Genomic DNA, 56,893 nt, shown 5'->3' with positions numbered 1-56,893 from the left:
TAGTAGACCGTGCCGAAGAAGATCTTCATGTGGATCGGCAGCGGGATGTTGTAGCCGAAGAAACTGGTGTCGGTCTGGCTGGCGAAGAACTTCGCGTAATTGCCCAGCGAGTAGACATCCTTCGGCCCGCCGACCTCGGCCACCGGCAGATAGGGGCGGAAGCTCGCCTCGAACAGGGTGATGTTGGGCAGGATCACCAGCATCAGCAGCCAGAAGGCCGTGAGCAGGATGAAGGCTCCGGTCAGGGTTGGGCCATAGCGGCGCAGGAGGTCATCCATGCTTACGCTCCCCGGACCTGCCCATCGGGCAGGATCGAGGCGCGTTCGGCGGCAAAGCTCATGTGCAGCTTGTCGCCCCGGTTCGGGATCAGGCTGGAGCCGTCGTTGCGCAGCTCGGCCAGAAGCTCGGCCCCGGTGTCGGTCACGGCATGGACCGAGATGAAATTGCCCTCGAAGGCCACATCGGTCACCGTCACCGGCACGCTGTTTTCGACGCCCGGCGTGGCGGAAAGGAGCGTGTGTTCCGGGCGGACGTAAAGCTTGAGGTCGGTGCCGCCCTGCACATTGGCCCGTGCGCGGAAGATGCCATGCGGGGTCTCGTAGCGGGCGAAACCGCCGGCCTCGGAGCCGACCACGCCCTTGAAGATGTTGTTTTCCCCCACAAAAGCGGCGACGAAGCCGTTGGTGGGATTGTTGTAGATGTCGCGCGGGTTGGCGACCTGTTGCAGGCGGCCCTGGCTCATTACGCCGACCCGGTCCGACATGGCCAAGGCCTCGCCCTGGTCATGGGTGATGTAGATGAAGGTCACGCCGGTGCGCTTCTGGATAGCGCGCAGTTCGGCGCGCATGTGCTGGCGCAGCTTCAGGTCAAGGGCGGACAGCGGCTCGTCCAGCAGCATCACCGAAGGTTCCACCGCCAGGGCGCGGGCGATGGCCACGCGCTGCTTCTGGCCGCCCGACAGCTGGCTTGCCATCTTGTCGGCAGCGCCCGGCAGATCGACGAGGCGCAACAGCTCCTCGGCCTTGGCCCGGCGCTCGGCCTTGGGCACGCCGCGCACCTCCAGCCCGAAGGCGATATTCTCCCAGATCGGCATCAGGGGAAACAGGGCGAGGTTCTGGAAAATCAGCGCGGTCGGGCGCTGGTTCGGGCGTTGGCCCTTCATATCCTTGCCACCTATGCGGATCACCCCCGAGGACGGGTCGGTGAAGCCCGAGATCATGCGCAGAATGGTGGTCTTGCCACAGCCCGACGGGCCGAGGAAGGAAAAGAACTCCCCCGGCTGGATCGAGACATTCACATGGTCTACGGCGCGGAAGCTGCCAAAATCGCAGCAGACGTCATCCAGATCAATACCGGCGCTCATCGGTTGGTCGGTCCCCGTGTTGGTCGTTTGTTGTTTGTCATTGTCGCGTACAGTCGATGCCGCGAATGACACGCCGGGCCACAAGGGGCCCGGCGCACCATCAGTTCTTGAGCCCTAAGAGTTCAAGGGCCCGAAATCAGGACGCTTTGTACTTGTCGGCATATTCCGCGCGCTTGGCGAGGAATTCTGCCGACTGGTCCGGCCACCACCACAGCTTGGCCAGCTTCGCATCGTCGAAGGCCGAGTTGTAGAAGGTCGCCACATCCGGATCCATCTTGTCCGAACCGCCTTTGCCGACCGGGTTGGCCGAGAAGGCGGTGGCCCAGAGCGCCGAACCTTCGGCGGTCGAGACCCACTTGGCCAGCTCATGCGCCTGATCGACGTTGACGGCGTTTTTCATCAGCACGAAGCCCTGGTGCCAGGCGAAGGCGCCCTCGTCCGGGGCCATGTAGCCATAGCCGTCATTGCGCAGGTTGTAGCCGGTCGAATCCCAGCACAGGCCCACGGTCGCGCCATTGTCGGCAAAGCCGGCATGGGCTTCGTTCTCGCCCGACCAGAACTGCACCACGTTGCCCTTGGCCTTGACGGCCTCGGCCAGTGCGATGTCCCAGAGCGTGGCCATCTTGGCCATGTCGGAATAGCCTTCGATCCAGGGCATCGGCAGCTTGCCGGTGGCATCCAGATGGCGGCCCATCGCGGCCAGCGCCGAGTGCGGGCGCAGCGTCACCTGGTTGGCCGGGTCAAACAGCGCGCCGAGCGTCGGCGGTTCGCCCAGCTTGGCCGCGTCCTTCTTGTAGACCAGCGCTTCGGTGCCCCAGTTCGAGGGCACATACATCAGCTTGCCGTCCTTGTGCGAGCGTTCGCCCGCGGTGCCATCGGCGAGGCCGGGCAGGTAGTTGTCCATGGCCAGCTTCGCCGGATCCCAGGCGCCGATCAGGCCGTCGCTGTTCCAGGCGCCGACGCGTTCGATCGTCGGCTCGGTCATGTCGATGCCGCCCGATTGCAGCGCCACCTTGGCCTGGGCGCGCATCGCGTCCTGGTCGGGCAGTTCGGTGAAGTTCACCTTGATGCCGGTGGCTTCGGTGAAGGTCGGGAAGACTTTTTCCTTGAAGACCGGGTAGCCGGCCCAGCCGGTGAAGTTCAGCTCGCCCGAAGAGGCCAGCGCCTTGGAGGAAATCAGCGCCGGAGCGGCCAGCGCACCCACGCCAGCGACCGTGGTCTTGATGAACCCGCGGCGGCTGATCGACTTGTTTTTCGTCACGTCAGGTCTCCCTATGTTGTCCGCTCGCGCGGCTATCTGCCGGAGCCTTTGCATCGCCCCGTTGTTGAAGGTGCGTAAGGCCTCGCCTCATCCCAAGATGCGGTCTCCCCTGCGCTCCTTGGCCGAAGCTTACTCCGTCCCCCGGCCTCTGTGTCAACTGGGCTGTTACAAACCGCAGCACACGGCAGCTGCGCCGGGGATGAATTTTGCGGCACCGGCCAAGTACAGGGGATAAAGCGCCGCTTTGTCGCAATCAGGCGACATTCTGGCGGATTTTTATCCGCAAACCCGGCCTGCAAAATGGGCATTGCGCCTCGGCCCCGGTCGCGCAGTTGCCTGAACTGCAGGCATTTTTGCCCCTTGGCGGGGGGGAGGCTGCGGCAGGCGCGCAAGCGGTCTGACATGAGTCGCGCAACCATACAACCTTGACGTGCATCCCGCGATGAAGGGCTTGCAGAAAACGCGCAGCCCCCCTTCCCTGCGCCCGCGCCCCGGCCTAGCTTGGCCGCGCATCGCAGGGGAGAAGACGCCATGACCGCATCCGCAAACGCAGGTTCCGCCCTGCCTCCGGGCAGCTTTGTCGGCAGGGTCTGGCTGGAGGGCACCGGCCCGGTCCTGGCCCATCTGCGCGACGGCGTGCTGTATGACGTGACGACCAAGGCCGCCCCCACCATGTCCGCCCTTCTGGACCTGCCGGACCCGCTGGCGCACCTCGCCGCCACACCAGGCCGCGCCATTGCCTCGCTTGCCGATCTGCTCGCCGCCTCGGTCGAGGCCACCCCCGACACCACTCGCCTCCTCTCCCCCGCCGATCTGCAGGCGATCAAGGCCTGCGGCGTGACCTTCGCCGGCTCGATGATCGAACGGGTGATCGAGGAACGCGCCGCCGGCAACCCCGCCGCCGCCGCAGGCATCCGCGACCGGATCGCCGCCCTCCTCGGCTCCAGCCTGCGCAACCTGCGCCCCGGCTCACCCGAGGCGGCCGAGGTGAAGAAGCTCCTCAGCGCCGAGGGCCTCTGGTCGCAATACCTGGAGGTCGGCATCGGTCCGGATGCCGAGGTTTTCACCAAATGCCCGCCGATGGCCTCGGTCGGCTTCGGCGCTGCGGTCGGGCTGCACCCGGTCTCGCGCTGGAACAACCCGGAACCCGAGGTGGTGCTGGCGGTCAACGCCCGGGGCGAGATCCGCGGCGCCACGCTCGGCAATGACGTGAACCTGCGCGATGTCGAGGGGCGCTCGGCGCTCCTTCTCGGCAAGGCCAAGGACAACAACGCCTCCGCCGCCATCGGCCCGCTGATCCGGCTGTTCGACGATGGCTTCAGCCTTGACGATGTGCGCCGCCTGACCTTGACGCTTACCGTGACCGGGGAGGATGGCTTCAAGCTGGAGGGGCGGTCCTCGATGTCCGAGATCAGCCGCGATCCGGCCGATCTCGCGGCCCAGACCTTCGGCGCGCATCACCAATACCCCGACGGCTTCCTGCTCTACTGCGGCACAATGTTCGCCCCGGTCCAGGACCGCGACGGCCCGGGCGAGGGCTTCACCCATCATCTGGGCGATCTGGTCACCATCGCGACCCCGGCGCTTGGCGCGCTGACCAACACGGTGCGCCTCTCGACCGAGGCGCCGCCCTGGGCCTTCGGCACCGGCGCCCTGATGCGCAACCTGGCCGGGCGCGGTCTGCTTTAATCCGCGTGCACCGCCATCGGCGCGCCCTTCTGCGCCATGGCGGCGGGCTTCCGCAGGATCAGCGCCAGCGGAATCGCCGCCAGCGTGACGATCATCATCAGCTTGAAGTCATCCAGGTAGGAAATCATCGCCGCCTGGATGTTCACCAAGCCGTCCAGCTGCGAGAGCGCCACCGGGTTGCCGGCAATCGCCGAGGGCATCGCCCCCTGCACCATCGGGTTGAAAGCGGTCATCCCGGCGCCCAGTTCGACATGATTGGTCTGGATATTGCGGGCCAGCATGACCGAGACCACCGAAATCCCGATCGACGACCCGATGTTGCGCACCAGGGAAAACAGGCTTGTCGCGTCGGCGCGGTATTTCACGTCGATGGTCGAAAAGGCGATGGTCGACAGCGGCACAAACACCAGCCCCAGCCCCAAGCCCTGCACCACCCCGGTCCAGATCACCGGCCAGGCGTTCATCAGCGGCGAAAAGCCGGTCATGAAATACAGCGAGCTTGCCGTCAGCAACAGCCCCGTCACCACCAGCAGCCGCGAATCCACCGTGCGGACCAGCTTGCCCACCAGAAGCATCGAGATCATCGTCCCCACCCCGCGCGGCCCCATCACGAGGCCGGTGGTGATCGTCGGATAGCCGAAGATCTTCGACAGCATCGGCGGCAACAGCGCCAGCGAGGCCAGCAGGATGATCCCCACGATGAAGATGAAGATCAGCCCGATCCGGAAATTCGCATCGCGGAACATCGCCGGCTCCAGAAACGGCAGATCGGCGGTGTTGATATGGATGACAAAGACCCAGAAGCCGGTCACGGTCAGCGCGGCATAGATGCAGATCTCGGTACTGGCGAACCAGTCGAGCTCGCCCCCCCGATCAAGGATCATCTGCAAGGCGCCAAGGCCCAAGGACAGCATCGCAAAGCCGAAAAAGTCAAAGCGGCGCAGGCGGATGGTGGATTTGGGCAGATAGGCGATGCAGCCGAGGACCGCCACGATCCCCACCGGCAGGTTGATCAGGAAGACCCAGCGCCAGTTGTAGCTTTCGGTCAGCCAGCCGCCCAGGGTCGGCCCGATGATCGGCCCCACCATGATCCCCGCGCCCCACATCGCCATGGCCGACCCGGCCTTCTCGCGCGGGTTGATGTCCAGAAGGAAAGTCTGGCTCAAGGGCACGATGGCCGCGCCGAAAATCCCCTGCATCAGGCGGAACAGCACCATGGCATTGAGGTTCCAGGCGATGCCGCACAGAAGCGAGGCCACGACGAAACCCACGATCGAGACGATGAACAGCTCGCGCTTGCCGATCCGGTCGGCAAGCCAGCCGGTGACCGGCGTCATGATGGCCGCCGCCACGATATAAGAGGTCAGAACCCAGGTGATCGTGTCCTGACTGGCGCCCAGATCGCCGGTCATCGACGGCAGGGCCACATTGGCAATCGTGGTGTCCAGAACCTGCATGATCGTGGCCAGCATGATCATCACGGTGATCAGGCCGCGGTTCGGATACTCGCCGTTCGGACCCAGCTGGCTCATCTTATTTACCCGACAAGGCCGCCGGCACCAGATCGCGCCAGGACCGCGTGACCCCGGTATCGACCGAGACCGAGGCGCTCATCCCCGACACCACCGGCGCATCGGTATCGGCATGGTCCAGCACAATCCGCACCGGCACGCGCTGGGTCACCTTGACCCAGTTGCCGGTCGCATTCTGCGCCGGGATCAAGGAGAATTCCGAACCGGTCCCCGCCCCCACCGCATCGACATGGCCCGAGACCGGATGTCCGGGGTCGACGTCAAAGGTCACCATCGCCGCCTGTCCGGGCAGGATATGGGTCAACTGGGTTTCCTTGAAATTCGCCTCGACCCAGATCTCGTTGCTGGGCATGAAGGTGAAGACCGAAGCCCCCGCCGTCAGATACTGGCCGGGTTTGAAGTTGTTGGCCTGATAGACCATGCCATCGGCCGGGGCCAGGACATCGGTCAGCGACAGGTTGTAGGCCGCCTGATCGCGCGCGGCGAGGGCGGCGGCGACGGTGGGATGGGTGTCGGTCGCGATGGCCGGGTCACCGCCCAGGGCGATGCGGGCGTTTTCCACCGCCACGCGGGCGACGGCGGCGGTCTCGCGGGCGCGCCGCTCGTTGTTGCGGGCATCGTCCAGATCCGAACCGGTGCTGACGCCGCGCTCGGCCAGGGCCTCCTGCCTTGCCAGCTGGGTGCCTTGGTACTGCGCGTCATCCTCGGCGACCTTTTCCTCGGCCACCGCGGCGTCATAGGCGCCCTTCAGCTGCGCCACCTGCAGCCGCGCCGCATCGACCGCGATATTGGCCTGCGCCAGCGCCAGCTTGTAGGGCGCAGGCTCGACGGTGAACATCACCATGCCCTGCTTGACCACCTGCCCGTCGGTGACATGAACCGCGACCAGCCGCCCCGAGACATCAGAGGCGATCGAGATGCGGGCCTGATGGAAATAGGAATTCTCGGTGGATTCGTAGCGTCCGCCGCTCAGCCAATAGGCCCCGGCCCCCAGCACGATCAGCACCGGAACCGAGATCATCAACAAGCGCCGCCGGTTCTTCGGCTTGGGCTTGGCCATGGAAATGCCGGCCATGTCGGGGCTGATCGTGGCAGTGGATTGCGCGTTCATGACGGTTCCTTCTGGCCGATCTCCTCGGCCGTCGCGAGATTGCTGATCACTTGCGCCAGGCTTTCCATCAACACCCGGTGCTGTTCGGGAGAGATCCCGGCCAGCGCCTCGGCATAGACCTGATCGGCGATCGGCTTGAAATTGGCAAAGACGTCGCGGGCCTGTTGCGTCGGAAACACCCGGCGCACCCTTCGGTCGCTCGGATCGGGCGCCCGGGTGACCCAGCCCAGGGCCTCCATCCGGTCCAAGAGACGCGAGACGGAAATCGGCTCGATCTCCAACAGATCGGCAAAGCGCGACTGCGGCGCGCCGCCTTCGGTCTTGCAGAGCCAGACCAGCAAGCGCCACTGCGCCGAGGTCAGCCCATAGGAGGACGACCGCGCTTCAAAGCGCTTGCGCACCGCACGGGCCGCGTCATGCAGCAAAAGGCCAAGAGATCGGGTTTCCATGAGCATTACCTATTATAAGCATAGCTACTATTCAAGTCCGACTCACCCGACGAGGCCAGAATTGCGCCAGAATTGCGCCAGAACCGCCGCCGGACGGGGCCCTCTCCTTCATCCAGAGGAAAATATCCCACGGGGGCGCTGCGCAGCCTGCTGCGCAGCCGGGGGTGTGAAACCCCCGCCCTTGGACGCAAGGCGCCACGCCAAAAGCCCCCGCAAGGCGCCGGGGCAATGCATTTCAGATGTCAGGGGGGGAGTGATGGTACCGCTTCCCCGGCTTGAACGGGGGACCTCTAGATCCACAATCTAGCGCTCTAACCAACTGAGCTAAAGCGGCACATCCTCTCCGCAACATGCGCTGCGGATGGGGGGTGATTTAGGGGCAAGCGGCGGGGGGGTCAACCGGAAAATTCATCCGCGCGGCGCCTGTGGCGCGGCGAGCGGCCCCGGCGCGGGATGGAGCGGGCGGCGCGCCGCCTTGACAGAAGCCGCAGGCTCGCCCAAACCGCAAGAAAAGCGAAAGGGATCGCCATGGGGATCGACAAGCAAAGCGACGTGTCCGCCAATATCCAGATCGGCCCGACCGATCAGGGCATGGTGCGCATCTATATCGAGGCCGATGACGGCACCGAACTGCCGATGGATTTCGAGCCCGACGAGGCGCTCGACATCGCCGAGGAACTCCGCGCCGCCGCCGAGGCCGCAAGGTCGATGGGCGGCAAACCCGCGCCCCGCAAGAAATAAGCGTGACGCCACCGGCGGAAGATGGGCACATTGCCCATCCTACCAACCAAGGTCGGCGCCTTTGCCAGAGGTAGGATGGGCAATCTGCCCATCTTCGGGACCTGTCAGATCCGGTCGATCAGCCCAGCCACGCCGGGATCGCGGTGGCCCTGCAGCCGGGCCGCAGCGTGGCGGGCGAATTTATGGACCAGCGCCTTGCGCCGCGCGCCGGCAAGCTGGGTTTGCGGCCCCATCCGGATGATCTCGGCATCATAGGCATCGGCGAGGATCAAGCCGCTGCCCTCGGGCAGCAGCCCGGTCGGAAATTCCGTATCGACGGCCCAGAAGAACCGGTCGCAGTAGTCGAGATAACCGCGCCATTTCTGGTCGGCCTGAAAATCGGCGCGGCTCGACTTGCATTCGATCACCCAGAGCTCGCCCTTCGGCCCCAGCGCCATCAGATCGACGCGCAGGCCGGGCGCCGGCACCATCTCCTCCACCGTGACGAAATCGAGGCCGCGCAGCGCCCGGGCCACGCCGCGGGCCAGACGCTGGCCGGGCATCGCGGGCCAGATCTCGGGCGGGATATCCGGAAAGGGGTCAGCTTGATCCATCGCGCAAATATGAACCAAAGGTGAACATCAGGCAAGCCTTGCGCAGCGGGCCCACTGCGCCTATCTATAGCGGTGGCGGGTGCTGCTCTTCACGTGTGAGGCAACTTTTCCAGTGGCCGATAAGCAACCGAATGGGAGCTGGCTCTGACAGGATCCTGGTCCTGCTACCTGGCGCCCACCTGAGACCTCTGGCTCTCGGGAAAACACCGTCTCCACGGCCGCTGCGGGCCCGCCACCCTGCCCTTTCGCCAGCACCCGGATAGCAAAAGGCCCAAAGCGATGCTTTGGGCCTTTTGCTATCGGAAAAGATCAGAAAGGGCTCAGCGGCGGATCTTGCGCTGCGCCGTGGCTTCGACGCGGATCGGGATCAGCTTGCCGCCGCGCGGGCCGTTGTCTTCGGCCATCGCCATCACCGCGATGGCGAACTGCACCGCGGCGAAGACCACGCCATGAAACACCCAAAGCATCAGCGCCGCGACGATCCCCATGTCCGACCCCATCACCAGATGCCCGATCCCGGCCACGTTCAGCACCACAAGCGCCGCCACGAAAGCCGCAGCCACGGCAAACCCGAGGACGACATTGACGATGTACAGACGAACGAGCTTCGGCATGATTCCTCCTGGGACGTCGATCAGCTTAAGATGAGGCTAGCACGTCGCCGCGACAAGGGGAGGGGCGAAATTCGTGATCAGCGCCCCACCCGCCAGTTTCCGCCCATCACAGCCTGATTATTTTGCGTCCCGCGCCGGGCGACACAAAACCACCTTATTGCCGCCGGCCCGGGCACGGGGCCCGGCGCAGCGACAAGGCGAATCACCTATGGAGCAAAGGGGAAGGCGCCTGCGGGACGCGCCCGGCCTCAGAAGCCTTCGGGCAGGATCTCATGCGCCATATGGTCGAGCACGGCATTGACGAATTTGGGCTCCTTGCCATCAGGAAAGAAGGCCTTGGCCACATCGACATATTCGGTGATGGCAACCCGCGGCGGCGTCGGCATCGAGGTGAGCTCGGCGCCGGCGGCGCGGAACAGGGCGCGGATTACCGGGTCGATCCGGGCGATCGGCCATTTGGCGACCAGCGCCCGGTCGGTCAGCTGGTCGATCTTGGCCTGCATGTTGACGGCGTGGTCGACCACGGCGCGGAAATGGGCCGAATCACCTTCGGCCATTTCCTCTTCGTCATAGATCGCCCCGAAGCGGTGGGTTTCGAACTCGCGGGTGATGACCTCAACCGTCTGGCCGGAGGATTCCATCTGAAACAGCGCCTGCACGGCGTAAAGCCGGGCGGCGGATTTCATCTGTTTCTTGTCGGCCTTGTTTTCGGTCGTCATGCGCGGAACCCGATCCCTTTCGTCTGGCCCGCCCATTTGCGCGAGATTGCGATCAGGTGCAAGGCCGCAGCAGCGGCACCGCCGCCCTTGTTTTGCCCCTCGGGCTCGGCGCGGACCACGGCCTGCTCGCGGTTTTCCACCGTGAGGATGCCATTGCCGATGCAGGCGCCGCCCAGACCGAGCATCATCAGGCCCCGGCTGGAATCGTTGCAGACCGTGTCGTAATGCGTGGTTTCGCCGCGGATGATGCAGCCGAGGGCGACATAACCGTCATATTCGGCCAGACGCTCGGCGAGGCTGACCGCGGTCGGCACTTCCAAAGCGCCGGGCACTTCCAGAAGGTCAACCTCGGCGCCGACGGCGGCGGCGGTGGCGCGGGCGCCGGCCACCAGATTGTCGGTGATGTCCTTGTAATAGGGCGCCACGACGATCAGAAGCTTCACCGGCTTGGTGAATTCCGGCAGGGGCAGGCTGTAGTGGGTTTCAGAGGCGGCCATGGTTCACTCCTTGATCGGGTGGGTGCCGTGGATGGAAATGCCGTAAGCCTCGAGGCCCACGACGCGCGGCGCGGCGGAGTTCGAGACCAGCGTGATGTTGGTCAGGCCGAGCGAGGCGAGGATCTGCGCGCCCAGCCCGTATTGCCGCAGGGTCTGGGGCGAGACTTCGCCTTCGAGGACCACCTTCATCGTGGTGTCGCGCAAGAGGACGACGACGCCGCGGCCCTCGGCGGCGATCAGCTTCATCGCGCCCTGCAGGTCGCCGACATGGGTGTCACCGATGCCGAGCACGTCTTCCAGGGGGTTCAGGGCATGCATCCGCACCAGAACCGGCGCTTCACCCGAGAGATCGCCCTTCGACAGCACGATATGCTCGTCGCCATGCGCCTCGTCGGCAAAGACCCGCATCAGCCATTCGCCGCCATGGGTGGAATGGACGCGCTTGGCGGCGCGCTCCTTGATCAGATTGTCGTGGCGGCGGCGATAGGCGATCAGGTCGCTGATCGTGCCGATCTTGATGCCGTGCTTCTGGCCGAAGGCGATGAGATCCGGCAGGCGCGCCATGGTGCCGTCGTCCTTCATCACCTCGCAGATCACGCCCGAGGGGTCGAGGCCGGCGAGACGGCTGACATCGACGGCGGCCTCGGTATGGCCGGCGCGGACCAGAACGCCACCATCGCGGGCGCGCAGCGGGAAGACATGGCCCGGGGTGGCGAGGTCGGCCTTGCCCTTGGTCTTGTCGATGGCCACGGCCACGGTGATGGCGCGGTCCTTGGCGGAGATGCCGGTCTCGACCCCTTCGACCGCCTCGATCGAGACGGTGAAGGCGGTCTCGTGGCGTGAAGAGTTCTTCATCGCCATCATCGGCAGGCCAAGCTGGTCGATCCGCTCACCGGTCAGGGTCAGGCAGATCAGGCCGCGGCCATGCGTCGCCATGAAGTTGATCGCCTCAGGGGTGCATTTTTCGGCCGGGATGCAGATGTCGCCCTCATTCTCGCGGTCTTCGTGATCGACGAGGATATACATGCGGCCCTGGCGGGCATCCTCGATGATCTCTTCGACCGAAGAAATCGCATCGGAAAATTCTGTCTTGATCTGGCTCATCATCCTGCTCCGCAAACTCTCGGCGACGGTGTAGCGAAAAGACGGCGCAAAGGCCAGAGAGACGGCAGGGGCGCGGGACTGCGGTTTGGGAAGAGCGATTGTGCGTTTGGGGCGGGTTGCGGCGGGGAAGGTCGGAGGGGCGCCGCCCCTCCGCACCACCCTGCCAGAGGGGCGGCGCCCCTCTGGAACWCCCCTCCAGCTTAGGGAGCCGGGAAGAAACGGTCGGCGGGGAGATAGGCGGCGAGGCGGCCGGCGGCGCACCATTCGGCCTCGAGCGCGGTGTCGCCGACCAGGATCACGCGGTCGCCGGGGATATGGGGCAAGGCGTTCCGCAGGCTGGCGCGGGCCTCGGCAAAGCTGGCGAAGGGGCGCGGGGCTTGATGGGCGGCCTCAAGGAAGGCGGCGTTGGCATCGAGGATCACCTCCGGCGCCACGCCCTGCGCCAAAGCGATGCGGCGGGCGTTGCGGATGATCTGCAGCCGTGCGGCGCGATCCCCCGGCAGGGCCGGATCGCGCGAGATCCGCAGCGCGTTGGAGGAGAACAGGAAGGCCACGACATCATGCCCGCTCGCGGCGCGCACCGAAGCATAGGTGCGGTAATCGAGACCCAGGTCCTGCGCCCGCTTCACCCGCAGCCGCAGCACTTCGATCGGCAGGGTCGGCAACAGCGCCTGCCGCGCCTTTTGCCAGCAGAACCGGCGCCAGCTTTCGCCCGGCGCCAGGCTCGGCCCGCCATTATGGCCGATGCGCTCGCTCACGCCCATTCGCGCAGCCTTGCCACATAACGCGCCATCGTATCGACCTCGAGGTTCACCTTGTCGCCCAGCTTCACCTCGCCCCAGGTCGTCACGGCCCGGGTATGCGGGATGAAATTGATGCCGAACTCGCAGCCATCCACCTCGTTCACCGTCAGGCTGGTGCCGTTCAGCGCCACCGACCCTTTGGGGGCGATGAACTTGGCCAGCGCCTCGGGGGCGCGGAAGGTCACGCGCAGGCTGTCGCCCTCGGGGCGGACGCCCACCACCTCGGCCACGCCATCGACATGGCCCGAGACGATATGGCCGCCGAGCTCGTCGCCGACCTTCAACGCGCGTTCGAGGTTCAGCTTCTTGCCCGGCTCCCAGCCCGCCAGATTGGTCTTGGACACCGTCTCGGCCGAGATCTGCACATCGAACCAGCCACGCGGCGCGGCGCCCAGATCGACCACGGTCAGACAGACCCCCTCGCAGGAGATCGAGGCGCCGATGTCGATGCCGCCCACGTCATAAGCCGTTGCAATCCGGGCGCGCAGGTCGCCCTCCTGGCGCAGGGTCAGCACCTCGCCCATATCCGTCACGATCCCGGTGAACATCCGCAGTCTCCGCTTAACCCGCGCCCGCGAGGCGCTGACCTATGAGGTAGCGATGCCACAGGCCCGCTGCAAGCGCGGCTTTCGCCTCAAATTTGCCGCGCTGCCCGGCAATGGTCAGGGATTGGTAAGAATTCCCCCTTTACCTTGCGGAGAATTCCGCCATGGAACAGGGGATTGGATCGTAAGACGCATGACTGGCTCCGCCACCGGACACCGCTTCTTGTTTTTGCAGGGACCGCATGGGCCCTTCTTTTCACGTCTGGGCCGGATGCTCGGGGCGGCGGGGGCGGATGTCTGGCGCATGGGCTTCAACCGGGGCGACCGCGCCATGTGGCGCGAGCCGGGCAATTTCATCGCCTTCAAGGGCCGGCAGGAGGATTGGCCCACGGCCTTCCGCCAGATCGTGGCGCAGAAGGCCATCACCGACATCGTGCTTTATGGCGACACGCGGCCGATCCATGCCCAGGCGGTCCTGATCGCGAAAGAGCTCGGCCTGACGATCCATGTCTTCGAGGAGGGCTATCTGCGCCCGCATTGGGTGACCTATGAACGCGGCGGCGCCAATGGCCATTCGCGGCTGATGCAGCTGTCGATCCGCCAGATGCAGACCGCACTGGAACAGCTCGACATGGAGCTGCCCGATGCTCCGGCGCGCTGGGGCGACATGCGCCAGCATATGTTCTGGGGGGCCTTGTACCACTGGTTTGTGCTGACCGGCTTCTGGGATTACCGCAATTTCCGCCCGCACCGGGCGCTGACCGTGGGCCAGGAATTCTGGCTTTACCTCAAGCGACTGGCCTTCCTGCCGGTCCACCGGCTGGAGCGGCTCGCGGCCACCCGGAAGATCCAGCACGGCGGATTTCCCTATCATCTCGTGCTCTTGCAGCTGGAACATGACAGCAGCTTCCAGATGCATTCGCCCTTCCGCACCATGGCGGAGTTTCTGACCCTGGTGGTCGAAGGCTTTGCCAAGGGCGCCCCGGCGCACCATCACCTCGTCTTCAAGGCCCATCCTTTGGAGGATGGTCGCGTTCCCGTGGCGCGTGAGATTGCCCGCCTCGCCCGCCTGCATGGCGTCACCGGACGGGTGCATTTCGTGCGCGGCGGCAAGCTTGCGCGGCTGTTGAACCATGCCCGCACGGCGGTGACGGTAAACTCCACCGCAGCGCAGCAGGTCCTGTGGCGCGGGCTGCCGCTCAAGGTCTTTGGCGCCGCGGTCTATGCCAAGCCGGAGTTCGTCTCGAACCAGAGCCTGGCGGAGTTCTTTGCCCGCCCGACCCGCCCCGACAGCCGCGCCTACCGCGATTATCGCCACTATCTTCTGGAGACCAGCCAGATCCCCGGCGGCTTCTACTCCGCCCGCGGGCGGCGCGAGTTGCTGCGCCAGGTCGTCGACATGATGCTGCAACCCGAAGACCCCTATGATGCGCTCACCTCGGGAAACGCGGCACCGCGGCAACAGTTGCGCCTTGTAAATTGACCCCCGGGCGCGGGCCCGAACAGAACACTTTCATTTTCCCCCATGGTTCTGTAGCCTTACAGGCAAAAGTTGAGGCAAAACTCCACCAAAGGAGCCCGGGCAGTGAATTTGATGAGATCGAGGGGGGCAATGGCCCTTTCCCTTGCGGTACTTGTGTTGGGCACCGCCAGTTGCGGCCTGCCGCGACCCGGTCCGAACAAGAAAGAGATTTATGCGGGCTCGGTGCTGAATGGCGGCGATGCCTTTGTCGTGACGGTCAATCCGCAGGTGACGCGCACCACGGCGGTGATGCCGGCGCTCGGCTTCTCCTCCTCCTTCAGCAATGCCGGGGTTCTGCCGTCGGACATCATCTCGCCCGGCGACACGCTGGGGATGACGGTGTTCGAGAACGTCAAGGATGACCCGCTTCTGGGCAACACCGGGCAGCGCGTCTCGGCGCTGCAGACGCTGCAGGTCGATGGCAAGGGCTATATCTTCGTGCCCTACGCCGGGCGGATCAAGGCGGCGGGCCAGACGCCTGACGGCTTGCGCGACACGATCACCCGCAAGCTCGACACCCAGACCCCCGACCCGCAGGTCATCGTGCAACGGCTGGCCGGCAACGGCTCGACCGTGACGGTGGCAGGCTCGGTCGGCGGCCAGGGCAACTTCCCGATCGACGCGCCGACCCGCACCCTGACCGCGATGATCGCCAAGGCCGGCGGCGCCACGATCCCGCTGCCCGTCGCCGTGGTCCGCGTCACCCGCGGCGGACGGAGCGAGAAGGTCTGGCTGCAGGACCTCTACTCCAACCCCAAGCTCGACATCGCGCTGCGGCCCGGTGACCAGATCGTGGTCGAACAGGACAGCCGTTCCTTCGTGGCGCTCGGGGCCACCGGCACGCAAAGCCGGGTGCCCTTCCAGACCCAGACCCTCTCCGCGCTGGAGGCGATCGCCACCGTCGGCGGCCTGTCCTCCAACCTCGCCGATCCGACCGGGGTCTTCGTTCTGCGCAATGAACCGGCCGATATCGCCAATGCCGTCCTCGGCCGCCACGACCTGCAAGGGGCACAGCGCATGGTCTATGTGCTGGACCTGACCAAGCCGACCGGCATGTTCGACGCCCGCGATTTCCTGATCCGCGATGGCGACACCGTCTATGTCACCGAAGCGCCCTTCGTGCAGTGGAACAAGACGATCGGCGCGATCACCGGCACGGCGGCCTCGGCCAAAACGGCAGCCAGCGCCACCGGCCTCTGAGCCGGCATGGCAGCCCACCGCGATCCAGAAGCCGCCGGGGCCCTCCCCCGGCGGCTTTTTACCTACACCGGCGGCTTTCTGACCCAGAAGCGCCTGCGCCGCATCCTGCACCTCGCCGGACACGAGGTCCGCCTCGGCCTGCCCGGGCCGGAGGATGGCGTCGTGGTCTGGGGCCGCTCGCCCCACGCCTGGCGCGGCGAGGCGGTGGCGGCGCGGACCGGCGCGCCGCTGATCCGGATCGAGGACGCCTTCCTGCGCTCGCTCCGCCCCGGACGGATGGGCGATGCGCCCCTGGGCCTGCTGATCGACCCCAAGGGCGTGCATTTCGACGCAAGCGGCCCGTCCCTGATCGAGGATATCCTGGCCAAGGCGCCCTTGGACGATGGCCATCTTCTGGCCCGCGCCCGCACCGCGATGGCGCGGATCAGGGCGCTGGACCTGTCGAAATACAACCTCCACGACCCCGATCTTGAGCCGCCGCCGCCCGGCTATGTGCTGGTGGTGGACCAGACCCGCGGCGACGCCTCCGCCCCGAACCCCGCCCGCTTCGCCGAGCTTCTGGCCCTGGCGCAGGAGGAGCACCCCACCGCCCGCATCCTGATCAAGACCCACCCCGAGACGCAATCCGGCCTGCGCCCCGGCCATTTCTCCGCCGCTCAGGCGCAGGGAAGGGTCAGCCTTTACGACCAGCCCGCCTCGCCCTGGCGCCTGCTCGAAGGGGCCGTGGCCGTCTACACCGTCTCCTCCCAGCTCGGCTTCGAGGCGATCCTCGCCGGCCACCGCCCGGTGGTCCTGGGTCAACCCTTCTACGCCGGCTGGGGCCTCAGCGACGACCGCGCGCCGGTTGATCGCCGCCGCCGCACCCTCACCCGCACCCAGCTTTTCGCCGGCGCCATGATCCTGGCGCCAACCTGGTACGACCCCTGCCGCGATCGGCTTTGCGGGCTGGAACAGGTGATCGACCAGCTCGAAGCCGAAACCCGCGCCTTCCGCGAGGACCGCAAGGGCCATGTCGCCTCTGCCATGCGCCTCTGGAAACGCCGCCGGCTGCAGGAATTCTTCGGGCGCACCCGGCCCCTGATTTTCTGCGAAAATCCCCGAAAGGCGGCTGACCTCGCGGCCCGGACCGGGCGCAGCCTTCTGGTCTGGGCCGGCAAGGCGCCCGAGGATCTGCCCTGCCTGCGCGTCGAGGATGGCTTCCTGCGCTCGCGCGGGCTCGGCGCCGCGCTGGTGCCGCCCCTCAGCCTCGTGACCGACGATCTGGGCATCTATTACGACCCGACCCGCCCGAGCCGACTGGAGGCGATGATCCGCAGCCCCTTGCCTCCCGGTGCCGAAGCCCGGGCCGATGCGATGCGCCAGACCCTGATCGCCGCCCGCCTGAGCAAATACAACCTGACCGGCGCCCAGCCCGACTTGGCCCAAATTGCCACGCCCGCCCCCGCGTCCCCCGAAGCCGGCGCCGCGGAGGAACCTCCGGTCGCGCCTCCGTCAGGCCTGCTCCCGCACCGCCCCGCGCCTCCGGCGAACGCGCGCCCATCAAACCCGCCCCCATCCCTCTCGCCCGAACCAAACCTGCGAGCGTCAGACGAACCCGCGCCAAACCCTCCCGCGACAAACCCCTCCCCCGGCCCGACCGCCCTGCGCATCCTCGTCCCCGGCCAGGTCGAGGATGACGCCTCGATCCGCCTCGGCGCCGGCGAGGTGCGCAGCAATGCGGCCCTCCTGCAGGCCGTCCGCCTCGCCCATCCCGAGGCGGTCCTGATCTACAAGCCGCATCCCGATGTCGAAGCCGGCCTGCGCCCCGGCGCCCTGTCGCCCGAGGTGCTGCAAGGTCTCGCCGATGTCGTGGCAAGCGACGCCGACCCGATCGCCCTGATCGAGGCCTCTGATGCCGTCTGGACCATGACCTCGCTCCTCGGCTTCGAAGCCCTCCTGCGCGGCAAGCCCGTCACCTGCCTCGGCGCGCCCTTCTATGCCGGCTGGGGCCTGACGCGCGACCTCGACCCCGTGCCCGCCCGCCGAGCCCGGGCGCCCGATGGCCATCCCCTGCCCCGCGTGACGCTCAACGCCCTGATCCACGCCGCCCTGATCCGCTATCCGCGCTACTACGACCCCGTGACCCGCCGCCCCTGCCCGCCCGAAGTCGCCGTCGAGCGCCTCGCCTCAGGCGCCCTGCCCCGCCCGGGCCCCGCGCTGCGCCTGCTGGCGAAACTGCAAGGCGTTTTCGCCAGTCAGGCCCATCTCTGGCGTTGAGCCCGCACCGGACCCGCGCCCCCTGCGGCAAGATCCACGGTGCCCCTTGCAGATTGTCACCACCGACCCGCGGCAAAGCCGAAGGCTGCGCTTGGGGCCAGCGCCGGACAGATCCCCCGGCAAACCCGGACCCGAACCCGCGAAAAGCCCGCTCAGGCGGCCCGAAAGCACCCGCGCCGCCCCGACCGCCGCCTGCCCCTGCACTGCTGCCGGAGGTCACGTCAACGCTCCCTCACCCACGCGCGCGCGGCGCAGGGGCCCAGTCGATGGCGAACGATTGCCCCCCCTCACCCACGCGCGCGGCACAAGGTAGTTGGTGCCCTCTGCAAAACCGAGCAGGCCCCCCTCACCCACACGCCCACAGCGCAGGGCTCACACGACGACCAAACAGCTCTGCCGCACGTCCACCCACTCCCCGGACTACCCCGGCCCAGACGCAGCCATCGCCCCTCAAAGATCCGACGCGAGACCGCCTTCCGCCTGGCCGAGCCCCGGCCTGCTTCCCTCTCCCCCATCCCACGGCCGGGGCGCGGGGGGTCCGGGGGGGCGCGCAGCCCCCCCGGCCGGGGCCGCCGCGCGCCCTCCGGCGCATCGCAAAAGCACCGTCAGTAAATATAGCGGATCTGTTCGGTCCAGAACCGCTCCATCCGTTTGAGCGACGAATTGATCGTCTCCATCACCTCGGGGTCGATGACGCCGCGCTTGCCCAGCACCTCGGCATGGCGCGCAAAAAGGTCCGAGATCATGCCGCGCACCCGGCGGCCCTTTTCGGTCAGCCGGACCCGCACCGACCTGCGGTCAATCTCCGACCGCTGGTGGTGCATGTAGCCCAGTTCGACCAGCTTCTTCAGATTGTAGCTGACATTCGAACCCTGGTAATAGCCGCGCGATTTCAACTCGCCCGCCGTCACCTCGTTCTCGCCGATGTTGAACAGAAGCAGCGCCTGAACCGAGTTGATCTCCAGGATCCCCAGCCGTTCGAATTCATCCTTGATCACGTCCAGCAAAAGCCGATGCAGGCGTTCCAGCATCGACAGGCTGTCCAGATAGCCCGCGAGCAGGGCCTTTTGCGATCCGTCCAGCAGAGGCGCTTGCAGCGTCATTGAAATTCTCCGTACCGTTATCCCATCAGGGCCTCGGTACAGACTCGGCACAAAACACAAACATATCGTAAACTCGCGCCAGATTCGCCGCAATTTTCAGCGCGAATTTTAGCCTTGGCTGGCGCGCAGCCGGGTTTCGGCGAACCGGGCCAGGGTTTCGATCAGGCCCGCATGCGCCTCAGGCACGGCTTTCTGCCCCAGCATCCAGGCCATCAGATCCTGATCATTCTCGGCCAGAAGCGAATCGTAGGCGTCCAGCTCGGCCAGGCTCATCGTAGCAAGCTTCGCATCGGCATAGGGCCCCAGCACCAGGTCCATCTCCTTGGTGCCACGCCGCCAGCTGCGCATCGCCATGCGTTTCAGCCGCGCTTGCGGAGTTTCCATCCTCTGCCCTCCTTGATCCCCGCCGCCTGCGGGCCTATGAGGCCCCATATCAAACCCATCCGGAGCCCGCCATGGCCTTCCTGTCCGATACCCTCGCCCGCGTCAAACCCTCGCCCACCATCGCCGTCACCACCAAGGCGGCGGAGCTGAAAGCCCAAGGCCGCGACGTCATCGGCCTCGGCGCCGGCGAGCCGGATTTCGACACGCCCGAAAACATCCGCGAGGCCGCCAAGCGGGCGATCGACGCCGGCAAGACCCGCTACACCGCGGTCGATGGCATTCCCGAGCTCAAAGCCGCGATCTGCGCCAAGTTCCTGCGCGAGAACGGTCTTTCCTACAAGCCGAACCAGATCACCGTAGGCACCGGCGGCAAGCAGACGCTCTACAATGCGCTGATGGCGACCTGCAATCCGGGCGACGAGGTGATCATTCCGGCGCCCTATTGGGTCTCTTACCCCGATATGGTCCTTCTGGCCGGCGGCACCCCGGTTCCGGTCGTGGCCGGCATCGAGACCAATTTCAAGCTGACCCCGGCCCAGCTCGAAGCCGCGATCACGCCCAAGACCAAGTGGTTCATCTTCAACTCGCCCTCGAACCCGACCGGCGCCGGCTATTCCGAAGCCGAACTGCGCGGCCTGACCGATGTGCTGATGAAGCACCCGCATGTCTGGATCATGTCGGACGACATGTACGAACACCTCGTCTTCGACGATTTCAAATTCGTCTCCCCGGCGCAGATCGAACCCGGCCTTTACGACCGCACCCTCACCTGCAATGGCGTTTCCAAAGCCTACGCCATGACCGGCTGGCGCATCGGCTATGCCGCAGGCCCGGTGCATCTGATCAAGGCCATGGCCACGATCCAGTCGCAATCCACCTCCAACCCCTCCTCGGTCAGCCAATATGCCGCCCTGGAGGCGCTGAACGGCCCGCAGGATTTCCTTGCCCCGAACCGCAAGATCTTCCAGAAGCGCCGCGATCTGGTTGTGTCCATGCTCAACCAGGCCAAGGGCATCACCTGCCCGCGTCCCGAGGGCGCCTTCTACGTCTATCCCGATATCGCGGGCTGCATCGGCAAGACCTCGGCAGGCGGTGCACAAATCACCGATGACGAGGCCTTCGCCACCGCCCTTCTCGAGGAAACCGGCGTCGCCGTGGTCTTCGGCGCGGCCTTCGGGCTTTCGCCGAACTTCCGCGTCAGCTACGCTACCTCGGAAGCGGTGCTGGAAGAGGCCTGCCGCCGCATCCAGACCTTCTGCGCGGGCCTGAAGTAAGGGAAGCTGATGCCGGGCGATCTGCCGGACTATTACTTTCGCATCCGCGAGAATGGCGCGGTGGTGTTTCGGGTCGATACCGAAAACCGCCAGCGCCGGATCGAACTGGTCGAGATTGCCACCGTCAACGTCAAGAACGGCAATATCAAGCCGCACAACAGCGCCACCCTGACCGAGGCCGATCTGGCCGAGATCAAGGCCTGGCTGGCCCACCGCACCGAACTTCTCGCCGCGCGCGATGTCGACGACATCCTGCGCGCGGTCGATTATCTGAACCTCACGACGCAATGGGTGCAGGCCAAGGCCACCGAGGCGCAGCTGGATCAGGTTACAGATGAGCTGCTGCTGGCCATGCACGACCTGCGCACCACGCTGGTGCGGCGCAAGTCGGAACGCCTGACCAAAACCCTCGTCTCCAAAGACGACGACTGATCAGACCTCGGCCAAAGGCGCCTTGCGCCAGAAGCGCAGCATCAGACTGGTCGAGGCGAACAACAGCCCGACGCAAAGCCCCAGCCAGATCCCCTCGCCGCCGAGGCCAAAGTGAAAGCCGAGGATATAGCTCGACGGGATGCCGATGCCCCAATAGCTGAAGGCCGCGGCCCACATCGGCACCCTGGTGTCATGGATCGCGCGGAGCAGCCCCAAGGCCATGACCTGCATCGCATCGCCCATCTGGAACAGCGCCGCCAGCGCCAGAAGCCCGGTGCCGGTGAACAGGATGGCCGGGGCCTCCGGCTTGGTCGTATCCAGAAACAGGCTGATGATCTGGACCGGAAAGCTGAGGAACAACAGGATCCCGATCAGACAGAGCCCGACCGACAGGCAGATCCCGGTCAAGGCCACTTCGCGCAAGGCGCGCGGGTCTTCCGCCCCGACCGCCCGCCCGGCCAGAACCGTGGTCGCACTCGACAGGCCCAGATGCACCATGAAGGCAAGCGAGGCCACCTGCATCGCAATCCCATGCGCCGCCAAGGGCACGGTGCCGACCCAGCCCATCATGACCGAGGCCGCCGAGAACAGGCCGCTTTCCGCCAAACCCGTCACCCCGATCGGCCAGCCCAGCCGGAACACCCGCAGCAAGGCCGCAGGGTCGGCACGCCAGAACCGGCTGAACAGATGGAAGCGCCGCAGCATCGGGTGGAAATGCGCGTAAAACGCCAGGGTGACGAAGCTGAGCCATTGCACGGTCAGCGTCGCAATCGCAGCCCCCCGCACCCCCAGCTCCGGCGCGCCCCATTCGCCAAAGATCAGCGACCAGCCCAAGGCGAAGTTGACCAGAACCGCGACCAGCGTCACCCACAGCACGACCTGGGTCCGCCCCAGCGCCGACAGATAGGATTTCAGCGCCATGACCAGCAAAGCCGGCACCATCCCCGGCCCGGCGATGCGCAGGAAATCCTGACCCAGCTTTGCCACCTCCGGCTCCTGCCCCAGAAACAGCAGCCACTTCCCCGAGGTCCAGAACAAGGGATAGGTCAAAAGCCCATAGCCCAGCGACAGCCACAGCCCCATCCGCGCATCGCGCCGCACCTCGGTCTCGTTGCCGCGCCCGACCGCATGGGCGATCATCGGCATGATGGCCTGCGCGAACCCCGAGCCAAAGATGAAGACGACGAAAAAGCAGGTGGCCGCAATGGTCACGGCGGCCAGCTCGGTCACGCCATAGCGACCCAACAGCACCGTATCGGTCACATGCAAGGCCATCTGCGCCAGGTTGCTGCCGATCAAGGGCAGCCCAAGCACCAGCATGGCGCGGGAATGCGGGATGAAATTTCTGATCAAAACTTGGGCCATGAGGGTTCATATCTGCTCATCCAAGGGGCAGCAAGCCACCCCTTTTCCTTGGGCTTTGACCGCACTAAGGTCGCGCCAAACGGCTGAGAAGGACTGCTCGCATGATCACACTCTATGGCGTCTACCGCTCCCGCGCCTCGCGGCCCCTCTGGCTGCTGGCCGAATGCGGGGTGGAGTTCACCCATGTCCCGGTGATCCAGTCCTACCGCCTGAACCAGCCCAAGGCGCCCGACGCGCCGCTGAACACCGCCTCGCCGGAGTTCCTCGCCGTCAACCCGATCGGCCAAGTCCCGGCGCTTGTGGAAGACGGCCTCGTCCTCTCCGAAAGCCTCGCCATCACCCTCTACATCGCCCGCCGTTATGGTGGTGCCCTCGGGCCCCAAACAGATGCCGAGGCCGCCTTGATGGAACAATGGGCCCTTTTCGCCGCAACCGCGCTGGAAGGCCCCGCCCTCGACATCCTCAACACCCAGGCCAATGCCGGCGAAACCGCCGAGGGTCAGGCCCAGATCGCCATCTGCGCCGAGAAGCTGCGCCGCCCCCTCGCCCGCCTCGAACGCCAGCTTGAAACGTCGGACTGGCTGGTGGGCAACCGCTTCACCGTGGCCGACATCAACACCGCCGAATGCCTGCGCTACGCGCAAAGCCACCCGACGCTCCTGTCCGAATTCCCCGCCGTCACCGCCTGGCTCGCCCGCGCCCAAGCCCGCCCCGCCTTCCAGGCCATGTGGGAGAAGCGCAGCGCCGAACCGGCCTGAGCCGCCGCCCAAGGCTTCAGCACGCCCCGAACCGCCGCGCCCACCCCGGGCACGGCGGTTTCCTGTCTCCGCCCCCCGCCCTTGCGCCCCTACCCCTTGCCAGTGTCTAATGGCGCACAACAACATCAGGCCCCCCTTAAGGAACGCCCCCGCCCATGAACGACCTCCTCTCCAGCACACCCGAGACCTATGACGCCTCCTCCATCGAGGTGCTGGAACCCCTGGAGGCCGTCCGCCTCCGCCCCGGCATGTACATCGGCGGCATCGACGAACGCGCCTACCACCACCTCGCCGCCGAGATCATCGACAACGCGATGGACGAGGCCGTGGCCGGTCACGCCACCCGCATCGAGGTCGAACTGCACGAGGACGGCGCCCTCACCGTCCGCGACAACGGCCGTGGCATCCCCGTCGACCCCCACCCGAAATTCCCCGACAAGTCCGCGCTGGAGGTCATCCTCTGCACCCTGCACTCCGGCGGCAAATTCGGCGGCAAGGCTTACGAGACCTCGGGCGGCCTCCACGGCGTCGGCTCCTCCGTGGTCAACGCCCTCTCCGACCGCATGGATGTCGAGGTCGCCCGCAACAAGGAGCTTTACGCCCAGAACTTCTCGCGCGGCAAACCTCTGGCCCCGATCCGCAAGGTCGGCCCCGTGGCCAACCGCCGCGGCACTTCGGTCACCTTCCACCCCGACGCCCAGATCTTCGGCGCGCAATCCTTCCGCCCCGCCCGCCTGATGCGGATGGTCCGCTCCAAGGCCTATCTCTTCTCCGGGGTCGAAATCCGCTGGAAATCCGCAATCCCCGACGGCGACATGCCGCAGGAGGCCACCTTCCACTTCCCCGGCGGCCTCGCCGATTACCTCTCCGACACGCTGGAGAAGACCACCACCTACGCCGACAAACCCTTCGCCGGAAAGGTCGGCTTTCAGGAGAAATACGGCGTCCCCGGCTCGGTCGAATGGGCCGTCAACTGGACCCCGGCCCGCGACGGCTTCATCCAGTCCTATTGCAACACCGTGCCCACCCCCGAGGGCGGCACGCATGAGACCGGCTTCTGGAACGCCATCCTCAAAGGCATCCGCGCTTACGGCGACCTCACCAAAAACCGCAAGACCGAGCTGATCACGCGGGAGGATCTGACCACCGGCGGCTGCGCCCTCGTCTCCTGCTTCATCCGCGAACCGCAATTCGTCGGCCAAACCAAGGACCGTCTGGCGACCGAGGAAGCCGTCAAATACGTCGAAGGCGCGGTGCGTGACCATTTCGACAACTGGCTCGCCGGCAATACCAAATCCGCCGGCGCCATCCTAGATTTCGTCATCCTGCGCGCCGAGGAGCGCCTGAAACGCCGGCAGGAAAAAGAGACCGCCCGCAAGACGGCGACCAAGAAACTCCGCCTGCCCGGCAAACTCACCGATTGCTCCGCCAAAAACCGCGAGGGCACCGAGCTGTTCATCGTCGAAGGCGACAGCGCCGGCGGCTCCGCCAAAGCCGCCCGCAACCGCGAGACGCAAGCCCTCCTGCCCCTCAAGGGTAAAATCCTCAACGTCCTTGGGGCGGCTTCCGCCAAACTGCACGACAATTCCGAAATCCGCGATATCTGCGAGGCCCTTGGCGTCACCATGGGCGCCAAATTCAATGTCGACGACCTGCGCTATGATAAAATCATCATCATGACCGACGCCGACGTCGACGGCGCTCATATCGCGAGCCTGCTGATGACCTTCTTCTTCGCCCAGATGCGCCCCCTGATCGACAAGGGCCACCTCTATCTGGCCTGCCCGCCCCTCTACCGCCTGACCCAGGGCGCCCGCCGCATCTACGTCGCCGACGACGCCGAAAAAGAGCTGATGCTGGCCAAGGGCCTGGGCGGACGTGGAAAAATCGACGTCCAGCGGTTCAAAGGTCTGGGAGAGATGGACGCGAAGGACCTCAAAGACACCACGATGAACCCCCTGACACGGCAACTGATCCGCGTGACCATCGTCGAGGAAGACCCCGGCGAGACCGGCGACCTGGTGGAGCGCCTGATGGGCAAGAAACCGGAACTGCGCTTCCAGTATATTCAGGAGAACGCAAGGTTCGTGGAGGAGTTGGATGTATGAAAACGGCCAGGTGGATTTCTTTAAGTCAATTCAAACGCCATGAGTTTCACCGCACCCTCAGACATTTGAAGCTCGGCGGAAAATCGTGGCATGAGATTTACATTCGCCTTGGGGAAATTCAGGCCGAATACATCAATGCATTTTTGAGAAGTTGCTTACGCATTTTAATTTGCTACATTGTCCTAAACACACTTGGGAAGGGAGATGCAGTAAGTGTTTCATTTGAAGGCCTAACTGCCTCCGTTCCTGTCCCTTACTACACATTTATTGCGTCCTTACTCTTCTTTGTTACGATGACTCAGCTTCAGACTGTATGGATGGTGATCACCATGCGGTCTCGCGAAGGAGTTAAAATGAGACTTCCGGGGTTCTATTTTGGAATGTACGGACTGTACTATGGCCAAGACAGTGCAGCGTTGACCACTCCGATTGTTCTAAGCAATTTCTTCAGTGAGCGCATCGGCGTGGCTAAAATCATAGTCTTTCTCTCAACTACTGTCTACGTCTCCTGCATAATTCCATTATTTGCATTTTCTGTATATATATTTAGCTGGCAGATTAAGATTCTTGAATCAGGCAATACTTCCACTCTGGGATATGTTGCCACCTGCGCGGGAATATTTGCGCTGGCGACTTCGTTCATCTTTTTATTAGGCTTCAATATTCCCCTGCCAGTCAAGAAGAACAAGGAAGGAATTCGTTGGGGCGTTCTTATTCGGCATCACGGGGTTGGGAGCCATCCACTTCTTGAGAAATGGCTCAACGAAAGTAAATAGCACGATCTGGCGAGACGCGGGCATGCGAAGTAAGGCCCAGTGTATCTAACCAATCGAACGCTAGAAGCATAATCTAGTCAACCCCTTACCCCCCGTTCTTCATCTAACCCCGCCAAACCCGGTCGCGTGATTCCCCAACCTTGGTTAACGCCGCCTTCTCCCCCCGCGCGTAGAGACCAAAGGAAGACAGAAGGAAGACGGCAAGAAGACCGGCGTTCTGGGCCCAAACCCCGGGATTAATCCAGCGCCCGCAAGGACTTGGGTCGGCCCTGCGCGTGCCCAGGCGCAGCCCTGTCTTCCCCAAGCCACCTCCCCCCTCCCAAAACAAGTCCACAGACTCCGCCCCAAAACCGGACCCGATCCCGACCGCCCGCCAAACCCGGCTCCCCATCCCGCGCCCCACCGCCAGATTCCACCCCGCGGCACGGGAACCCTGCGCAACCCTCAGCAAAATGGCCTGAAATCCACAGCTTGACCGGACACCTCTCGCCCCGGCGCCCCCGGGCCCGCCCCCGGCAGCTCGGCAGAGACCCGCTCATTCTTGTCCAAGTGAGCAAACTTCCGCCATTTCCAGCCACCCCAACGCAAGATTATGTCGCAGCGCCGGAACCCGATGCCCCCCGGATCGCTTCTCCCTGCATCGTCTGGTTACAATGTGAGGAACTACCATGACACGTCACCGCACCCTGATGGGCGTCACCATGATCACCCTGGCCCTGGCCGCCCCGGTCTTCGCCCAAACCACCACCACCCCGGCCCCGGCCGACACCACGACCACCGCCCCCGCCGCCACCACGGCGCCGGCTGATGCGACCACCACTGCTGGTGTGCCGGCCACGACCGCCACGGCACCCATGGATTGCGACGCGCAGTTCAAGGCCATGGACACCGATGCCAACGGCTACCTGTCCGAGACCGAAGCCGCCCAGGTCTATGCCTCGGGCCGCCTCGCGGACGTCAAGGTTGACGAGAAAGGCTACGACCACGACGCCTTCGTCAAGATCTGCACCGACAACACCTATGCCCGCAAGACCCCCGAAGCCGGCGCTCCCTTCGAAGGCGCCAACAGCTTCACCGAGGCCCAAGCGCAAGACCGCGCTCTGGCCTGGGGCGTGACCGGCGTCTCGGCGCTGACCAAGGATGACAAGGGCGTGTGGCGGGGCACCGGCACCGTGGACGGCGCCGCTGTTTCGGTTGCCATCGACTTCAAAGGCAACGTCGTCACCTCCGCGAGCTGAGCGGTTTCCCCGACAATCCTGCATCTCCGAGGGGCCGGTCAACCGGACCCCACCTTCTCAACATATCCTTTGAAAACTGGAGTTTATCATGGCTGTTACCACCCGGATCTATGACACCTATGGCGACGCCCGTCGCGCTGCAGATGCGGTCAACGCGCTTGGAATTTCCGGCGTCGAAGCCTCGCTGGTCGGCAACGAGAAGCTGCGGACCGACCATGAGGTCTATACCACGACGCCCGTGGCCGACGGCACCGGTGCTGCGACCGGGGCAGGCATTGGCGCTGCCCTCGGCGGCGGTGCGGGCCTGCTCGCCGGCCTCGGGATCCTGGCGATCCCCGGCCTCGGCCCGGTTGTGGCGGCTGGCTGGCTGGCCGCTGCGGCGCTGGGTGTTGCGGGCGGCGCTGTCGCCGGCGGCGCGGTTGGCGCCCTGACCGACCTTGGCGTGTCGGAAGAAGACGCGCCGATCTATTCCGAAGCGGTTCGCCGCGGCGGGATCTTGGTCTCGGCCCGCTACCCGGCCGAGCGTGAGGCCGAAGTGAAGGCCGCCCTCGACCGCGTGCCGAGCCCGCTGATCGAAGATCGTCGCCGGACCTATGAGGCGGATGGCTGGCGCGTCGACACCGACGAAGAGCGCCGCCGCCGCATGGTCGAGGATACCCCGGTCATCTAAGACCCCCGGAACGACGGAAAGGCGGGCCATTGGCCCGCCTTTTTGCGTTCCATTACAAAGAGAAAGCGGTCACTTGCCCTGGATGGACCGCACATAATTGGCGATCTCCACCAGCCGCTCGGGCGTCGGCGTCTGGATGCCGTCGCCGGTGTCGACCAGAACCGTCGGCCCCTCCATCAGGGGCGCGAACTTCGGCATCAGGGCCGAGGGCGCCTTGCCCTTCTCGTAGCCCCAGATTTTCGACATGACGAAAGCCATCGGAAACTCACCGCCGTGCCGGGCCGAGATGCGGGTCAGATCGGCAGGGCGATGCGCCAGGCCCGAGGCCAACTCGCCATCGCCCTTGCCGCTAACCCCATGACAAGGGGCACAAAGTTCCAGAAAGTCCTGATGGCCCGAGGCGGCCCGGCTCGGCATCTCTCCCGGCACGCAGGCGGCAAGGGTCAGGCTCAAGGGCAAAAGGGCGCGGGCAAACATCGGATTCTCCTCCAGTTTGCAACAGTTTACACCCGGCGGCCCTTCCCTGCCACCCTACCCCATTTCATTGGTCCATAAATATCCCGGGTGCGAAGAGGTTTGCAGCAAAGCTGCGAAGAAGCCTCGCAGCGGGGGCAGAGCCCCGGCGGCCAGCCCAGGGCGCGCCCTCAGACGACCTGCCCTGCCTCCAGCCGCACCACGCGATCCATCCTTGCGGCCAGCTCCATGTTATGGGTGGCGATCAGGGCCGAAAGCCCGGTCTGGCGCACGATTTCCATCAGCACATCAAAGACATGAGCCGAATTGGCAGGGTCGAGGTTGCCGGTCGGCTCGTCCGCCAGCAGAAGTTTCGGCCCGTTGGCGAGCGCCCGGCAGAAAGCCACGCGCTGCTGTTCGCCGCCCGACAGGGCCGCGGGGCGGTGGTCGGCGCGCGGCAGAACTCCCACGCGACCCAGCAAATCGCGCGAGCGGGCATCCGCCTCGCGCCGGGGCACGCCATTGGCCAGTTGCGGCAAGGTGATGTTTTCCAGGGCGGAAAACTCCGGCAGCAGGTGGTGGAACTGGTAGATGAAGCCGACCTCCTCGCGCCGCGCTTCGGTGCGCGCGCGGTCGCCGAGGCCCGCCATCTCGCGCGTGCCAAAGCGGATCGCGCCGGCATCCGCCACGTCCAAGAGCCCGGCGATCTGCAGCAGCGTCGATTTCCCGGCACCCGAGGGCGCCACCAGCGCCACGACCTCGCCCACGCCGACCGTCAGGCCCGCGCCGCGCAGCACCACGACCTCGGAGGGTTTGCCGCGGTTGTAGGCTTTCTCGATTCCCTGCAATTCCAAAGCGTTATTCATAGCGCAGGGCCTCCACCGGGTTCATCCGCGCGGCCTTGCGGGCCGGGATCAGGGTGATCACAAACGAAAGGCCCAGGGACAGCGCCATGGCCGAGCCCACGTCATGCCATTGCAGCTTGGCCGGCAGGTTGTAGATGCCGCGGATCGAGGGGTCCCAGACGCCACCGCCGCTCCAGTAGTTCACGAAAGAGAAGATCGGGTCGATGTAGAAGGCGAAGAGGCAGCCCAGCGTGACCCCCATCGCCGTGCCGATCACCCCGGTAAACGACCCGCAGAGAAAGAAAATCCTCAGGATCGACCCCTCGGTCAGGCCCATGGTGCGCAAAATCCCGATGTCGCGGCCTTTGTTTTTCACCAGCATGATCAGGCCCGAGACGATGTTCATCGTGGCGATCAGCACCAGGATCGAGAGGATGACGAACATCACGTTATCCTCGATCGTCAGCGCGCGCAGGAAGTTGCCCGAGCTTTGCTTCCAGGTCCAGAGCAGCGAGTCCGGCCCGGCGGCTTGCAGGATCGCCGGGGTATAGGTGTCGATCTGTTCGGGGTCCTTGACCATGACCTCGAACTCGTCGGCCTGGCCCTCGCGGTTGAAATAGCTCTGCGCCTCGGCAAAGGGCATGTAGATGCGGATTTTGTCGATGTCATAGCGCCCGGCGGTGAAGATATACGCGATCGTGTAGGCATTGACCCGCGGACTGGTGCCGAAGGCGGTCTTGACGCCCGAGGGGGCGATAAGCCGGATCCGGTCGCCCACCGTCACATCCAGCGACTTCGCAAGCTCGGACCCGATGGCGATGCCTTGCGGGAAATCGGCCAGATTGCCCTCGGCCTTGGACCCGGTGCCGATGCGCGGCAGGGAGGCGAGGTCCGCTTCCGAAATGCCGTAGACGTCGCCGCCGGTGGTCTGATCGCCCGCCGTCACCATGACCTGCCCGCGCACCAGGGGCGCGGCACGGGTGACGCCGGGCACCGCCGCCAGCCGGGCGGCCAGGGCGTCATAATCGGTGAAGCCTTTGATCAGATTGCCGTTCTCGTCCATATGCGCGGCCGGATAGACCGTGACATGGGCATTGGCGCCGAGGATCGTATCGACGAACTCGGCCCGGAACCCGGCCCGCACCGCCAGCGTCGCGATCAGCGCAAAGACCGCCAGCGTGATGCCGATCAGGCTGATCCAGGTCATCACCGAGACCCCGCCCTCGGCCTTGCGGGCGCGCAGGTAGCGCCAGGCGATCATGAATTCATAGGGAGAAAAGGGGGGCGTGGCCAAAATCTGCTCTTTCCGGTTTTGCGCCGCAAGATGCGGGCGCGGTCCAGCTCAGTCAAGCCACGATCCTGTCAGGGGGTCCGGCCGGCTCAGCGGATAGTTTGCCGCCTGCGGAAGGGAAAGCTCAACAGCCGCCACAGCGCCGCCGCCAGCGCCCAGCCGCCGACATAGCCGATCCCGGCGGTCGTCGCGCCATCCATGGTGGTCGGGATCGCCGGTTTGAAATCGGCCCAGGTGTCCTGCAAAGTCTCCACATCGCCGAGCTTTTGCGGCATGGTCAAGCGCTCCAGCGGCGAGGCGGCGCGCAGGGCCGCGAGGTTCGCGGACAGGACCTGCGCCTGGGTGAAGGTCGCGCGCAGATCGGCCTGATGGTTCTGGTTGAACTCCGACCCGGTCAGCTGCGCCAGGGCCGCGTCGCGGCTGAGGCCGCTTTTGGCCGCTGTGGCATCGAAATCGGCGGCAACCGCCGACAGGGCATCGACCTTGCCCGCCAGCCTTTGCAGATATTGTTGCGAGAATTCAGGGAATTGCGACAGCGCCACCGCCCCGCTGACCCCGCCCAGAATTGCCACCATCCGCCACATTGCGCCGTTCCTCATGCCTTGGGCGCTGGCGCCCGCAGCCAAGGCTTGCACCTTGTGGCTTGCTTTGTCGAGCGGTCAGGTCAGACCGGCGGCAGGCTCAAGGTCGCCGCAATGCACCAGACGGCGGCGGCATAAAGGAAGATCCGCTCCGTCAGGCCGAAGAACCGGCGCAAGGGCGGCGAGATGGTCAGCATGACCGCGATGAAGGACAGGCTGATCACATGTTTCAGGGCGCCGAGCAGCTGCGACAGCCCCCCGCTGACCGAGGCCGCCAGCAGGGGCGTCGCCTCCGCCACGCTCATATAGGCGCAGATCGCGGCAATCAGGGTGCAGGCGTGGTGGATATGCCCCGACCTTGTGCGCGGGGCGCCGCGCAGGTCATTGGGATAAAGCCCCAACCCCAGCCGGCCCGCCGCCACGAGCAGCAGATAGACCGAGATCATCCCCGGATAGCTCGGGTTGCGCGCCACCCAGAACTGCCAGGCCAGCAGCGGGGCCGCAACACTGCCGAGGACCACATAGGCCTTGAAGGCCCGGGCGGTGCGGCCCAGGCCATAGTTGCTGACCGCATGCGCGACCGAGAGATAATCTCGGCTGAGCAGCTGGAACGACAGAAGCAGGATCAGGTCGGCGCAGTAAAGCGCTGCGGCAACCTTCTCCATCAGATGCCCGCGTAGATGTCCACCAGCCGCGAAACCGCAGCCTCGGGGGTCATTTCCTCGGACAGACCGGTGCGGCGCGAGGTGAGTTCGACCACCCCATTGGCCAGCCCGCGCGGGCCGACCGTGATGCGCCAGGGCAGGCCGATCAGGTCCATCGTGGCGAACTTGGCCCCTGCCCGCTCGTCGCGGTCATCGTACAAAGGCTCCAGCCCGCGTTGCAACAAGGCGCCTTCCAGGGCCGCACAAGCCGCATCGGCCGCCTGATCGCCCTGTTTCAGGTTCACGATGCCGACCGGGAAAGGCGTGACACCTTCGGGCCAGATGATGCCCTTGTCGTCATGGCTGGCCTCGATGATCGCCCCCAAGAGGCGCGAGACGCCGATGCCATGCGAGCCCATCTCGACCGGGATCTTCTCGCCCTTCTCATTGACCACCGTGGCACCCATCGCGGCCGAATACTTGGTGCCGAAGTAGAAGATCTGCCCGACCTCGATGCCGCGGGCGACCTTGCGGCGCTCCTCGGGGATGGCGTCGAAGAGGGCGGCGTCATGTGTCTCGTCGGTGCGGGCGTAAAGCGTGGTGAACTCCTTGCAGACGGCGGCCACTTCCTCGCGGTTGTCGTAATCGACCTCGCGGTTGCCCAGCTTCAGCTCGGTCACGGCGCTGTCGAAGAAGACCTCCGACTCGCCAGTGGCGGCCAGAACCAGGAATTCATGCGTGTCATCGCCGCCGATCGGGCCCGAGTCGGCGCGCATCGGGATCGCGGTCAGGCCCATCCGCTCATAGGTCCGCAGATAGCTGACCATGTGGCGGTTGTAGGCATGCAGAGCGGCGGGCTTGTCCACGTCGAAGTTGTAGCCGTCCTTCATCAGGAACTCGCGCCCGCGCATCACGCCAAAGCGCGGCCGCATCTCGTCGCGGAACTTCCACTGGATGTGGTAGAGCGTCAGCGGCAGGCTTTTGTAGCTGGTGACATGGCTGCGGAAGATGTCGGTGATCATCTCCTCGTTGGTCGGGCCATAGAGCATCTCGCGGTCCTGACGGTCCTTGATGCGCAGCATTTCCTGGCCGTAGTCATCGTAGCGGCCGCTCTCGCGCCACAGATCGGCGGGTTGGAGGGTCGGCATCAGCAAGGGGATGTGGCCGGCACGCTCCTGCTCTTCGTTCACGATGGTCTCGATCCGGCGCAACACCCGCAGACCTAGGGGCAGCCAGGAGTAGATCCCGGCAGCCTGTTGCTTGATCATGCCGGCGCGCAGCATGTAGCGGTGCGAGACGATCTGCGCCTCGGCGGGGTTTTCCTTCAGGACGGGCAGGAAGTAGCGCGACAGACGCATTCTGGGCCTCATGGGTAGGGTTTTTTCGTTCCTACCGGGTTGCAGGAGGGCAGGCAAGCCAGAGGCGCTTAAGGGCTTCTCAATGTTTCCGGGTCAATCTGCGGGGAATCTGAGCATGAGGATGCGTGAGTGGTATGCAAAACGTCAGCGATGGCCCGAAGAAAAGCATTTCTGTCCCGACCCGGTTGATGATCGCAGGTGCCTTTGCCATTGCAGGCATATTGGCGACCTTTCTGTCGGGCTATCTCGGCCTGATGCAAAGCGACAAGGGCCTGCGCAGTTCGATCACCGCCACCTCTGCCGTCCTCGCCGCGATGGATGGCGACATGATGCATGACGCGCTGCGCGCCGATGTCTTCAACGCGGTGATCGCCGGGCCTGAGGCGGATGCCGAAAAGCACCAGCAGGTCATGCAGGATGTCGAGGATCACGCCAAAAGATTCCTGGAAGACATGGAAAAGCTGAAAACCCTCCCCCTGCCGGAGGAGGTCTTGACCCAGATCGACACGACCCTGCCGCTCATCCAGACCTATATCGCCGCCGCACGCGACGGCGCGGCCAGGGCCATCGCCGACCGGGCGGCGGGACAGGCGGGCCTGCCCGGCTTCCTCGAGGTGTTCGAGAAGCTTGAGGGCGAGATGGGAACGCTGGACGGCAAGATCGAAGACCTCGGCAGCGCGGCGGGCCTCAAGGCTGTCAGCCGCAACGCCAGCCTGTTGCATGTCGTGATGATCGCCTCGGCCCTCGCGGTGGCGATCCTTTTGGTCTCGAACTTCCTGGTGGCGCGCAGCATCACCAAACCGCTGACACGGGTCCGGGATGCGATCCGCGACGTGGTGGGCTTTGGTCAGGAGGCCGCGATGAACGGGGGCCCGCGCGGCAAGGTCAAGGTCGACGAGGTCAGCGAAATCGCCGCCTATCTGGAGGTGCTGCGGATGCGCCTCGCCGAAGCGCGCGAGATGGAAAGCGCCATCAAGCGCACCCAGGAGGATCAGGACGCCGTGGTTTCGGCGCTGAGCGTGGGCCTGGGCAACCTGTCCTCGGGCAATCTGGGCCAGTCGATCGAGGCGAGTTTCCCCGAGAATTACGAGGCCCTGCGCCGCAACTACAACACCAGCATCGAAAAGCTGAGCCAGACCATGACCGAAGTGGTGCGTTCCTCGCGCAGCATCCGTTCACAATCGGACGAGATCACCCGCGCTTCCGAAGACCTGGCGCGGCGCACCGAAAACCAGGCCGCGACACTGGAGGAAACCGCCGCGGCGCTGGATGAACTGACCGCTTCGGTCCGCTCGGCCGCCAATTCCGCGCGTGAGGTTGAGACCATCGTGCAATCGGCCCGCCGCGAGGCCGAAGACAGCGGCCAGATCGTGCTGGGCGCGGTCGATGCGATGAACGGGATCGAGAAATCCTCCGACCAGATCAGCCAGATCATCGGGGTGATCGACGATATCGCCTTCCAGACCAACCTTCTGGCGCTGAACGCCGGGGTCGAGGCGGCCCGGGCGGGTGACGCCGGGCGCGGTTTTGCCGTGGTCGCCTCGGAGGTGCGGGCGCTGGCGCAAAGGTCGTCGGAAGCCTCGAAGGAGATCAAGACGCTGATCAGCACCTCGTCGCAGCTGGTTTCACGCGGGGTCCAGGCGGTGGGCAGCGCGGGCAAGGCGCTGACGACGATGGTCGACCGGGTGACCAATATCTCGACCCTCGTCTCAGAAATCGCGGTCGGCGCGCAGGAGCAATCCCTTGGCTTGGGCGAGGTCAATGTCGGGGTGAATCAGCTGGATCAGGTGGCGCAGAAGAATGCCGCCATGGTCGAACAATCGCTGCTGGCCAGTCAGGCGCTTCGCGAGGAGGCGGTGGGCCTTGACGGGCTGGTGGCGCATTTCTCGACCAAGGGGCAAGCGGGCTCGGCCGCGCCCCTGCCCCGCGCTGTCGGTCAATCTTTCTGATCGGCGTCGGCACTCTGGCCACATGGAAGTTGCGGTCGTTTTTCTTGTAGATTGCCGCGAAGCATGGCCGAAAAGGTCGCAGAATACCAACGCCGCCCGCTCTTTGAACCCCCAGTCCGCGGCACGCCGCCGTCCCCCGCCTTGCATCCGGGCGCAACAAGGGCAATATCGCAGGCTGGGATCAAGGGAGTGCCGGCCGTGCCGAACCAGCTTCAGGGGCGTTACTGGACGGTAGCCGCCATCGTCTTCTTCGTGGCGCTTTGGTATCTTGGCGCGGTGCTGCTGCCGTTCCTGGTCGGCGGGGCGGTGGCCTATTTCCTCGACCCGGTGGCGGACCGGCTGGAAAGGCTGGGCCTGTCGCGGTTGGCCGCGACCGGGGTTATCACACTCGGGGCCTTTCTCGTGGTCTTGCTGATCGTGCTGGCCGTCATCCCGGTGCTGGTGCAGCAGCTTACCGCGCTGATCAACGCGGCCCCCGCGATTTCCGCCCGGCTGGAGGCTTTTCTGGTCTCGCGTTTTCCTGAACTCACCGACAGCACCTCGGTCATGCGCACCACGCTCGCCCAGATCGCGCAGGCCATCCAGGCCCGTGGCGGTGCTGTGGCGCAGGGGTTGATCGCCTCGCTGTTCAGCGTGGTGAGCTGGCTCTTGTTCATCGTCGTCGTGCCGGTCGTGGCCTTTTACCTGCTGATGGACTGGGACCACATGGTCGCCCGCGTCGACGAGCTTTTGCCGCGCGACCATGCGCCGGTGATCCGCCGCCTGGCGCGCGAGGTTGATACCGTCCTCGCCGGTTTCGTGCGCGGACAGGTCACGGTCTGCCTGCTTCTGGGCAGCTATTACGCCACGGCGCTGATGCTGGCCGGGCTGCAGTTCGGCCTGATCATCGGCGCGATTGCCGGCGCGGTCACCGTGGTGCCCTATATCGGGGCGCTGGTCGGCGGGGCGCTGGCGATCGGCCTCGCCTTCTACCAGTTCTGGGGCGATTGGGTCGCCATTGGCATCGTGGTAGCGATCTTCGCCTTCGGCCAGTTCATGGAGGGCAATGTCGTCACCCCGCGCCTCGTCGGCAAATCCATCGGGCTGCATCCGGTCTGGCTGATCCTCGCGCTGTCGGTCTTCGGCGGGCTTTTCGGCATCGCGGGCATGCTGGTGGCGGTGCCTTTGTCGGCGACGCTTGGGGTGCTCGCCCGCTTTGGCGTCAGCAAGTACAAGCAAAGCCTGCTTTATCTGGGCGAACGGGGCGATGCGGACAGCGAAGGGGGCACCGGTTGACCTTGCAGCTGGCCTTCGACCTTCCTGCGCGCGAGGCTTGGGCGCGGGCGGATTTCTTCGCCTCGCCCGCCAATGCGGAAGCCTTGCAGACCGTGGAGGCCTGGCGCGATTGGCCCGGCGGGCGCCTGATGCTGCTCGGGCCGCAGGGCACCGGCAAGACCCATCTTGCCCATATCTGGGCGACCGAGACCAATGCGCTTTGGCTCGCGCCCGACGAGATTGACGCCCGCCTGCCCGAGATCGCGGCCGATGCCTGCGTGATCCTCGATGGCGCGCACCGGGTGGCGGGCCGCGCCGAGACCGCGCTGTTCTACCTTTACAATCGCTTGATTCCGCAGGGTCGCCTTCTGCTGACCGCCTCCAAACCGCCGCGCGACTGGGGGCTGGGGCTGGCGGATCTGCTGTCGCGCCTGCAGGCCATGCCGGTTGCCCGGCTGGAACCGCCGGATGACGCGCTGCTCGCCGCCGTTCTGGCCAAGCTTCTGGCCGATCGGCAGATCAGCGCGCCGCCCAACCTCATCCCCTATCTTCTGCCGCGGATGGAGCGTTCCATTTCCGCCGCCCGCGCGCTGATCGCGGCTCTGGATGCGCGGGCCCTGGCCAGCCACCGCCCCCTGTCGCGCCAATTGGCGGCCGAGGTGCTGGACTTGGGCGCGCCGGAGTGAAACAGTCACGCAAGTGTCACAAATCCTCATCATAAGCCGCGCATGACTCAGGCAGATTTCCTCAAGGCCCCGTTTCCCGACGGCGCCAGCTACCCCGCCGCCGAAACCGCTGGCCCGCGCCGTTTTTTCAACCGCGAGCTGTCCTGGCTCGGCTTCAACTGGCGCGTGCTGGACGAGGCCTCGAACCCCGGGGTGCCCTTGCTGGAGCGGCTGCGCTTCCTGTCAATTTCGGCCACCAACCTGGACGAGTTCTACACCGTCCGCGTGGCGGGCCTGCGCGCCCAGGTGCGCAACGGCAATGCCACCCTGTCGGATGATGGCCGCAGCCCGGCCGAGCAGCTGACCCTGATCCACGCCGATGCCCGCCGCCTGATGGCGCTGCAGCAGACCGTCTTCAACAAGCTGAAGAAGGAGATGGAGGCCGAGGGGATCATCATCCTCACCCGCTCCAAGCTGACGGTGCGTGACCTCAAGGTGCTGGAAGAGAACTTCCTGACCAAGGTTTTCCCGGTCCTGTCGCCCTTGGCGATTGACCCGGCCCACCCGTTTCCCTTCATCCCCAACACCGGCTTTTCGCTGGCCTTGGAGCTGGAGCGGGTCAGCGACCGTCGTACCCTGAAGGCGCTTTTGCCGATTCCCCAGCAGATCGCTCGGTTCGTCCCCCTGCCCGGCAAGCCCGGCGAAGCGCGCTTCCTGCCCTTGGAGGAGCTTCTGCTCCTCCACCTCGACATGCTGTTTCCGGGCTACACCGACCGCGGCCATTGCATGTTCCGCGTGCTGCGCGACAGCGACCTGGAGGTCGAGGAGGAATCCGAAGACCTGGTGCGCGAGTTCGAGACCGCGCTGAAGCGCCGGCGCCGGGGCGAGGTGATCCGCCTGAAAATCTCGGCCAACGCGCCCAAGGAATTGCGCGCGCTGATCATGGAGGAGTTGGCCGTCACCCCCGATGAAGTGGTCGAGGCGCGCGGGCTTCTGGGCGTGGCGGATCTGAAACAGCTGGTGCTGTCGTCGCGCCCCGATCTCCTGTGGCCGCCCTTCACGCCGCGCGTGCCCGAACGGGTGCAGGACCACGGTGGTGACATGTTTGCCGCGATCCGCCAGAAGGACATGCTGCTGCATCACCCCTACGAAACTTTCGACATGGTGATCCGCTTCCTGGAACAGGCGGCGCGCGACCCCAATGTGCTGGCGATCAAGCAGACGCTCTACCGGACCAGCCACGACAGCCCGATCGTCTCGGCGCTGTGCGAGGCGGCGGAGAATGGCAAGTCGGTGACCGCCCTTGTCGAGCTGAAGGCCCGCTTTGACGAGGCCGCCAATATCCTGCAAAGCCGCCGTCTGGAACGCGCCGGCGCGCATGTGGTTTACGGCTTCATGCATTTGAAAACCCATGCAAAAATCTCTACCGTGGTGCGGCGCGAGGGCGAGAACCTGGTGACCTACACCCACTACGGCACCGGCAACTATCACCCGATCACGGCGCGGATTTACACCGACCTGAGCTTTTTCACCTGCGACGCGCCCTTGGGCCGCGATGCGACCAAGGTGTTCAATTTCCTGTCGGGTTATGTGCAGCCCGAGGGGCTGGAAAACCTCGCCATCGCGCCGATGACGCTGAAGCTGCGGCTGTTGCAGCTGATCGCCGCAGAGGCCGAACATGCCAAGGCCGGGCGGACGGCGGAGATCTGGATCAAGCTGAACTCGCTGTTCGAGCCGGATGTGATCGACGCGCTTTATGCGGCCTCTCAGGCCGGGGTGAAGATCAGCCTGATCATCCGCGGGATTTGCGGTTTACGGCCCGGAATCAAGGGCTTGTCAGATAATATTCGCGTAAAGTCCGTGGTGGGCCGCTTTCTGGAGCACAGCCGGATCGTCTGCTTTGGTTCGGGTCATGGCCTGCCGTCGAAACAGGCGCGGGTGTTTTTGTCCTCGGCCGACTGGATGGACCGCAACCTGTCGCGAAGGGTCGAAACCCTGGTCGAGATCCACAACCCGACCGTGCGCAGCCAGATCATGGGCCAGATCATGGCCGCAAATCTGGCGGACGAGGCGCAAAGCTGGGTGCTCAGCCCCGATGGCGGCTATGTCCGCGACCTTCCGACCTCGGGCAAGACGCTGTTCAATTGCCATCGCTTCTTCATGGAAAACCCCTCGCTGTCCGGTCGCGGCACAGCCGGGGCAAAAGACGCGCCACGCCTCGCCGGAGACTGATCCGGCCCATCACTGCATTGACCCTGTGCCCGTCCTGCGCCATGCAGAGGGTCAGAAGCCCATCGGGGGAACCGCCATGACTGCCGAAATCATCTCTGCCCCCGCCGCGCCGGATTGGGGCCCCTTCGGGCGGCCCCTGTTCGATGACCCTTCGGTGCGCGCGCTCAGCCGGGTCGGCGTGGTCGATGTCGGCTCGAACTCGGTCCGGATGGTGGTGTTTGATGGCGCCGCCCGCTCGCCGGCGTATTTCTACAACGAAAAGATCATGTGCGGCCTGGGCAAGGGTCTGGCCGAGACCAACCGCCTGAACCCCGAGGGGCGCAAACGCGCGCTGGATGCCTTGAAGCGGTTTTCGCTGCTGGCCAAGGGCATGGGGATCGAAAAGCTGACCGTGGTCGCCACCGCCGCCACCCGCGAGGCCGAGGATGGCCCGGCGTTTCAGGCCGAGGTTCTGGCCCAGACCGGGCTGAAGATCTGGGTGGTGGACGGTGCCGAAGAGGCGCGGCTTTCGGCGCAGGGCGTGCTTCTGGGCTGGCCCGATGCCAAGGGCGTGGTCTGTGACCTCGGCGGCAACTCGATGGAGCTGGCCCAGATTGCCGATGGCAAGGTCGGCCGCCGCGCCACCTCGCCGCTGGGGCCCTTCCGTCTGCAGCAGATCACCGGCGGCCCCAAGGTCAGGGCTGCGCATATCGACAAGATTCTCAAGGACTTGCAGGCCGAAATTCGTTCAAAGGGTGAACGGATCTATCTGGTCGGCGGCTCGTGGCGGGTGATCGCGCGGCTGGATATGGAGCGCAAGAATTACCCGCTGACCGTGCTGCACGAATACCGGATGATGCCCGACAGCCTGCTCGACACGCTGGACTGGATCGAAGCGTCCGACCTTTCGGTTCTGCGCGCCCGCACTGGCACCTCCTCGGAGCGGATGGAACTGGTGCCGCTCGCCTGCGAGGTCTTGCACGAGGTCATCCTGATGCTGCAACCCTCCGAGATCGACGTTTCGGCCTTCGGCATCCGCGAGGGCCTGCTTTACGAGATGATGCCCGAGACCCTGCGCCAACGCGACCCGCTGATCGAGGCGGCCCGGATGAGCGAGATGACCACCTCGCGCATCCCCGGTTCGGGCAAGCTTCTGTACGAATTCCTGCTGCCCCTGTTCCCCAGCGCCGATTTCGAGCGTCAGCGCCTGATGAAGGCGGCATGCCTTCTGCACGACACGACCTGGCGCACCCACCCCGACTACCGGGCCGAGGCCTGTTTTGACAACGCAACCCGCGCCAACCTGGGCGGGCTTGACCATCCGGGCCGGGTCTTCCTCGGGCTGGCGCTGCTGCACCGTTACAAGAACTCGCGCTCGGGCTCGCGGATGGAGCCCCTGTTCAAGCTGCTTGACGATCAGCAGATCCTCGATGCCGAGGTTCTGGGCAAGGCGATGCGCTTTGGCGCGATGTTCTCCGCCGGCGATCCGAGCCAGGCGGGCAGCCTCGACTGGCAGCCCAAGAAGCGCATTCTGGAACTGAAGCTGACGCCCGAGGGCCATGACCTCTTTGGCGAGGTGGCGCAGGCGCGCTTTGCCTCCTTGGCGCAGTCCCTGAAGGCCACCGTCAAGATCGTGCAACCAGACTGATAGCGGAGCGCCCATGCTGACCCTCGACCATATCGCGATTTCGGCGGCGACCCTGCAAGAGGGCGTCGATTGGGTGGAAGCCGCGTTGGGGGTCAAGATGGCCGGGGGCGGCCAGCATCCCCTGATGGGCACCCACAACCGGTTGTTGGGCTTGGGCGACATCTATCTGGAGGTCATCGCGATCGACCCCGAGGGCACGCCGCCGTCGCGGCCGCGCTGGTTCGACCTTGACCGCTTTCGCGGGCCGCCGCGCCTGACGACCTGGATCGTGCGCACCGATGACATGGAGGCCGACCTCGCCACCAGCCCGCCCGGCACCGGCATTCCGACCGCCTTCACCCGCGGCGATTACCGCTGGCAGATGGCCCTGCCCGCCGATGGCATCCTGCCGTTTGACAGCGCGCATCCGGCGTTGATCCAATGGCAAACCCCGCTGCATCCGACGCAAAGCCTGCCCGATTCCGGGCTACGGCTCAAAACCCTGACGGTCACCCATCCGCAGGCCGAGGCTTTGCGCGCCGCAGTCCCTCTGGCCGATGCAAGGGTGCAGTTTGTCCAGGGGCCGGCCAAGGCGCTGTCAGCCACCTTCCATTCACCCAATGGCACACGGAGCCTCGCATGAGCGCCCAAGCCCTGATCCGCCCCGCCATCGTGCTGGATGCCCCCGCCATCGCGGCGATCTGGAACCCCTTCATCCGCGACACCGCCGTCACCTTCAACGCGGTTGAAAAACGGGCCGAGGATGTGGCGGCGCTGATCGTCACGCGCCTCACCGCCGGGCATGGCTTTCTGGTGGCCGCCGATCCCGACGACGGCACCATCCTCGGCTTTGCGACCTACACGCAGTTTCGCAGCGGCATCGGCTATGCCAAAAGCATGGAACACACGATCCTTCTGGCGCCCGCGGCGCATGGCAAGGGTCTGGGCCGCGCCCTGCTGAGCGCCATCGAGAAACACGCCACCGAAGAGGGCGCGCACCAGATCCTCGCCGGGGTCAGCGCCGAAAACCCCGCCGGCATCCGTTTTCATCTGGCAATGGGCTATGTGGAATGCGCACGGATCGCAGCCGCCGGCTATAAATTCGGCCGTTACATGGATCTTGTGCTGTTGCAGAAATTCCTCTCCTGACATGGCCCGCTTCCCACGTTAGGATGACGCCATGTCACTTTGGTCCCGCATCTCGGAAGCTTTGCAGGCCCTTGCCAAAGGCGAGGGGCTTGACACCGTCTTCGAACGTCTCCGCGTCGCCCCGCAACGCTCGGTCGGCTTCACCATCGCGGTGATCGCCCTTGGCGCCAAGATGGCCAAGGCCGATGGCCGCGTCACCCGCGACGAGGTGACGGCCTTCCGCCAGGTCTTCCTGATCCCGAAAGGCGAGGAAGACAGCGCCGCCCGCGTCTTCAACCTGGCCCGGCAGGATGTGGCGGGGTTTGACGTCTATGCCCGCAACATCCGCGCCATGTTCCGCCCCGAGGACCGCGAGGTGATGATCGACCTGATGGAGGGGCTGTTCCACATCGCACTGGCCGATGGCGAATTCCATCCGGCTGAGGAGGAGTTCCTCCACGAGGTGGCCCGCATCTTCGGTCTGGACGAACGCTGCTTCCGCGCCCTGCGCGCCCGCCATGTCAAGGACGACCCCTATGCCGTGCTGGGCCTCGCCCCCGATGCCCCGCTGGACGCGGCGCGCAAGGCCTGGCGCGAGGCCGTCAAAGCCTCGCATCCCGACAGCATGCTGGCGCGCGGAGTTCCGCCCGAGGCCGTCAAGCTGGCCGAGGACCGCCTGCGCGCCGTCAATGCCGCCTGGGAAGAGATCACCCGGAAGGCCGCATGAGCCTGCGCCTCGCCACCTATAACGTCGAATGGATGAACGTGCTGTTCGATGCCCAAGGCCGGCTCGACGCCAGTGCCGAACTGTCGAAGCGCCATGACGTGACCAAGGCCGATCAACTGACCGCGCTTGGCATCGTGTTCACCGCGCTCGACGCCGACGGCGTGATGATCATCGAGGCACCCGACCAGAACGGCCACCGCTCCACCACCCGCGCGCTGGAGGCCTTTGCCGCCCATTTCGGCCTGCGCACCCGCAAGGCGATCATCGGCTTCACCTCGACCACCGAACAGGAGATCGCCTTTCTCTACGACCCCGATGTCCTGACCGTCCGCCATGACCCGCAGGGCGTGCCGGCCCCGTCGCGGGGGGCGCCCCTGCACGGCACCGGCGGGGCGCCGCGCTTTGACACCGGGCTGCGGCAGGATATCGATGCCAACGGGATTGACGAGCTGGTGGTCTTCTCCAAACCCCCGCTGGAGCTGGCGGTGCGGGCGGGCGACCGCAGCCTGCGTCTGATCGGCGTCCATGCCAAATCCAAGGCGCCGCACAGCGTGCAGAACCCCGAGGAGTTCCGCCGCATCTCGATCGAGAACCGCCGCAAGCAGCTGGCCGAATGCCACTGGCTGCGCGCCCGTGCCGAGGATCATCTGGCGCGGCACGAAAGCCTGATCGTGCTGGGCGATTTCAACGACGGCCCGGGGCTGGACCGCTACGAGCGGCTTTTCAACCAATCCGGGGTCGAGGTGATGCTGGGGCTTGGCCTGCCGCGCCCCGAACGGCTTTACGATCCGCATGCCTTCATGGCGCTGAACCAGCGCGCCGGCCTGTCGCCCACCACGGCCCGCTTCTGGTCGCCACCGCAGAAATGCTATTTCGAGGCGCTTCTGGATTACATCATGGTCTCGGCCGATCTGTACAACGCGCACCCGGCCTGGCGGATCTGGCACCCGTTCAACGACCCGCGGATCCAGAAAGTGCCCGAGCTGAGTGCGGCGATCCTGACCGCTTCAGACCATTTCCCGGTGACAATCGACTTGCCCTAGGGGGAAGCCGCCCCGATAAAGGATCAAAACCCGGGGGCAAGATGCGGATCTCGATGATTTCGGCGGCTTTGGTCGCAGCCCTGGTGGGCTATGGCAGCACGATCGCCCTGGTGCTGGCGGCGGCTCATGCGGTGGGCGCTTCGCCAGAACAGACCGCAAGCTGGGTCCTCGCGATCTGCCTCGGCAAGGCACTGGGCTCCGCCGTCCTGTCCTTTACCACCAAAGTGCCCGTGGTTCTGGCCTGGTCAACGCCCGGCGCGGCCTTGATCGCCGCCACGCAAGGCGTGACCATGGCCGAGGCGGTCGGCGCCTTCCTGCTGGCCGGTGTGCTGATCGCGCTGACCGGGGCGATCCGTCCCTTGGGCAAAGTCGTGGCGATGATCCCCGATGCAATCGCGGCGGCAATGCTTGCGGGCGTGCTTTTGCCGTTCTGCCTCAAGGGCATGGCCGCAACCGGTCTTCTGGGGCCGGCAGCTTTGGCGATGGGGGCGGTCTTTGCCCTCGTCCGCCTGGCCAACCCGGCGCTGGCGGTGCTCGCAGCCCTGGCGGCCGGCCTCGTCGCGGCCTTCGGCCCCGGCGGCGTGGCCTTTCCGGCCCTCACCCTGCCCATCCCGGCCCTGACCTTCATCGCGCCGGAGTTCCGCCCCGATGTGCTCGTGGGCCTCGGCCTGCCGCTTTACCTTGTCACCATGGCAAGCCAGAACCTGCCGGGCTTTGCCACCTTGCGCGCCGCGAGCTACCCGCCGCCGGTGGCACCGGCCCTGATGACCACCGGCGCCATCTCGGCCGTCACCGCGCTTTTCGGCGCCCATACCGTCAGCATGGCTGCCATCACTGCTGCGATCTGCCTCGGCGATGACGTCCACCCCGACCGCAGCCAGCGCTGGAAAGTGGGTCTCGCCTATGCCGGCTTCTGGCTGCTTCTGGGCCTCGCCGGCCCCGTCCTCGTGACGCTCCTGCAAGCCATGCCGCCGCAGATCCTGACGCTGCTGGTGGGCCTCGCCCTCCTCGGCCCGCTGACCGGCGCCCTGGCCGGCGCCTACACCGCCCCCGCCAGCCGCTTCGCCGCCAGCATCACCCTGACCGTCACCGCCTCCGGCCTCGCCCTCTTCGGCGTCGGCGCCGCCTTCTGGGGTCTCCTCGCCGGCCTCGCCATGCTGGCGCTGGAGGCTACAGCCAAACGCCTGCGCCCCTGACCCCTTTCATTGGTCCATAAATATCCCGGGGGGGGTGCGGGGGGCTGGCCCCCCGCTCCTGCCGCCAATTCAGAACGGCACGTCAGACACCTGGTGCGCCGGGATCACCCAACGCGCCACGATCTTCTTCGACCCGGCATGGTCGAACTCGATGTCAAGCTTGTCGCCCTCCACCGCCATGACCTCGCCATAGCCGAACTTCTGGTGGAACACCCGGTCGCCAATCCCGTAAGGGCTGATCGCCTCGGCATCGATGATGATATGGCGCGCCTCCGAGGGCTGGCTGACCGGGCGCTGGCTGCTGCGTTCGGTCATCCGCTTCCAGCCGGGCGAGTTATAGACATCCGCCTTTGTCGCACGCTGATCGATGGTGGAGTTATAGCTGACCGCCGCCGCGCCAAAACCGCCGCCATAAAGCCCGGGCGGGGTCAGCACCGTCACATGCTCGGCGGGCAGTTCGTCAATGAAGCGGCTGGGCATCTGGCTTTGCCACTGGCCATAGACCCTGCGGTTCGAGGCGAAAGAGATGGTGCACAGCTCCTCCGCCCGCGTGATGCCGACGTAAGCCAGCCTGCGCTCCTCCTCCAACCCTTTCTTGCCGCTCTCGTCCATGCTGCGCTGACTGGGAAACAGCCCATCCTCCCAGCCCGGCAGGAAGACGGCGGGAAACTCCAGCCCCTTGGCGGCGTGCAGCGTCATGATGGAGACCTTCTCCGAGGCCTCCTCGGTCTCGTTGTCCATGATCAGTGAGACGTGTTCGAGAAAGCCCTGCAGATTTTCGAACTGCTCCAGGGCCTTGACCAGTTCTTTCAGGTTCTCCAGCCGCCCCGGCCCCTCGGGCGTCTTGTCGTTCTGCCACATGGCAGTATAGCCGGAATCATCCAGGATCGCCTCTGCCAGTTCGATATGGTTCTGCCCACGCTGGATGGCGTCGTGCCAGCGGTCGACATTCTCGACAAAGCCGCGCAGTTGCGCGCCACCCTTGCCGCCGATCATGCCCTGCGCCACGGCCTGCCGGGCACCGTCGAGCAAGGACACCTCGGTCCCGCGCGCCGCGCGCTGGATATCGGCCTGCGCCTTGTCGCCCAGACCGCGCTTGGGCACATTGATCACCCTCTCGAAGGCCAGATCATCGGCGGGCGACACCGCCAGCCGGAAATAGGCCATCGCATCGCGGATTTCCTGGCGTTCATAGAACCGCGGGCCACCGATCACCCGGTAGGGCATGCCGATGGTCAGAAAGCGGTCTTCGAAGGCGCGCATCTGGTGGCTGGCGCGGACAAGGATCGCCATGTCATCCAGCGTCAAGGCCCTTATGCCGCGTGCGCCGCGTTGCAGCGCCTCGACCTCTTCGCCGATCCAGCGCGCCTCTTCCTCGCCATCCCAATGGCCGATCAGGCGGACCTTCTGGCCCTCGGTCTCCTCTGTCCAGAGCGTCTTGCCCAGACGCCCGGCATTGGCCTTGATCACCCCCGAGGCGGCGGCGAGGATATGCGGGGTGGAGCGGTAATTCTGTTCCAGCCGCACCACCTTGGCGCCGGGAAAGTCGGTCTCGAAGCGCAGGATGTTGCCGACCTCGGCGCCGCGCCAGCCATAGATCGACTGGTCGTCGTCGCCCACACAACAGATGTTGCGATGGCCCTGCGCCAGCAGCCGCAGCCAGAGGTATTGGGCGACGTTGGTATCCTGATACTCGTCGACCAGGATGTATTTGAACCAGCGTTGATACTGTTGCAGCACATCCGGGTAGGTCTGGAAGATCGTCACGCAATGCAGCAGAAGGTCGCCAAAATCGGTGGCGTTGAGGGTCTTCAGACGCTCTTGATAGGCCTCGTAAAGCTCGGTGCCGCGGTTGTTGTAGGCCGAAGCCTCGGAGGTGGGTACCCGGTTGGGCAGCAAAGCGCGGTTCTTCCAGCCGTCGATCAGGCTGGCGAGCAGCCGGGCCGGCCAGCGTTTCTCGTCGATATTGGCGGCGGCGATCAGCTGTTTCAGCAGGCGGATCTGATCGTCGGTGTCGAGGATGGTGAAGTTCGACTTCAGCCCGACCAGTTCGGCATGACGCCGCAGGATCTTGACCGAAAGCGAGTGGAAGGTGCCCATCCAGGCGATGCCCTCGGCCGTCTCGCCCAGGATGCGTCCGATCCGCAGCTTCATCTCGCGGGCGGCCTTGTTGGTGAAGGTGACCGAGAGGATCTCGTTCGGGCGGGCCTTGCCCATCGCCAGCAGATGCACGATCCGCGCGATCAGCGCCTTGGTCTTGCCGGTGCCGGCGCCGGCCAGCATCAGGACCGGACCATCCAGCGCCTCGACCGCTTCGCGTTGCGCGGGGTTGAGGTCGTCGAGATAGGGCGCGGGCCGCGCGGCCAGGGCACGGCGCGACAGGGGGATCATGTCATTGGTGAGGTCGGAGGGGGTGGCAGACTCGCTCATCCCGCAAATCTAGCGCCGAAGGGCCCGAAGGGGAAGCGCCGTTCTTGGAATGTTCAGGCTGCGCAGGCCATTTGACGGCAATCTTAGCCGCGTTCCGGGCCGCGCGCCGGGTAAAGATCGTGCATGCCCTCGATATAGCGGCCGTAAAGCCGGGTGAAGGTCAGGATGTCTTCCTCGGGCCAGGTGGCGAAGAGCCGCATGGTGCGCTGCCATTTCGCCTGCAAAAAGCTGTCGAGCAGGGCCCAGGCCGCCTCGGTCGGCACCAGGACCGAGCGGCGGCCGTCCTCCTGACTGACCGAGCGTTCGACGAGGCCACGTTCGACCAGATCGGCGGCGATCCGGCTGGCGCGCGAGGGGTCGAGCGCCAGTTCCTCGGCCAGAAGGCCCACGGTCGCCTCTTGCGCGGGGCGCCCGTCGCCGCCCCAGATCCGCATGATCGCCGACAGGGCGTGGAACTGCGTCACCTCCAGCCCGGCGCCGATCTCGGCCATCAGGCTTTGCGGCACATCGCCCTTCATCACCCGGCGCACATTGCGGAAGTGGTCGGCGTCAAAGGCCAGCAGCGCCTGCGCCGCAGCCTCGGAAAAGCCTGCGACTTGCAGCCGGGATTTGATATGGTCGTTCAGACGGCGGGGCGCTTTGGTGGGCATGCGCGGGATATGGCCGCAAACCCTGCACAAGTCAATAAGATGCCATTGGCATTTACATGCTAATGACATACAAACCACCGATAGTCCGGTTTGAAAATAGTCTTGCCGCTTTGCACGCCAGAAAGATGCCATGTCAGAACCCATTGCGCAGCCGACCTCCGCCACGGGCCACACCCCTGCCCCCAATCCGAATGAGACGGGCTCCCTGCGGCTGGTGATCCTGTCGATCGGGCTTCTGCTTTTGCTGGCTTCGCTGGACCAGAGCATCGTCTCGACCGCGCTGCCGACCATCGTGGCCGATCTGGGCGGGCTGGAGCATCTGAGCTGGGTGGTGACGGCCTATATCCTGACCTCGACCATCGTGGCGCCGCTTTACGGCAAGCTCGGCGACCTTTACGGGCGGCGCAACACGATCTTCGTCTCGGTGGCKATTTTCCTTGTGGGTTCCGCGCTTTGCGGGTTTGCCACCTCGATGACCTTCCTGATCATCGCCCGCGCCATTCAGGGTCTGGGCGGCGGCGGCCTTTTCGTGCTGGCGCTGTCGGTGGTGGGCGATGCGGTGCCCGCCAAGGACCGCGGCAAGATCCAGGGCGTCTTTGCGGCGGTGTTCTCGGTCTCTTCGGTGCTTGGGCCGCTGGCCGGCGGCTGGCTGTCGGAGAATGCCAACTGGCACTGGATCTTCTTCATCAACATCCCCCTGGGTCTGGTGGCGCTGGTGGGCTTTGCGGCCTCGTTCAAGCCGCGCGGCACGCGGACCAGCCACAAGATCGACTGGTGGGGCGCCCTCACCCTGTCGGCGAGCCTGGCCGCGCTGACCCTGCTGACCAGCCTCGGCGGGCGCAGCTTTGACTGGGTGTCGGTCACCTCGGCGGTGCTGGCGGTGGTCACGATTTGCGGATTTGTGGCCTTCGTTCAGATCGAGAACCGCGCCGCCGAGCCGATCCTCCCGATGTGGCTGTTCAAGATGAACGTGTTCTGGGTGACCTCGGTCGTCGGCTTCATCGTGGGAGCGGCGATGTTTAGCTTGATCACCTTCCTGCCGATCTACCTGCAGATCGCCAAGGGGGCCACGCCGACCGGATCCGGGCTGCAGTTGATCCCGCTGACGGTGGGGATCCTCGTCGCCTCGACCATCGCCGGGCAATTCATGGGGCGGACCGGGCGCTATCTGATCCTGCCCAAGATCGGCATGGCCTGCCTCACGCTGGGTCTTCTGGCCCTGACCCAGCTGACGCAGGGTTCAGGCATCGTCTATTTCAGCATCGCCTTGCTGCTGGCAGGGCTTGGCATGGGCTGCATCTTCCCGGTCGTCACCACCGCCGTGCAGAACGCCGTGCCGCGCCACACGCTGGGCACCGCCACCGCCGCGGGCATCCTGTTGCGCCAGACCGGAGGCGCCCTGGGCGTCGCGGCCTTTGGCGCGCTGTTTTCCGCGCGCCTGATCGGAGGCCTTGGCGATGCCGCCGCAGGCCTGAACGGGGGCGGAGATCTTGGGCCGCAGACCATGGCCAAGCTCTCGCCCCAGTTGCAGGCCACCGTGGCCGTCGCCGTGGTCGATGCGATCCACCCGATCTACTGGATCGCCGCCGGCATGGCGCTTTTCGGTCTGGCCTTCGCCTTCCTGCTGGAGGAAGTGCCGCTGGTCAACCGCGTGGTGCCCAAGGGCGAATAAACGGGCGCCCAAGCCGCAGATTGTCAGGCGGCGCCCACAGATTTAGCGTGGCGTCATATTGCCTGATTCTGCGGAGATTTCCCGATGACCACTTATATTGTCACGCCGACCAATTCCATCGTTGCCCCCTCGGGCCCCGGCAAGCTTCTGTCCTGGGGCGATACGCTGAACATCCTGAGCGGCGGCTATGTCATCGCCTCGGTCTTCGATTACGGGATCAACAGCACCAATTCCTCGCTGATGCCAATCAACATCACCGTCGATGGCACAGTCTGGGGCGAGCGGGGCGGGATCCGCCTTTATGACGGGGTCTTTGCTACGGCGAGCATCACAGTCGGCGCCTCGGGCGTGGTCGGATCGACGGGAGCGGCGATCCTGGGGGATGCGGCGCTGGCGGGGATGGAGCTTTCGATCTTCAACGCCGGGCGGATCTCCTCCTCGGGCGTACAGACGACGGATGAGACGATACAGGTGCTGAACGCCAGTCTGAACCTGGTCAACACCGGCACGATTGTTTCGCTTGCCGGCGACGCGGTCCAAACGGCGGGCGGCTCCACCCTTGCCCATGTACAGAATTTGGGCGAGATCGACGGCAACGTGTGGCTCTTCGGCAATACCGCCACCGATGTCCTGGTGCGCAACAGCGGGCTGATCACCGGGACCGTCACTGCAGGCCATGCCTATGGCGCGCTTTACAACAGCGGGACAATCCTCGGCTCGGTCACGGTCACGACGGTGCAGGGCGCGGGCTTTGGCCTCTGGCTCGCGGGGGGCCATGTGGCGGGGTCGGTGAGCCTGAACGCCGCGGGCGCCTCGGCACTGGATCTGACCGGGGCCACGGTCGATGGCCAGGTTTCGATCATCACCGCGTCGGATGTGACCTATCTGGGCTTTGCCGGGGCGCATATCGGCCAGGCGCTGGAGCTGGGCGATGCCGCAAAGACGGTGGATCTGTCGGGCGTAACTGTGGGCGGCACCTTCTATTCCGGCGCGGGGAGCGACGTCCTGACCCTGCACAGCGGGCTGGTTGTCGGCTCGTTTGCCACCGGCAACGGCGATGACGTGCTGGACATGGTGGGCGGCCAGATCAACGGGCTGATCCTGACCGGCTATGGCGATGACAGCGTGACGAGCGGCGATTTCGCCGAGAACCTGCTCGACAGCTTCGGTGACGATTCCTACGAACTGGGCGGCGGCAACGACACCTACCGGCTGGGCGGCTCGGAGGGTGACGGCAACGACACGGCCGATGGCGGCGCCGGGATCGACACGCTGAACCTGACGGAAGTCTCGGTCGGCTACGACTTTTACGACGCCACCACCGGCGGGGTCTATGTCAACCTTGACGAGAGTGTTTTGCGCGGGGCGCCGGGCAATGCGGCCAATCTCTTCGGCTTTGACGTGATCACCAATTTCGAAAACGTCACCGGCGGCGATTTCGCCGACCAGATCACCGGCAGCGTCGCGGCGAACCGGCTGCTTGGCGGGTCAGGAGATGACGTGCTGACCGGCCTCGCCGGCAACGACAGCCTGCGCGGCGGTCAGGGCGACGACACGCTTCAGGGTGACAAGGGCCGCGATCTGTTGACCGGTGGGCTTGGCGCCGATCTATTCGTCTTCGCCGCCGCCACCGACAGCGGGGTGACCCGCACCACCCGCGATGTGATTCTGGACTTCACCCCGGGCAGCGACCAGATCTCCCTCGCGGCCATTGACGCGCAGACCGCAGCATCGGACCTCCAGCATTTCACCTTTGCCGGGCAGACTGCCGTGTCGGGCCCTGGCACGATCCGCTATGTTTATGATCATGGCGACACGCTGGTCCTGGCCAATACCGGGGGCAATAACGCAGCAGAATTCAGCATTTTGCTGGCCGGAACCCTGGTTTTGACCGCCGACGACTTCATTTTGGCCTGAGAACACGCGCCCCGCACCAAGCGGGGCCATGCTTCCCGCCAGTCCAACACCCGCGCAAAACTTGGGCAGCCCGTGCCGGATTGCGGAAATCTTGCGCGTAACGTCGTAAACCCCCCTTGTGCTGCGCCGCAGCAGACATAGGATGCTTGGGCAATCCTGCGACTTTGAACCGCAGGGGCCACGGGGCTGGACAGAGGGCGCAATGACCGAATTCAAGAAAATCCTGATCGCCAACCGCGGCGAAATCGCCATTCGCGTGATGCGCGCCGCCAACGAATTGGGCAAGAAGACGGTCGCCGTCTATGCCGAGGAAGATAAGCTGTCGCTGCACCGGTTCAAGGCCGACGAGGCCTATTTGATCGGCGTCGGCCTGTCGCCCGTGGGCGCCTATCTCTCGATCCCCGAGATCATCCGCGTCGCCAAGGAATCCGGCGCCGATGCGATCCACCCCGGCTATGGCCTCCTGTCGGAAAACCCCGATCTGGTCGATGCCTGCGACCAGAACGGCATCACCTTCATCGGCCCCAAGGCCGAAACCATGCGCGCGCTTGGCGACAAGGCCTCGGCCCGCCGGGTTGCCATGGCTGCTGGCGTGCCAGTCATTCCGGCGACCGAAGTGCTGGGCAATGACTTTGCCGCGATCAAGAAAGAAGCGGCTGAGGTCGGCTATCCCCTGATGCTCAAAGCCTCCTGGGGCGGCGGCGGGCGCGGGATGCGCCCGATCAACGGGCCGGAAGAGCTGGAGGCCAAGGTGCTGGAGGGCCGGCGCGAGGCCGAGGCCGCCTTTGGCAATGGCGAGGGTTATCTGGAAAAGATGATCATCCGCGCCCGCCACGTCGAGGTGCAGATCCTCGGCGACAAGATGGGCAACATCTATCACCTCTACGAGCGCGACTGCACCGTGCAGCGCCGCAACCAGAAGGTCGTCGAACGCGCCCCCGCGCCTTACCTGACCGAAGCGCAACGCGCGGAGGTCTGCGACCTGGGCCGCCGCATCTGCGCCCATGTCGGCTATGAATGCGCCGGCACCGTCGAATTCCTGATGGATATGGACAGCCAGAAGTTCTACTTCATCGAGGTCAATCCGCGGGTTCAGGTCGAACACACCGTGACCGAACAGGTCACCGGCATCGACATCGTGCAGGCCCAGATCAAGATCGCCGAGGGCAAGACCCTGGCCGAAGCGACCGGCGTCGCCTCCCAGGCCGAGGTGCGGCTGAACGGCCATGCCCTGCAATGCCGGATCACGACTGAGGACCCGCAGAACAATTTCATTCCCGACTATGGCCGCCTGACCGCCTACCGTTCGGCCACCGGCAACGGCATCCGTCTGGATGGTGGCACGGCCTATGCCGGTTCGGTCATCACCCGCTATTACGACTCGCTGCTGGTCAAGGTCACCGCCTGGGCCCAGACGCCCGAAGCCTCGATCGTCCGGATGGACCGCGCCTTGCGCGAATTCCGCATCCGCGGGGTCAGCACGAACATCGAATTCGTGATCAACCTGCTGAAACACCCGACCTTCCTCGACTACACCTATACCACCAAGTTCATCGACACGACGCCCGAGCTCTTCACCTTCAAGAAGCGGCAGGACCGGGCGACCAAGATCCTGACCTATATCGCCGATATCACGGTGAACGGTCACCCCGAGACGGCGGGCCGCCCGAAACCCCATGCCGAGGCGAGGAAACCCCGTCCGCCGAAGCCCCGTGCCGGCGCCGAGGCGCTGATGGGCACCCGCAACCTGTTGGAACAGCAGGGTCCGCAGGCCGTGGCCGACTGGATGCTGAAGCAGAAGAAGGTGCTGATCACCGACACCACGATGCGCGACGGCCACCAGTCCTTGCTCGCGACCCGGATGCGCTCCTTCGACATGATCCGCGTCGCACCGACCTATGCGGCCAACCTGAGCCAGCTCTTCTCGGTCGAGTGCTGGGGGGGGGCGACCTTCGACGTGGCCTACCGCTTCCTGCAGGAATGCCCCTGGCAGCGCCTGCGCGATCTGCGCGCCCAGATGCCGAACCTGATGACCCAGATGCTGCTGCGCGCCTCGAACGGGGTGGGCTATACCAACTACCCCGACAACGTGGTGCAAAGCTTTGTCAAACAGGCGGCGTCTTCGGGCGTCGATGTGTTCCGCGTCTTCGACAGCCTGAACTGGGTCGAAAACATGCGCGTCGCGATGGATGCGGTGTTGGAGGCCAACAAGGTCTGCGAAGGCTCGCTCTGCTATACCGGCGACATGCTGGACCCGAACCGGGCGAAGTATAACCTGAAATACTATGTCGATCTGGCGAAAGAGCTGAAGGCCGCCGGCGCCCATGTGCTGGGCCTGAAGGACATGGCGGGCCTGTTGAAACCCGCCGCCGCCCGTCAGCTGGTGAAAACCCTGAAGCAAGAGGTCGGCCTGCCGGTCCACTTCCACACCCATGACACCTCGGGCGCTGCCGCGGCGACGATCCTCGCCGCCTGCGATGCCGGGGTGGATGCGGTCGATGCGGCGATGGACGCGTTTTCGGGCGGCACCTCGCAGCCCTGCCTGGGCTCGATTGTCGAGGCCCTGCGCCATACCGACCGCGACACCGGGCTTGATATCTCGGCCATCCGCGAGATTTCCAACTATTGGGAGGCGGTGCGCGGCCAATATGCGGCCTTTGAATCCGGCCTCCCCGCCCCGGCCTCGGAAGTCTATCTGCACGAGATGCCCGGCGGCCAGTTCACCAACCTCAAGGCGCAGGCGCGCTCGCTGGGGCTGGAGGAACGCTGGCACGAGGTGGCGCAGGCCTATGCCGATGCCAACCAGATGTTCGGCGATATCGTGAAGGTCACGCCTTCTTCGAAGGTCGTGGGTGACATGGCCCTGATGATGGTGGCGCAGAACCTCACCCGCGCCCAGGTCGAGGACCCCGCCGTCGATGTGGCCTTCCCGGAATCGGTGGTCGACATGCTCAAGGGCAACATCGGCCTGCCCTATGGCGGCTGGCCGGAAGGCATCCAGAAGAAGGTCCTGAAAGGCGAGGCGCCCTTGAACGAGCGCCCTGGCAAGAGCCTGCCCCCCGTTGACATCGAGGCGACGCGGGCCAAGCTGGAAAGCGATCTGGACGGCTACAAGATCGACGACGAGGATCTGAACGGGTATCTCATGTATCCCAAGGTCTTCCTCGACTACCTCGGCCGTCACCGCGCCTATGGCCCGGTGCGGGTCCTGCCGACCAAGGCCTTCTTCTACGGGATGGAGCCGGGCGAGGAAATCTCGGCTGAGATCGACCCCGGCAAGACGCTGGAGATCCGCCTGCAAGCCGTGGGCGAGACCACCGACGACGGCGATGTCCGGGTGTTCTTTGAACTCAACGGCCAACCCCGCGTGATCCGCGTCCCCAACCGCGCGATCAAGAGCAAGACCGCCGCCAAGCCGAAAGCGGTGGAGGGCAATCCCGCCCATGTCGGCGCCCCGATGCCCGGCTCGATCGCGTCTGTCGGCGTTGTGGCCGGTCAGAAGGTCAATGCCGGCGACCTTATGCTGACGATCGAAGCGATGAAGATGGAAACCGGCATCCATGCCGAAAAGGCTGGCGTCATCAAGGCCGTCCATGTCCATCCCGGCGCCCAGATCGAAGCCAAGGACCTGCTCATCGAGTTCGAATGAGCAGGCTGCGGCCAAGCGTGGGATACAGCCTGGCGCTCGCCCTTCTGGCGGGCCCAGTATGGTCTGACGGTCTGGTGCATATGGTCCAGAAATCCGACCCGGCGATGGCCGCGGCTGTCGCCGAGGCGCGGGGGACGCTTGGCCTGCTTCTGGCCCATGCGTTGGACGACGAGGGCTACAGCCTGCCTCCCGCCGTGATCAAGGTGGGCATTCCGAGCCCTGACACCGGCCAGATGGATGAATTCATGTGGCTGGCCCCCTTCCAGTGCCTGCCCGACGGCACGTTGCGCGGCATCTCGCTGGACGATGGCAGCATCGTGACCTCGCTCAAAGCGGGAGACCGGGTCGATTTCACCATGGCGCAGGTGATCGACTGGAGCTGGATGTTCGACCAGCCCCAGATCTGGGGCGATTACACCACCCGCGTCATTGCCGCCGAAGAGGGGCTTGATCCGATGGATCTGTACGGCAAGCCCTGGGCAGTGGATCCGGTTCCGCCCGCCTGGCGCGGAAAGGCGACCCATCGGGACAGCGGCATCCCCGCGGGGATGGTCCTGCCCAAATCCTGCGTACTGACGCCCGCGAGTTAAGCCCCGCCGTGGAACCTTTCGAAGATGGGCAGATTGCCCATCCTTGTCTCTTGGCGATCTGCGACAATGGAGGTTGCAGACGAGACCCCGTTCCATCCTTGGGTGCATGAGCCCGTCCGGTAGCTTGGGGCTCGTCTGCGTCTTCGCGTTCAAACCTGAACAGTTGCCGGGGGTGCTGCGCCAACAGACGACCCCGCAGATCAAGGACAGGCCGCCATGACTTTGCCACGGGATTTCATCGGTGTCGACGTTTCGAAGGATTGGCTCGACACCTTCTCGCTCAGCTCCGGTCGGCGTGACCGGATTGCCAATACAGAACAGGACCTTGCCCGCTTCGCCCGCCAGGCCGCGGGCTGTTTTGTCGTCTTTGAGGCGTCAGGCGGCTACGAGCGCGCTTTGACCGCGGCGCTCGTCAAGGCGGCGGTCGTGCACGCGCGTGTCAATCCGCGCCAGGCCAGGGAATTCGCGCGGGCAACCGGGCGGCTGGCCAAGACGGACCGGGTCGATGCGGAGATCCTTGCCCTGATGGGCCGGGCTCTGGAGTTGAAACCGACACCGCCCGAGGACAAGGATCGCGCCCGGCTCGCGGAACTGGTGGCGCGCCGGGACGATCTGATCGGCATGATCGGGCGGGAAAAGAACCGCACGCACATGGCGTGCGATCCCTGGATCTCGTCAGAAATTGCGATGCTTCTCAACGTCTTGGCAAAGCATCTTGCCGATGTGGAGGGCGCAATCGCCGCCCTGATCGAAAGCCGGGACGCCCTGGCCAGCGCCAGCCGCCGTTTGCGATCGGCCCCCGGGATCGGACCTGTACTGGCCGCCGTGATCCTCGCCCGCCTGCCAGAGCTTGGACAGCTCGATCACCGGCGCATCGCGGCCCTGGCCGGGATGGCACCCCACGCC

Annotated in this window: 51 protein-coding genes and 1 tRNA gene (1 of these 52 cut by a window edge); 27 read left to right on the top strand and 25 right to left on the bottom strand. The window is 65.4% G+C overall.

Translation table 11 applies throughout. The annotated features are described in order from the left end of the window. From AC1DVR_RS12680 to AC1DVR_RS12670, 3 genes are all read right to left on the bottom strand, one after another. On the bottom strand, positions 1–278 hold the beginning of the coding sequence (locus AC1DVR_RS12680) for an ABC transporter permease (RefSeq protein WP_478000942.1). It extends 646 nt beyond the left edge of the window; 278 of the gene's 924 nt are visible here — the first part of the coding sequence; it begins with the start codon at positions 276–278; the stop codon falls past the left edge of the window. Positions 279–280: 2 nt separating this feature from the next. After that, positions 281–1,363 (bottom strand): ABC transporter ATP-binding protein, encoded by a 1,083-nt coding sequence (locus tag AC1DVR_RS12675; protein ID WP_478000941.1) that lies wholly within the window; start codon positions 1,361–1,363, stop codon positions 281–283. A gap of 136 nt (positions 1,364–1,499) precedes the next feature. After that, the gene (locus AC1DVR_RS12670; protein WP_478000940.1) at positions 1,500–2,624 is read right to left on the bottom strand and encodes a twin-arginine translocation signal domain-containing protein; all 1,125 of its coding nucleotides are present in this window, start codon (positions 2,622–2,624) and stop codon (positions 1,500–1,502) included. A 531-nt stretch (positions 2,625–3,155) separates the two neighbouring features. Between AC1DVR_RS12670 and AC1DVR_RS12665 the strand changes: the two genes are divergently transcribed. Continuing rightward, a complete protein-coding gene (locus tag AC1DVR_RS12665; RefSeq protein ID WP_478000939.1) occupies positions 3,156–4,313 on the top strand; it encodes a fumarylacetoacetate hydrolase family protein in 1,158 nt (385 codons plus the stop codon). Here AC1DVR_RS12665 and AC1DVR_RS12660 read toward each other — a convergent pair. From AC1DVR_RS12660 to AC1DVR_RS12645, 4 genes are all read right to left on the bottom strand, one after another. After that, the gene (locus tag AC1DVR_RS12660; protein ID WP_478000938.1) at positions 4,310–5,845 is read right to left on the bottom strand and encodes a DHA2 family efflux MFS transporter permease subunit; all 1,536 of its coding nucleotides are present in this window, start codon (positions 5,843–5,845) and stop codon (positions 4,310–4,312) included. The genes AC1DVR_RS12665 and AC1DVR_RS12660 overlap by 4 nt on opposite strands. Before the next feature lies 1 nt (position 5,846). Then, positions 5,847–6,956 (bottom strand): HlyD family secretion protein, encoded by a 1,110-nt coding sequence (locus AC1DVR_RS12655; RefSeq protein ID WP_478000937.1) that lies wholly within the window; start codon positions 6,954–6,956, stop codon positions 5,847–5,849. Further along, a complete protein-coding gene (locus AC1DVR_RS12650) occupies positions 6,953–7,405 on the bottom strand; it encodes a MarR family winged helix-turn-helix transcriptional regulator (RefSeq protein ID WP_478000936.1) in 453 nt (150 codons plus the stop codon). Before AC1DVR_RS12650 ends, AC1DVR_RS12655 begins: the two co-directional genes overlap by 4 nt. Positions 7,406–7,662: 257 nt before the next feature. Next, a tRNA-His gene (locus AC1DVR_RS12645) sits at positions 7,663–7,739 on the bottom strand. Positions 7,740–7,933: 194 nt separating this feature from the next. Between AC1DVR_RS12645 and AC1DVR_RS12640 the strand changes: the two genes are divergently transcribed. Then, complete coding sequence (locus tag AC1DVR_RS12640; protein ID WP_478000935.1) at positions 7,934–8,146, top strand: DUF6324 family protein; 213 nt, start codon at positions 7,934–7,936, stop codon at positions 8,144–8,146. 104 nt (positions 8,147–8,250) lie between these two features. Here AC1DVR_RS12640 and AC1DVR_RS12635 read toward each other — a convergent pair whose 3' ends face one another. The 7 genes from AC1DVR_RS12635 to AC1DVR_RS12605 all read right to left on the bottom strand — a co-directional run bounded on the left by AC1DVR_RS12635 (position 8,251) and on the right by AC1DVR_RS12605 (position 13,024). Then, positions 8,251–8,739, bottom strand: coding sequence for an MmcB family DNA repair protein (locus AC1DVR_RS12635; RefSeq protein ID WP_478000934.1), 489 nt, complete (start codon positions 8,737–8,739; stop codon positions 8,251–8,253). 320 nt (positions 8,740–9,059) lie between these two features. Next, positions 9,060–9,353: a hypothetical protein gene (locus AC1DVR_RS12630; RefSeq protein ID WP_478000933.1), complete on the bottom strand. Its 294-nt coding sequence runs from the start codon at positions 9,351–9,353 to the stop codon at positions 9,060–9,062. 248 nt (positions 9,354–9,601) lie between these two features. Further along, positions 9,602–10,072, bottom strand: coding sequence for a transcription antitermination factor NusB (nusB, locus tag AC1DVR_RS12625; RefSeq protein ID WP_478000932.1), 471 nt, complete (start codon positions 10,070–10,072; stop codon positions 9,602–9,604). Continuing rightward, entirely contained in the window at positions 10,069–10,569 is a 501-nt protein-coding gene (locus AC1DVR_RS12620; RefSeq protein ID WP_478000931.1) for a 6,7-dimethyl-8-ribityllumazine synthase, read from the bottom strand. The genes nusB and AC1DVR_RS12620 overlap by 4 nt, the downstream gene beginning before the upstream one ends. Before the next feature lie 3 nt (positions 10,570–10,572). Next, positions 10,573–11,673 (bottom strand): 3,4-dihydroxy-2-butanone-4-phosphate synthase, encoded by a 1,101-nt coding sequence (gene ribB, locus AC1DVR_RS12615; RefSeq protein ID WP_478000930.1) that lies wholly within the window; start codon positions 11,671–11,673, stop codon positions 10,573–10,575. A gap of 200 nt (positions 11,674–11,873) precedes the next feature. Then, positions 11,874–12,437 (bottom strand): hypothetical protein, encoded by a 564-nt coding sequence (locus tag AC1DVR_RS12610; protein WP_478000929.1) that lies wholly within the window; start codon positions 12,435–12,437, stop codon positions 11,874–11,876. Then, positions 12,428–13,024 (bottom strand): riboflavin synthase, encoded by a 597-nt coding sequence (locus AC1DVR_RS12605; protein WP_478000928.1) that lies wholly within the window; start codon positions 13,022–13,024, stop codon positions 12,428–12,430. The genes AC1DVR_RS12610 and AC1DVR_RS12605 overlap by 10 nt, the downstream gene beginning before the upstream one ends. Positions 13,025–13,214: 190 nt before the next feature. Between AC1DVR_RS12605 and AC1DVR_RS12600 the strand changes: the two genes are divergently transcribed. From AC1DVR_RS12600 to AC1DVR_RS12590, 3 genes are all read left to right on the top strand, one after another. Then, entirely contained in the window at positions 13,215–14,504 is a 1,290-nt protein-coding gene (locus AC1DVR_RS12600) for a capsule biosynthesis protein (RefSeq protein ID WP_478000927.1), read from the top strand. A gap of 102 nt (positions 14,505–14,606) precedes the next feature. Next, a complete protein-coding gene (locus AC1DVR_RS12595) occupies positions 14,607–15,743 on the top strand; it encodes a polysaccharide biosynthesis/export family protein (protein ID WP_478000926.1) in 1,137 nt (378 codons plus the stop codon). A gap of 6 nt (positions 15,744–15,749) precedes the next feature. After that, a complete protein-coding gene (locus tag AC1DVR_RS12590; protein WP_478000925.1) occupies positions 15,750–17,999 on the top strand; it encodes a capsular polysaccharide biosynthesis protein in 2,250 nt (749 codons plus the stop codon). Positions 18,000–18,604: 605 nt separating this feature from the next. Here the strand turns inward: AC1DVR_RS12590 and AC1DVR_RS12585 are convergent. Both AC1DVR_RS12585 and AC1DVR_RS12580 read right to left on the bottom strand, forming a co-directional pair. Continuing rightward, positions 18,605–19,102 (bottom strand): MarR family winged helix-turn-helix transcriptional regulator, encoded by a 498-nt coding sequence (locus AC1DVR_RS12585; RefSeq protein WP_478000924.1) that lies wholly within the window; start codon positions 19,100–19,102, stop codon positions 18,605–18,607. 108 nt (positions 19,103–19,210) lie between these two features. Next, positions 19,211–19,486, bottom strand: coding sequence for an FAD assembly factor SdhE (locus AC1DVR_RS12580; protein ID WP_478000923.1), 276 nt, complete (start codon positions 19,484–19,486; stop codon positions 19,211–19,213). Between the two features lie 71 nt (positions 19,487–19,557). Here AC1DVR_RS12580 and AC1DVR_RS12575 point away from each other — a divergent pair, with 71 nt between their 5' ends. Both AC1DVR_RS12575 and AC1DVR_RS12570 read left to right on the top strand, forming a co-directional pair. Further along, the gene (locus AC1DVR_RS12575) at positions 19,558–20,760 is read left to right on the top strand and encodes a pyridoxal phosphate-dependent aminotransferase (protein ID WP_478000922.1); all 1,203 of its coding nucleotides are present in this window, start codon (positions 19,558–19,560) and stop codon (positions 20,758–20,760) included. Positions 20,761–20,769: 9 nt separating this feature from the next. Beyond that, complete coding sequence (locus AC1DVR_RS12570) at positions 20,770–21,192, top strand: hypothetical protein (protein ID WP_478000921.1); 423 nt, start codon at positions 20,770–20,772, stop codon at positions 21,190–21,192. Here AC1DVR_RS12570 and AC1DVR_RS12565 read toward each other — a convergent pair whose 3' ends face one another. Next, a complete protein-coding gene (locus AC1DVR_RS12565) occupies positions 21,193–22,557 on the bottom strand; it encodes an MATE family efflux transporter (protein ID WP_478000920.1) in 1,365 nt (454 codons plus the stop codon). A 101-nt stretch (positions 22,558–22,658) separates the two neighbouring features. Between AC1DVR_RS12565 and AC1DVR_RS12560 the strand changes: the two genes are divergently transcribed. The 5 genes from AC1DVR_RS12560 to AC1DVR_RS12540 all read left to right on the top strand — a co-directional run bounded on the left by AC1DVR_RS12560 (position 22,659) and on the right by AC1DVR_RS12540 (position 28,107). Beyond that, entirely contained in the window at positions 22,659–23,315 is a 657-nt protein-coding gene (locus AC1DVR_RS12560) for a glutathione S-transferase family protein (RefSeq protein ID WP_478000919.1), read from the top strand. A gap of 155 nt (positions 23,316–23,470) precedes the next feature. After that, entirely contained in the window at positions 23,471–25,423 is a 1,953-nt protein-coding gene (gene parE, locus AC1DVR_RS12555; protein WP_478000918.1) for a DNA topoisomerase IV subunit B, read from the top strand. Then, the gene (locus tag AC1DVR_RS12550) at positions 25,420–26,199 is read left to right on the top strand and encodes a hypothetical protein (protein WP_478000917.1); all 780 of its coding nucleotides are present in this window, start codon (positions 25,420–25,422) and stop codon (positions 26,197–26,199) included. Before parE ends, AC1DVR_RS12550 begins: the two co-directional genes overlap by 4 nt. 668 nt (positions 26,200–26,867) lie before the next feature. After that, on the top strand, positions 26,868–27,437 hold the full coding sequence (locus AC1DVR_RS12545; protein WP_478000916.1) for a hypothetical protein: 570 nt from the start codon (positions 26,868–26,870) through the stop codon (positions 27,435–27,437). 88 nt (positions 27,438–27,525) lie between these two features. Next, on the top strand, positions 27,526–28,107 hold the full coding sequence (locus AC1DVR_RS12540) for a hypothetical protein (protein ID WP_478000915.1): 582 nt from the start codon (positions 27,526–27,528) through the stop codon (positions 28,105–28,107). 69 nt (positions 28,108–28,176) lie between these two features. On the opposite strand, the gene AC1DVR_RS12535 is transcribed toward AC1DVR_RS12540, so the two are convergent. From AC1DVR_RS12535 to proS, 6 genes are all read right to left on the bottom strand, one after another. Further along, the gene (locus AC1DVR_RS12535; RefSeq protein WP_478000914.1) at positions 28,177–28,584 is read right to left on the bottom strand and encodes a c-type cytochrome; all 408 of its coding nucleotides are present in this window, start codon (positions 28,582–28,584) and stop codon (positions 28,177–28,179) included. Positions 28,585–28,751: 167 nt separating this feature from the next. Continuing rightward, positions 28,752–29,426 (bottom strand): ABC transporter ATP-binding protein, encoded by a 675-nt coding sequence (locus AC1DVR_RS12530; protein WP_478000913.1) that lies wholly within the window; start codon positions 29,424–29,426, stop codon positions 28,752–28,754. Next, positions 29,419–30,666 carry a lipoprotein-releasing ABC transporter permease subunit gene (locus AC1DVR_RS12525; RefSeq protein WP_478001096.1) on the bottom strand — a complete coding sequence of 416 codons (1,248 nt, stop codon included), beginning with the start codon at positions 30,664–30,666 and terminating at the stop codon, positions 29,419–29,421. The genes AC1DVR_RS12530 and AC1DVR_RS12525 overlap by 8 nt, the downstream gene beginning before the upstream one ends. Before the next feature lie 119 nt (positions 30,667–30,785). Then, positions 30,786–31,280: a DUF2937 family protein gene (locus AC1DVR_RS12520; RefSeq protein WP_478000912.1), complete on the bottom strand. Its 495-nt coding sequence runs from the start codon at positions 31,278–31,280 to the stop codon at positions 30,786–30,788. A gap of 80 nt (positions 31,281–31,360) precedes the next feature. After that, positions 31,361–31,942 carry a DUF998 domain-containing protein gene (locus tag AC1DVR_RS12515; protein WP_478000911.1) on the bottom strand — a complete coding sequence of 194 codons (582 nt, stop codon included), beginning with the start codon at positions 31,940–31,942 and terminating at the stop codon, positions 31,361–31,363. Beyond that, positions 31,942–33,279 carry a proline--tRNA ligase gene (proS, locus tag AC1DVR_RS12510; protein ID WP_478000910.1) on the bottom strand — a complete coding sequence of 446 codons (1,338 nt, stop codon included), beginning with the start codon at positions 33,277–33,279 and terminating at the stop codon, positions 31,942–31,944. Before proS ends, AC1DVR_RS12515 begins: the two co-directional genes overlap by 1 nt. Positions 33,280–33,413: 134 nt before the next feature. Between proS and AC1DVR_RS12505 the strand changes: the two genes are divergently transcribed. The 10 genes from AC1DVR_RS12505 to AC1DVR_RS12460 all read left to right on the top strand — a co-directional run bounded on the left by AC1DVR_RS12505 (position 33,414) and on the right by AC1DVR_RS12460 (position 45,079). Continuing rightward, positions 33,414–35,228 carry a methyl-accepting chemotaxis protein gene (locus tag AC1DVR_RS12505; RefSeq protein WP_478000909.1) on the top strand — a complete coding sequence of 605 codons (1,815 nt, stop codon included), beginning with the start codon at positions 33,414–33,416 and terminating at the stop codon, positions 35,226–35,228. 189 nt (positions 35,229–35,417) lie between these two features. Beyond that, a complete protein-coding gene (locus AC1DVR_RS12500) occupies positions 35,418–36,503 on the top strand; it encodes an AI-2E family transporter (protein WP_478000908.1) in 1,086 nt (361 codons plus the stop codon). Continuing rightward, on the top strand, positions 36,500–37,168 hold the full coding sequence (locus AC1DVR_RS12495; protein ID WP_478000907.1) for a P-loop NTPase family protein: 669 nt from the start codon (positions 36,500–36,502) through the stop codon (positions 37,166–37,168). Before AC1DVR_RS12500 ends, AC1DVR_RS12495 begins: the two co-directional genes overlap by 4 nt. A gap of 42 nt (positions 37,169–37,210) precedes the next feature. Continuing rightward, positions 37,211–39,379, top strand: a complete 2,169-nt coding sequence (locus AC1DVR_RS12490) for an RNA degradosome polyphosphate kinase (protein WP_478000906.1) — start codon at positions 37,211–37,213, stop codon at positions 39,377–39,379. Positions 39,380–39,455: 76 nt separating this feature from the next. Continuing rightward, positions 39,456–41,006 (top strand): Ppx/GppA family phosphatase, encoded by a 1,551-nt coding sequence (locus AC1DVR_RS12485; RefSeq protein ID WP_478000905.1) that lies wholly within the window; start codon positions 39,456–39,458, stop codon positions 41,004–41,006. A gap of 13 nt (positions 41,007–41,019) precedes the next feature. Continuing rightward, positions 41,020–41,628, top strand: coding sequence for a VOC family protein (locus AC1DVR_RS12480; RefSeq protein WP_478000904.1), 609 nt, complete (start codon positions 41,020–41,022; stop codon positions 41,626–41,628). Positions 41,629–41,639: 11 nt separating this feature from the next. Then, positions 41,640–42,134: an N-acetyltransferase family protein gene (locus tag AC1DVR_RS12475; RefSeq protein ID WP_478001095.1), complete on the top strand. Its 495-nt coding sequence runs from the start codon at positions 41,640–41,642 to the stop codon at positions 42,132–42,134. A 31-nt stretch (positions 42,135–42,165) separates the two neighbouring features. Continuing rightward, positions 42,166–42,840: a TerB family tellurite resistance protein gene (locus AC1DVR_RS12470; protein WP_478000903.1), complete on the top strand. Its 675-nt coding sequence runs from the start codon at positions 42,166–42,168 to the stop codon at positions 42,838–42,840. After that, entirely contained in the window at positions 42,837–43,883 is a 1,047-nt protein-coding gene (locus AC1DVR_RS12465) for an endonuclease/exonuclease/phosphatase family protein (protein WP_478000902.1), read from the top strand. Before AC1DVR_RS12470 ends, AC1DVR_RS12465 begins: the two co-directional genes overlap by 4 nt. A 41-nt stretch (positions 43,884–43,924) precedes the next feature. Continuing rightward, a complete protein-coding gene (locus AC1DVR_RS12460) occupies positions 43,925–45,079 on the top strand; it encodes a benzoate/H(+) symporter BenE family transporter (RefSeq protein WP_478000901.1) in 1,155 nt (384 codons plus the stop codon). Between the two features lie 69 nt (positions 45,080–45,148). Here AC1DVR_RS12460 and AC1DVR_RS12455 read toward each other — a convergent pair whose 3' ends face one another. Together AC1DVR_RS12455 and AC1DVR_RS12450 are read right to left on the bottom strand one after the other, a co-directional pair. Continuing rightward, positions 45,149–47,509, bottom strand: a complete 2,361-nt coding sequence (locus AC1DVR_RS12455; RefSeq protein WP_478000900.1) for an ATP-dependent helicase — start codon at positions 47,507–47,509, stop codon at positions 45,149–45,151. Positions 47,510–47,592: 83 nt separating this feature from the next. After that, the gene (locus tag AC1DVR_RS12450) at positions 47,593–48,159 is read right to left on the bottom strand and encodes a MarR family winged helix-turn-helix transcriptional regulator (protein ID WP_478000899.1); all 567 of its coding nucleotides are present in this window, start codon (positions 48,157–48,159) and stop codon (positions 47,593–47,595) included. A 130-nt stretch (positions 48,160–48,289) separates the two neighbouring features. On the opposite strand from AC1DVR_RS12450, the gene AC1DVR_RS12445 reads away from it, so the two are divergent. The 5 genes from AC1DVR_RS12445 to AC1DVR_RS12425 form a co-directional block, all read left to right on the top strand. Continuing rightward, positions 48,290–49,831: an MDR family MFS transporter gene (locus AC1DVR_RS12445; RefSeq protein WP_478000898.1), complete on the top strand. Its 1,542-nt coding sequence runs from the start codon at positions 48,290–48,292 to the stop codon at positions 49,829–49,831. 84 nt (positions 49,832–49,915) lie between these two features. After that, a complete protein-coding gene (locus AC1DVR_RS12440) occupies positions 49,916–51,748 on the top strand; it encodes a hypothetical protein (RefSeq protein WP_478000897.1) in 1,833 nt (610 codons plus the stop codon). Between the two features lie 202 nt (positions 51,749–51,950). Then, positions 51,951–55,397, top strand: coding sequence for a pyruvate carboxylase (locus tag AC1DVR_RS12435; RefSeq protein ID WP_478000896.1), 3,447 nt, complete (start codon positions 51,951–51,953; stop codon positions 55,395–55,397). Positions 55,398–55,414: 17 nt separating this feature from the next. Continuing rightward, positions 55,415–55,987, top strand: coding sequence for a DUF2314 domain-containing protein (locus AC1DVR_RS12430; protein ID WP_478000895.1), 573 nt, complete (start codon positions 55,415–55,417; stop codon positions 55,985–55,987). A 216-nt stretch (positions 55,988–56,203) separates the two neighbouring features. After that, on the top strand, positions 56,204–56,893 hold a 690-nt coding region (locus AC1DVR_RS12425), incomplete at its 3' end, for an IS110 family transposase (RefSeq protein ID WP_478000894.1).

The sequence above is a fragment of the Rhodobacter sp. P2_H5 genome (genome assembly GCF_056403335.1).
This window is presented reverse-complemented; position numbering and strand designations above follow the sequence as displayed.

What these genes read in the sequence shown, in the direction of transcription:
- AC1DVR_RS12660 (WP_478000938.1), bottom strand. Translation starts at nt 5,845, where the DNA reads ATGAGCCAGCTGGGTCCGAACGGCGAGTATCCGAACCGCGGCCTGATC.
- AC1DVR_RS12560 (WP_478000919.1), top strand. Translation starts at nt 22,659, where the DNA reads ATGATCACACTCTATGGCGTCTACCGCTCCCGCGCCTCGCGGCCCCTC.
- AC1DVR_RS12675 (WP_478000941.1), bottom strand. Translation starts at nt 1,363, where the DNA reads ATGAGCGCCGGTATTGATCTGGATGACGTCTGCTGCGATTTTGGCAGC.
- proS (WP_478000910.1), bottom strand. Translation starts at nt 33,279, where the DNA reads ATGCGTCTGTCGCGCTACTTCCTGCCCGTCCTGAAGGAAAACCCCGCC.
- AC1DVR_RS12550 (WP_478000917.1), top strand. Translation starts at nt 25,420, where the DNA reads ATGAAAACGGCCAGGTGGATTTCTTTAAGTCAATTCAAACGCCATGAG.
- AC1DVR_RS12635 (WP_478000934.1), bottom strand. Translation starts at nt 8,739, where the DNA reads ATGGATCAAGCTGACCCCTTTCCGGATATCCCGCCCGAGATCTGGCCC.
- AC1DVR_RS12480 (WP_478000904.1), top strand. Translation starts at nt 41,020, where the DNA reads ATGCTGACCCTCGACCATATCGCGATTTCGGCGGCGACCCTGCAAGAG.
- parE (WP_478000918.1), top strand. Translation starts at nt 23,471, where the DNA reads ATGAACGACCTCCTCTCCAGCACACCCGAGACCTATGACGCCTCCTCC.
- nusB (WP_478000932.1), bottom strand. Translation starts at nt 10,072, where the DNA reads ATGACGACCGAAAACAAGGCCGACAAGAAACAGATGAAATCCGCCGCC.
- AC1DVR_RS12450 (WP_478000899.1), bottom strand. Translation starts at nt 48,159, where the DNA reads ATGCCCACCAAAGCGCCCCGCCGTCTGAACGACCATATCAAATCCCGG.
- AC1DVR_RS12575 (WP_478000922.1), top strand. Translation starts at nt 19,558, where the DNA reads ATGGCCTTCCTGTCCGATACCCTCGCCCGCGTCAAACCCTCGCCCACC.
- AC1DVR_RS12590 (WP_478000925.1), top strand. Translation starts at nt 15,750, where the DNA reads ATGGCAGCCCACCGCGATCCAGAAGCCGCCGGGGCCCTCCCCCGGCGG.
- AC1DVR_RS12470 (WP_478000903.1), top strand. Translation starts at nt 42,166, where the DNA reads ATGTCACTTTGGTCCCGCATCTCGGAAGCTTTGCAGGCCCTTGCCAAA.
- AC1DVR_RS12530 (WP_478000913.1), bottom strand. Translation starts at nt 29,426, where the DNA reads ATGAATAACGCTTTGGAATTGCAGGGAATCGAGAAAGCCTACAACCGC.
- AC1DVR_RS12460 (WP_478000901.1), top strand. Translation starts at nt 43,925, where the DNA reads ATGCGGATCTCGATGATTTCGGCGGCTTTGGTCGCAGCCCTGGTGGGC.
- AC1DVR_RS12650 (WP_478000936.1), bottom strand. Translation starts at nt 7,405, where the DNA reads ATGGAAACCCGATCTCTTGGCCTTTTGCTGCATGACGCGGCCCGTGCG.
- ribB (WP_478000930.1), bottom strand. Translation starts at nt 11,673, where the DNA reads ATGAGCCAGATCAAGACAGAATTTTCCGATGCGATTTCTTCGGTCGAA.
- AC1DVR_RS12585 (WP_478000924.1), bottom strand. Translation starts at nt 19,102, where the DNA reads ATGACGCTGCAAGCGCCTCTGCTGGACGGATCGCAAAAGGCCCTGCTC.
- AC1DVR_RS12600 (WP_478000927.1), top strand. Translation starts at nt 13,215, where the DNA reads ATGACTGGCTCCGCCACCGGACACCGCTTCTTGTTTTTGCAGGGACCG.
- AC1DVR_RS12540 (WP_478000915.1), top strand. Translation starts at nt 27,526, where the DNA reads ATGGCTGTTACCACCCGGATCTATGACACCTATGGCGACGCCCGTCGC.
- AC1DVR_RS12570 (WP_478000921.1), top strand. Translation starts at nt 20,770, where the DNA reads ATGCCGGGCGATCTGCCGGACTATTACTTTCGCATCCGCGAGAATGGC.
- AC1DVR_RS12525 (WP_478001096.1), bottom strand. Translation starts at nt 30,666, where the DNA reads ATGATCGCCTGGCGCTACCTGCGCGCCCGCAAGGCCGAGGGCGGGGTC.
- AC1DVR_RS12455 (WP_478000900.1), bottom strand. Translation starts at nt 47,509, where the DNA reads ATGAGCGAGTCTGCCACCCCCTCCGACCTCACCAATGACATGATCCCC.
- AC1DVR_RS12605 (WP_478000928.1), bottom strand. Translation starts at nt 13,024, where the DNA reads ATGTTCACCGGGATCGTGACGGATATGGGCGAGGTGCTGACCCTGCGC.
- AC1DVR_RS12535 (WP_478000914.1), bottom strand. Translation starts at nt 28,584, where the DNA reads ATGTTTGCCCGCGCCCTTTTGCCCTTGAGCCTGACCCTTGCCGCCTGC.
- AC1DVR_RS12565 (WP_478000920.1), bottom strand. Translation starts at nt 22,557, where the DNA reads ATGGCCCAAGTTTTGATCAGAAATTTCATCCCGCATTCCCGCGCCATG.
- AC1DVR_RS12520 (WP_478000912.1), bottom strand. Translation starts at nt 31,280, where the DNA reads ATGTGGCGGATGGTGGCAATTCTGGGCGGGGTCAGCGGGGCGGTGGCG.
- AC1DVR_RS12435 (WP_478000896.1), top strand. Translation starts at nt 51,951, where the DNA reads ATGACCGAATTCAAGAAAATCCTGATCGCCAACCGCGGCGAAATCGCC.
- AC1DVR_RS12465 (WP_478000902.1), top strand. Translation starts at nt 42,837, where the DNA reads ATGAGCCTGCGCCTCGCCACCTATAACGTCGAATGGATGAACGTGCTG.
- AC1DVR_RS12665 (WP_478000939.1), top strand. Translation starts at nt 3,156, where the DNA reads ATGACCGCATCCGCAAACGCAGGTTCCGCCCTGCCTCCGGGCAGCTTT.
- AC1DVR_RS12490 (WP_478000906.1), top strand. Translation starts at nt 37,211, where the DNA reads ATGACTCAGGCAGATTTCCTCAAGGCCCCGTTTCCCGACGGCGCCAGC.
- AC1DVR_RS12630 (WP_478000933.1), bottom strand. Translation starts at nt 9,353, where the DNA reads ATGCCGAAGCTCGTTCGTCTGTACATCGTCAATGTCGTCCTCGGGTTT.
- AC1DVR_RS12515 (WP_478000911.1), bottom strand. Translation starts at nt 31,942, where the DNA reads ATGGAGAAGGTTGCCGCAGCGCTTTACTGCGCCGACCTGATCCTGCTT.
- AC1DVR_RS12580 (WP_478000923.1), bottom strand. Translation starts at nt 19,486, where the DNA reads ATGGAAACTCCGCAAGCGCGGCTGAAACGCATGGCGATGCGCAGCTGG.
- AC1DVR_RS12610 (WP_478000929.1), bottom strand. Translation starts at nt 12,437, where the DNA reads ATGGGCGTGAGCGAGCGCATCGGCCATAATGGCGGGCCGAGCCTGGCG.
- AC1DVR_RS12505 (WP_478000909.1), top strand. Translation starts at nt 33,414, where the DNA reads ATGCAAAACGTCAGCGATGGCCCGAAGAAAAGCATTTCTGTCCCGACC.
- AC1DVR_RS12440 (WP_478000897.1), top strand. Translation starts at nt 49,916, where the DNA reads ATGACCACTTATATTGTCACGCCGACCAATTCCATCGTTGCCCCCTCG.
- AC1DVR_RS12620 (WP_478000931.1), bottom strand. Translation starts at nt 10,569, where the DNA reads ATGGCCGCCTCTGAAACCCACTACAGCCTGCCCCTGCCGGAATTCACC.
- AC1DVR_RS12485 (WP_478000905.1), top strand. Translation starts at nt 39,456, where the DNA reads ATGACTGCCGAAATCATCTCTGCCCCCGCCGCGCCGGATTGGGGCCCC.
- AC1DVR_RS12655 (WP_478000937.1), bottom strand. Translation starts at nt 6,956, where the DNA reads ATGAACGCGCAATCCACTGCCACGATCAGCCCCGACATGGCCGGCATT.
- AC1DVR_RS12545 (WP_478000916.1), top strand. Translation starts at nt 26,868, where the DNA reads ATGACACGTCACCGCACCCTGATGGGCGTCACCATGATCACCCTGGCC.
- AC1DVR_RS12640 (WP_478000935.1), top strand. Translation starts at nt 7,934, where the DNA reads ATGGGGATCGACAAGCAAAGCGACGTGTCCGCCAATATCCAGATCGGC.